Source organism: Brevundimonas sp. (assembly GCF_046295595.1).
In the GTDB taxonomy this organism is placed as follows: Bacteria; Pseudomonadota; Alphaproteobacteria; order Caulobacterales; family Caulobacteraceae; genus Brevundimonas.
On the sequence record NZ_JBKBMX010000010.1, the window covers coordinates 54484 to 94958 of the forward strand.

The following is a 40475-nucleotide window of genomic DNA, read 5'->3' on the forward strand; positions in this document are numbered from 1 at the left end:
CCTGGTCCGGCAGAAGCCCGGCATTTCTTGCGATGGCGCTGGGATCAGCAGCGCGGCAACGGGCACAATCCCCCTCGGGGCTATCAAGCTAGTCAGGTGGCACGGGAAGCCCAAGGGCTCGTGGCCCGGATCGAACATCGAAATCGTTACAGAGACTGGTCGAAGCCGGAAAATCTCAGTGGCGATCCTCCTAGAGGACGACGTTGCTCCAGCCAGTGAGATCGTCTCCAAGTTTCCGGGCCCTTAAAGTCCGCTTCCCACCCATAGCGGTCCTTCCCGGCGATGGCTTTTGCACCTCGCCCCTTCGACCTCGCCGTCGTCATCCTCGGGCTTGACACGAGGATCAGAGGCCGTAGGCGGGCTGCGGGGGCGTGACGGCCCCGTGAGCGCGCCGGTGCACCGCTCGACGGAGCACCGGATGGTCTGATCTTCGGGTCAAGCCCGAGGATGACGGATGAGGGGCGGCGCACGAGACGGCGCTTTCCGGCGAAACCCGCCGCCTCTCTCACCCTACCCCGCGGCCATGATCCCGCAGGCCACCCGGTCTCCCGCGCCGCCGATCGGCTGGCTGCGGTGGTCGTCGACATTGGCGTGGATGACCAGGGCCGAGCCGTCGGCGTCCCAAAGCCACTGGCCCGGGCCGGTGGCGGCGATACGGGCGCGGGTGGTGAAGACCTCGGCGCGGATGCGGCCCTGGGCGTCGGCGTGGATGTTGGGCAGGTCGCCGTCGTCGGGGCCCTGGGCGTTGAGCAGGCCGTGCGGGGCCTTGGGCTCGGCGTGGTTGATGTGGCCGCCGGCCGAGGTGAAGGGGGCGGCGCATTCGCCGGTGGCGTGGATGTGGACGCCGTGCCAGCCGGGGGTCAGGCCGTCGGCCTCGATGCGGATCACCAGGCCGGTCGACCCTTGCGTCAGGACGGCCCGGCCGATGTTGGCGCCGGACGCATTGATCAGGGTCGCCTCGCCGAAATCGCCGACGGCGGCCCGATCCGGCGCGCTGCCGTAGTCATTGTCGGTGACGCTGACGCAGGCGCCCAGCACGGCGGCGAGGGGCAGGACGGCGAGGGCGAGACGGCGGGAGGCGCGCATGGTGAAATATCCCTTGTGCTGATGATGGCTGACACGCGGCTTCGCTTTGCCACCACAGCCCCTGGATGCTAGAAAACCCGTTAGCGGATCACGTTCCGATTCCGGCCATTTAAAGCCCGATTTCCTTGACCGACGACAGCTACACCAACGCCCTGCCGCCCTCGTCGGGCGCAGGCGGCGACATCTCCACCATCACCATCGAGGACGAGCTGCGCCGCTCCTATCTCGACTATGCGATGAGCGTGATCGTCAGCCGCGCCCTGCCGGACGCGCGCGACGGGCTGAAGCCCGTGCACCGCCGCATCCTGTATTCGATGCACGACCTGAAGATGACGCCGGACAAGTCGTATTCGAAATGCGCCCGCGTCGTCGGCGACGTGCTGGGCCGGTTCCACCCGCACGGCGACGCCTCGGTCTATATGGCGCTGGTGCGCATGGCCCAGCCGTTCTCGATGGGGCTGATGCTGGTCGACGGCCAGGGCAATTTCGGCTCGGTCGACGGCGATATGCCGGCCTCGATGCGCTACACCGAGGCGCGGATGGCCCCGGCCGCCCTGGCCCTGCTGACCGACATCGACAAGGACACGGTCGATTTCCAGCCCAACTACGACGAGAAGGAGCTGGAGCCCGTCGTCCTGCCGGCGCGGATCCCCAACCTGCTGGTCAATGGCGCGGGCGGCATCGCCGTCGGCATGGCGACCAACATCCCGCCGCATAATCTGGGCGAGATCGTCGATGCGGCCGTGGCCCTGCTGGACGATCCGAACATCGGCGACGAGGCCCTGCTGGACATCGTTCCGGGTCCGGACTTCCCGACCGGCGGCGAGATCATGGGCCGCACGGCCCCGCGCAACGCCCTGCGTGAGGGCCGCGGCTCGGTCATCGTGCGCGGCAAGGCCTCGATCGAGACCATCCGCAAGGACCGCGAGGCCATCGTCGTCACCGAGCTGCCGTTCCAGGTCAACAAGCAGAGCCTGATCGAGCGGATCGTCGAAATGGTCCGCGAGAAGCGGATCGAGGGCATTTCCGACGTGCGTGACGAATCCGACCGCGACGGCATGCGGATGGTGATCGAGCTGAAGCGCGACGCCTCGGGCGACGTGGTGCTGAACCAGCTGTGGCGCTTCACCGCGATGCAGAGCTCGTTCGGCGTCAACATGCTGGCGCTGAATCACGGCCGGCCGATCCAGATGGGTCTGCGCCAGCTGCTGGAAGCCTTCCTCGAGTTCCGCGAGGAGGTGGTCGTCCGCCGCATCAAGTTCGAACTGGCCAAGGCCCGCGACCGCGGCCACGTGCTGGTCGGTCTGGCCGTGGCCGTGGCCAATATCGACGAGGTCATCCACATCATCCGCAGCTCGGCCGATCCGGCCGAGGCGCGCGAGCGACTGCAGGCCAAGGCCTGGCCGGTCGGCGACATGATGGCCCTGATCGAACTGATCGCCGACCCGCGCTCGATGCTGGTCGACGGCGACAAGCTGAACCTGACCGACGAACAGGCGCGCGCCATCCTCGGCCTGACCCTGTCGCGCCTGACCGGCCTCGGCCGCGACGACATCTTCGGCGAGGCGCGCGGTCTGGCCGACACCATCCAGGGCCATCTGACCCTGCTGTCGGACCGGGCCAACATCCTGGCGGTGATCCGCGAGGACCTGCTGCTGGTGCGCGAGGAGTTCGCGGTGCCGCGGCGGACCCTGATCGGCGACGGCGATTTCGAGCTGGAAGACGAGGACCTGATCCCGCGCGAGGACATGGTCGTGACCGTGACCCACGGCGGCTACGTCAAGCGCGTGGCGCTGAACGCCTACCGGACCCAGCATCGCGGCGGCAAGGGCCGCTCGGGCGTGGCGATGAAGGACGACGACGCCGTCGTCGGCGTGTTCTCGGCCTCGACCCACACGCCGGTGCTGTTCTTCGCCACCAACGGCAAGGCCTACAAGCTGAAGACCTGGCGGCTGCCGCTGGGCGGGCCGACCTCGCGCGGCAAGGCGTTCGTCAACCTGCTGCCGATCGAACCGGGCGACAGCATCATGAACGTGCTGCCCCTGCCCGAGGACGAGGCGGAATGGGCGAACTACGACATCATGTTCGCGACCCGCTCGGGCGATGTGCGGCGCAACAAGCTGAGCGATTTCGCCACCGTCAATCGGGCCGGCAAGATCGCGATGAAGCTGGAAGACGGCGACCGCATGGTCGGCGTGGCCCTGTGCAAGGCCGAGGACGACGTCATGCTGACGACCGCCCTGGGCCGGGCCATCCGCTTCAAGGCCGACGACGTGCGGGTGTTCAAGGGCCGCGACTCCACCGGCGTGCGCGGCGTGCGTCTGCAGAAGGACGACGAGGTCATCTCCATGGCCGTGCTGGGCCGGGTCGACGCCACGCCGGAAGAGCGGGCCGCCTATGTCAAACACGCCAACGCCATGCGCCGCGCCGCCGGCGACGAGGACGACGCGCCGGTCGAGGCCGACGACGAGGCGGTGGCGGAAGCTGCCCTGTCGGTCGAACGGATCGCCGAACTGGGAGCGGCGGAGCAGTTCATCCTGACCGTGACCGAGACCGGCTTCGGCAAGCGCTCGTCGGCCTATGAGTATCGCCGCACGGGTCGCGGCGGCCAGGGGCTGACCGCCCACGGCCTCGGCGGCCGGGCGGGTGCCCGCCTCGCGGCGTCCTTCCCGGTGCAGGACGACGACGACCTGCTGCTGGTGACCTCGGGCGGACAGATGATCCGCACGCCGGTGGGCCAGGTCCGCATCGTCGGTCGCTCCAGCCAGGGGGTGACCATCTTCCGCACCGCCGACGGCGAGCGGGTCGTCTCGGTCGAGCGTCTGCCGGACAGCGGCGGCGACGAGGGGTCGGACCTGGACGTCGCGGAGGGCGAGGGCGGCGACGCCTGATCCATGGGCGCCGATCGCAAGCTGCTGGTGGATGGGGAGCCCGTTTCCGAGGGCGACCTGACCTATCTGGCGCTGGCGAACTACGGCGCCTACACCTCGTTCCGCGTCGAGCAGGGTGGGGTTCGCGGGCTGGATCTGCATCTGGCCCGGCTCGAGGCCTCGGCGCTGGAGCTGTTCGGCGAGGCGGTGGCCGAGGCGCGGCTGCGCGAGCTGATGCGTTCGGCGGTCGGGGGGCAGGGCGATTGCTGGCTGCGCGTCAGCCTGTTCTCGCCTGAGGTCTGGCCGCGCACGCCGGGCTGGACCGGCCGTCCGAAGGTGATGATCGGCGCCTTTCCGTCACCGCCGCCGCTGGCGGAAGTCGGCCTGCGGCTGCAGGTCCAGACCTATGCCCGGGAATTGGCCCACGTGAAGCACACCGCCAATTTCGGACTGATCCGCGCCCGGCGGCTGGCCCGCGCGGCCGGGTTCGACGACGCCCTGTTCGCCGATCATGACGGGCGGATCTCCGAAGGCAGTCTGTGGAACATCGGCTTCGTCCGCGGCGACGCGGTGATCTGGCCGGAGGCGCCGATGCTGACCGGGGTCACCCTGACGCTGCTGCAGCGCGGCCTTGAGGCCCGCAGCGCCCCCAGCCGGACCGAACCGGTCCGGTGGAAGGATCTGTCCCGCTTCGACGGCGCCTTCATCTGCAACAGCGCGACGCCGGCCTGTCCGGTCGCCTCGATCGATGCGCTGGCGTTCGATCCGGGCGCCGCGCCGCTGGAGCTGCTGCGGGCGATCTGGGCATCACAGCCCTGTCAGCCGATCTAGGCCGTCCCCTTGGCACCTGCTAGACGACTGTAATGGCGGGGGAGACACGCATGCGCATCGGCCTGTATCCGGGCACGTTCGATCCTGTGACCAACGGGCATATGGACATCATCGGCCGGGCGGTGAAGCTGGTGGACCGGCTGGTCATCGGCGTCGCCCGCAATGACGACAAGGGCCCGTTGTTCACCACCGACGAGCGGGTGGTCATGCTCCGGGCCGAGGTCGCCCCCCTCGGCGACAAGGTCGAGGTCAGGGCCTTTGACAGCCTGCTGATGCATTTCGCCGAGTCCCTCGACGCCAGCATCATCGTGCGCGGTCTGCGCGCCGTGGCCGACTTCGAATACGAATTCCAGATGACGGCGATGAACCAGCGCCTCAATGCCGACATCGAAACCGTCTTCCTGATGGCTGACCCGCGGCATCAGGCGATCGCCTCGCGGCTGGTCAAGGAGATCGCCCGCTTCGACGGCGCGATCGACAGTTTCGTCAGCCCCGCCGTCGCCAAGGCCGTGCGGGCCAGGGTCAAGGGATCGTCACCGCTTTGAACATCGTCACCGCCGCCGTGCTTTCGCTTTCGTTGCTGGCCGCCGCGCCCGCCGTCGCCCAGACGACCGCCGGGGACTGGCGCGCAGTCGCGCCGGAAAATCTGCTGGTGATCGACACCTCCAAGGGTCGGATCCTGGTCGAGATGGAGCCGCGCATCGCCCCGCTGTCGGTCGGACGGATTCGCACCCTGGCGGATCAGGGCTTCTATGACGGCCACAAGTTTCACCGGGTGATCCCGGACTTCATGGTCCAGACGGGCGATCCGCTCGGCACCGGCGAGGGCGGCAGCGAGCTGCCCGACCTGGCCGCGGAGTTCGAGTTCCGGCGCGGCCGCGACGCCGGCTTCCTGCCCGCGGCGCCAACGCCGCGGGGGCAGGCGGGCCTGGTCGGCTCCGTGCCGGTGGTGACCCAGCCGGACGCCCAGATGATGGTCACGGCCGACTTCAAGGCCGGCGCCCAGGGCCTGTTCTGTCCGGGTGTCGCGGGCATGGCGCGGGCCAGTTCGCCTGACAGCGCCAATAGCCAGTTTTTCCTCATGACAGCGACCAAGGACTCCCTGAACGGCGTCTATACCCCGTTCGGGCGCGTCGTGGCCGGGCTCGATGTCGCCCGCGCCCTTGAACCGGGGCTGGAGGCCGAGAACGGGCGGGTCGAGGACCCGGACGTCATGATCCGGGCGCGGACCGCCGCGGCCATGCCCGACGGGGAGCGACCGGTCGTGCGAGTCATGACCGGCGCGGGGCTTGAGGCCGAGGTGGCCCGGGTCCGGGCCGAGCGGGGCGCCGCCTTCAACATCTGCGACGTCCAGCCGCCGGTCGAGGTCGTCGGAGGCTGAACACGATAGTCCCGGGGAGGATGCCATGAAGTCGAGATCCCACGCTGCCGTCCTGCTGGCGGCCGCCCTGTGCGCCACTCCGGCCCTGGCCCAGGACGTCGGCGGCCCGCCGCCGCCGCCCGCGCCGACGCCGGAGACGACGATCGGGGTTACCGAATGGCGCGCCGTCCCGGCCGAGAACCTGCTGGTGATCGACACCACGCGCGGCCGTATCCTGCTGGAGCTGATGCCCGAGGTCGCGCCGCTGCACGTCGAGCGGATCAAGCTGCTGGCCCGGCGCGGCTTCTACGACAATGTGCCGTGGCACCGGGTGATCGACTGGTTCATGGCCCAGACCGGAGACCCGCTCGGCAATGGCGAGGGCCAGAGCCCCTATCCGGACCTCAAGGCCGAATTCACCTTCCGGCGCGACCCGACCATGCCCTTCGCGGCTGCGGCCGAGCCGATGGGGGCGCGGGTCGGCTTCTTCCATTCGCTGCCGGTCCAGACCCAGCCCGATTCCGCCTTCGCCCAGACCGGCGACGGCAAGGTGCACGGCTGGGGGCTGTACTGCCCGGGCGTCGCCGGCATGGCGCGCGACGAGGGCAATGACACCGCGAACAGCCAGTTCTTCATCATGCGGCAGGCCTATCCGGCGCTCGACAAGCGCTATTCGATCTGGGGCATGACCGTGGCGGGCCTCGACGTCGTGCGCGCGCTGCAAGTCGGCGACGGCGACAACGGCATGATGAGCCAGGCCCAGCCCGACCGCATGACCCGGGTGCGGGTGGCCGCGGACATCCCGGCGGCGGAGCGGCCGGGCGTGCAGGTGCTGGCGCACGACTCCACCCGCTTCCGGGCGCTGGTCGACGAGGAGCGGACCGCGCGCGGCGCTGATTTCTCGGTCTGTGACGTAACGCTGCCGGTGCAGGTCTCCGACGCGGGCTAGCGCCGCCGGCGGCGACGGCGGGGCGACCGGTCCTCGCGCATCCGTTGCAGCAGCAGGCCCTCGCGCAGGCCGCGGTCGGCGACGCGGACCCGTTCCGACGGCCAGGCGCGCTGCACCGCCTCCATGATCGCGGCGCCGGCCAGCACCAGATCGGCGCGGTCGGGTCCGATACAGGCCTCGGCGGCGCGGCCGGCGGGGCCCAGATCCAGCAGTCGCCCGGCCGCCTGTTCGCAATCGCCACGCGTCATCCACAGGCCATCGACCAGATTGCGCTGATAGCGCCGCAGGCCGAGGTGAATGCCGGCGAGGCTGGTGATCGCGCCCGAGGTGCCGACCAGATGGGCCCGGCCGGCGACGAACAGCTCGCGCAGCGCCGGCCCGACGGGCGCCGCAGCCAGGGCCTGGGCCATGTCGGCGACCATGGCCTCGTACCACGGATCGAGCGAGCCGTTGGCGGCGTTGCGAGGCTCCGGATGCCGTTCGGCGAGGGTGACGACGCCGATCGGAGCGGACATCCAGCCCTCCAGCACAAACACGCCATCGGTGCGCCTCAGCCAGCTGAGCTCGGTTGAGCCGCCGCCGACATCCACGACCAGCACCGCCTCGGCCGACTCGTCAAACAGGTTGAGGCAGCCCTCGACCGCCAGACGGGCCTCCTCGATCGGGTCGATGATCCGCAGCCTGAGGCCGGTGCCTGCCCGGACCCGTTCGATGAAGGCGGCGCCGTTGTCGGCCTGGCGGCAGGCCTGGGTGGCCACCGCCATCAGGCGGGTGGAATCCACCCCCTTCCTGGCCACGCGTTCACTGCACAGGACGAGGGCCTCATAGGCCCGCTCCATGGCCTCGTCGCCCAGTTGCCCCGTGCGGGACAGGCCTTCGCCGAGGCGGACGATGCGACTGAAGGAGTCGACCACGCGAAAGCCGTCCCGCGCCGGCCGGGCGATCAACAGGCGACAATTGTTGGTCCCCAAATCGAGCGCGCCGTAAAGCGGCGCGTCCCGACCTGATGCGCCGGATCCGTCGGAGGCGCCGCCGCGGGCGCGCTGACCGCCGGACCTGGAGCGCTGGGACCGGTGGCCGCCCGGGGGGGCGGCATCGGTCTCCGGCATTGGGCCGAACTTTCACGGTGGGCGGTCCAAATCGGCGCCCGTCCCGGACAACCTAGACCCGCGACGGCGCCGACGCCAAGGACGGGTGACGTGAAAATGAACGGCGCGGTCGGCATGCGGCTCAGGTTGCCGGGCGCAGTCTGGCGTCATGACCGATGAAATCGTCGCCAAATTTGGCCTGGGCCAGATCGTCCGCCACCGCGAAGCCGCCTTCCGCGGCGTGGTGATCGACGTCGACCCGGTGTTCGCCGGCAAGCCCGGCGACACCGGCGAGATATCGCCCCTGCAGCCCTTCTATCAGGTGCTTGCCCTCGGAGAGGAGGGCGGCTTCGTCGCCTATGCGCCCGAGGACGCCCTGGAACACGACCCGGAACTGTCGTCCGTCGCCCGCGAGGCCGAGGCCCGCTGGTTCACCGTCGACCGCATGGGCCGGTACGCGCCGAAGTCGCATGCCATCCACTGACGCTGGCGTCCCGGCCGCGCCCCGCCTAGATTGGCGTCAAGGGACCGTCAGAGTCCGCTGCAAGCAGGAGCGCCGCCATGTCCGATTTCGAGCACGTTTTCGAGGCCCCGCCCGAGGGCGCGGCGGCGGACTGGACCATCCCGCAGGACTGGTCGGCCTATACGGATGTCGAGCATCGCACCTGGGATACGCTGTACGCGCGGCAGATGAAGATCCTGCCCGGCCGCGCCGCCGACGTCTTCCTCAAGGGGCTGACGGCGCTTGATCTGAACACCGGCGGCATTCCCGACTTCGAGACCATGAACCCCAAGCTGCAGGCCCTGACCGGCTGGACAGTGGTCTGCGTCCCGGGTCTGGTGCCGGACGAGGTGTTCTTCGACCATCTGGCCAACCGGCGCTTCCCTTCGGGCCAGTTCATCCGCAAGCCGGATCAGCTGGACTACCTGCAGGAGCCGGACATCTTCCACGATGTGTTCGGCCATGTGCCGATGCTGACCGACCCCGACTTCGCCGCCTATATGGAGGCCTATGGCAAGGGCGGGCAGCGGGCGGCCTCGCTGGGCATGCTGCCGAACCTGGCCCGGCTGTACTGGTACACGGTCGAGTTCGGCCTGATGCAGGACGAGGGCGGGCTGCGCATCTATGGCGCCGGCATCGTTTCCTCGTCGACCGAGAGCGTGTTCGCCCTCGAGGACCCGTCGCCCAACCGCCTCGGCTTCGACCTCGAGCGGGTGACGCGCACCCTGTACCGGATCGACGACTTCCAGCAGGTCTATTTCGTGATCGACGACATCGAACAGCTGAAGCGCGAGACGCTGCAGGATTTCGGTCCGATCTATGAGCGGCTTCAGGGCGCCGACGCCATCGGCATCGACGCCATCCTGCCGACCGACCGGGTCTTCACCCGCGGCACCCAGGCCTATGCCGCGCGCGGCGGCCGCTTCGCCGCCTGAGGCCGGACGCCCAGCAGCAGGCCGAGCCAGCCGAGCCGGCGCGCGATCTCGTAAGCGAGGAAGCAGGCCGCGAAGGTGGCGGCGATCACCAGCCCCGCCTCGACCGCCAGGGGCAGTCGGAGCGGCATCAGATACCAGGCGGCGACGATGATCACCGTCTGGTGGACGATGTAGAACGGGAAGACCCCGGCGCTCAGATAGCGCAAAACCGGGCCGCCGCGGTTCAGATAGCGGGCGCCGTAGCCGAGGATGGCGGCGATCCAGGCCCATTGGTCGACGGCGTAAACCACCCGCATGGCCGTCCGCAGGGCCTCGGGCGGCATGGCGTCGTCGGCGCGCCAGATCCAGGCGTAGAGCGCCCAACCGGCCCAGCCGAGGACGGCGAGGATCAGGGCGGGCTGACGCAGGCGGATGAAGCCGGCCTTCAGCGTCTCTGACCGGGCGATCAGGAAGCCAAACAGATAGACGCTGAACGACAGGGCGTGGTTGTACCAGTCGTCGGTCAGGGCGTGGGTGATCTCGAACAGCGGCGCCAGGACAAGGCGCAGGATCGCCAGCCAGACGATCGGCCAGACCAGCAAGCCCCGGCCGGACAGGGCGCGCTCCAGCCCCCGCTGCAGCGGCCCAAGCGCCCCGCCTGCGAGGCCGACCAGCAGGGCGACGATCAGGCCATAGGGCAGCAGGTAGGCGACGAACCAAAGATGGTTCCAGGTCGGGGTGGTCAGACAGTCCGTCTCGTCGCACCAGCCGCCCGAGGCCGTGGCGTATTTGACCCAGAAGTCCTGCAGATACGGCGAATGGGCCGCGTCGGGCACGCCCAGACCGGTCAGGGCCTGAACGATCTCGAAATAGCTCTGGGGCGGCACGATCACCAGCATGCCGAACACCAGCGGCGGCAGCAGGCGCAGGGTCCGGGATCCCGCCAGCCGCCATCCGGCGTGGGCCGCCTTTGCGGCGAAGCCGTCGACCATGAAGCGGGTGGCCGCGCCCGAGATGAGGAACAGCAGGGTCAGCCGCCACGGGCTGGTCAGCATCATCAGGGGCTGCAGGGCCTCGACGATGCGCGGGCTTTTCACATGGAAGTCCCACGACACGTAGAGCATGCCGACGTGGTAGAGAATCAGCAGGAAGAAGGCCCCGACGCGGATCCAGTCCAGGTCGTATCGGCGCGGGGCGGCGGGGAGGGCGGCGGACGACATGGGGGATTTCCATGAGTAGTGAACGGTCCCCCGGCGTCCCATCCAGCCGGGCCGTGGGGCAATCGTCAGGGGACGGGCGGGGCGATCGCAGGGACGCCGGGCCGGCTCCTGTGACGAACGGCGCGAACGGCGGGACGGGCGGCCGGGTCCTGACGCGGCCTGATTGGCGGGACCTGCGCACGGCGCTGCTGTTCATCGCGCCGGCGACGGCGGTGGTGGTGGTCGTCAACACCCTGACCAGCCTGAGCGACAATCCCGACGTCGCCGCCTGGGAGCCGTGGGTCTGGGAGATCAGCAGCGCTCTCACGATCCTTGTGGCGATGCTGATTCCATGGCTGGCGACGGCGACGGCGCCTCCGGACGAGGTGGTGGCCGAGGGCTGGCGGCCGAAGGCGCGGTTCGTGCTGATCCACCTCGTCGCCCTGCTGGCCTTTTCGGCCCTGCACGTGGCGGGGTTCGTGGCGCTGCGCAGCGCCGCCTACGCGGCGTTCGGGCCGGGGCCCTATGAGTTCGGCGACCAGTTCATCTATGAGCTGCGCAAGGATCTGATCAGCTATGCGACCTATGTCGCCGCCTTCTGGCTAATCGCCTTCCTGCGCCGCCGCAGGGACGAGCCGGTCCGGCCGGTCAGCTTCGACATCCGCGACGGCGGCCGCATCCTGCGCGTGCCGGTCGGCGGGATCGTCGCCGTCTCCTCAGCGGGCAACTATGTCGAGTTCTGGCTGGCCGACGGGCGGCGTCCGTTGATGCGGGCCACCCTGGCGGCGATCGAGGTCGAGCTGGGCGGCTTCGGCTTCGTCCGCGCGCATCGGTCGTGGCTGGTCAACGCCGGGGCCGTGACCGGGCTGAGGCCCGACGGCTCGGGCGACTGGACCGTCGAGCTGGGCGCCGTCGAGGCGCCGCTGTCGCGTCGCTATCCGCAGGCGCTGGAGCGGTTGAAGGGCTGAACCCTCAGGCGGGGATCAGCCGCTTGCCCATCCGGACCAGCGGCACCGGAGCGCCGCCGCGGTCGTCCTCGAACCGTTCGATCTCGGCGTAGCCGGCGGCGCGATACAGCGGTTCGCCGCCGAGGGTGGCGACCAGTTCGGCGCGGTCGTAGCCGGCGGCGCGGGCGGCGTTCTCGCACAGGCCCAGGATCAACCGACCGACGCCCCGCCGCAGGAATTCCGGGGCGGTGTACATGGCGCGGATGCGGGCGGCGTCGACGCCGGGGGTGAGCGGCGCGGGCTGGCGGCCGGGGGTGTGGTCGCCGCCGTATTCGGTGATCCGCCCGCTCCAGCCGCCGCAGCCGGCGAGGACGCCGTCGCGCTCGACGATGACATAGGTGCGGTCGGCGATGATCTGGCTGGCGATGCCCATCAGCAGGCGGCTGGCGGCGATCTGGTCGGGCGTCAGAAAGTCGGCGAGCGGGCCGGCGATGGCGCGGTCCATCAGGGCGACCAGCGCGGGGATGTCGGCCTCGGTAGCGATACGATGGGTGAACATCAGGTCCGCTGGAAGGGGTAGAAGCCGTCTCCCAGCTTCAGGATCGAGGTCAGATCGTCGAGCGCGCCCCGGCTCTCGTCGAGCAGGGCAGGGTCGGCGAGATCGGCGGGGCCGAGCGTGTCGCGGTACCAGGTGGCGGCCCAGATCGATAGGCGGGCGTGGAGCTCGTCGGTCATCCGCATGGCGGGGTTGGTCGCGGCCAGTTCGGCTTCGGTCAGGGCGACGCGCAGGCGCAGGCAGGCGGGGCCGCCGCCGTTGCGCATCGACTGGCGCACATCGACGTATTCGACCTTGCCGATCGGGCCGTTGGAGGCGGCGAGGGCCTCGGCGACGGCGTGGCTGCGGGCGTTGTCGCGGGTCTCGGTCGGGCAGATCAGGGTCAGGCGGTCCTCTCCCGGAATTCGCACCAGCATCGAGTTGAACAGATAGCTCGAGATGGCGTCGGCCAGCGGCAGGTCGCCTGACGAGACCTCGACGAAGACCGGCTCGAAGCGGCCGTCGGCGGCGCGGCGGATGGCGTCCAGCGTCCCGGCCGTGTCCTCGAAGGCGAGGTCGTGGAACAACAGCGTCTCCAGCGCGCCGACGCAGACCACGTCATTGTGGAATGTGCCGCCAGCGATGGCGGCGCTCGACTGGCGGGCCAGCACCACGCCCGATGCGCCGTGGCGGCGGGCGACGGCTTCGGAGGCCTCGCGGGTCTGGCGGGCGGGGAACTGGCCCTGCCAGTGCTCCCAGGCCTCGCGGCCCCAGACCAGCAGGTTGACGCCCGGCTCGCCGTGGTCGGCGCACAGGCGGACGTGGTTGGCGGCGCCTTCGTCGGCGAGGTGGCTGACGGCGGGCAGGGCGTCGTGGACCACGAACCGGCCGGTATCGGGGAAGAGGGCGTCCAGCGCTCGCCTCGTCTGGGCGTGCTCAAGCGAGCGGTGCAGGTTGGTGTGCAGGTTGGCCGGGGTGAAATGGACGCGGCCGTCGGCGGCGTCGGCGCTGGGCGTCACCGTCGCGGCGTTGGCGGCCCACATCGGCGAGGCCGAACAGGCGGCGGCGGCGAAGGACGGCGCCTCCTTCCACGCCCGCTGCAGCACGGCGGCGTCGGAGCCGGCAAAGCCGAGGCTGCGCAGGAACGGGATGTCGGGCCGCTCGTGCGGCGGCAGGACGAACTGCGGCAGGCCGAGGTCGGCCAGCCGCTTCATCTTGTCGAGGCCCTGCAGCACGGCGGCGCGGGGGGTGGAGGCCTCTCCGGCGTTCAGACTGGAGGCGAGGTTGCCGGGGGACAGGCCGGCATAGGAATGGGTCGGGCCGATCAGGCCGTCCGCATTGGCCTCGACGGCGGAGGTCACGGGCGCAAACCCTTGATCTCGCCCTCGATGTTCTTCACCGCTCCGGCCTCGAAACTGGCCACCGGATAGGCGCAGTAGTCGGCCGCATAGTAGGCCGACGGCCGGTGGTTGCCGCTGGCGCCGAGGCCGCCGAAGGGCATGTCACCGGCGGCGCCGGTGGTCGGGCGGTTGAAGTTGACCACGCCGGCGCGGATGCGGCGGATGAAGCGGTCCCAGTAGGCCGGGTCGTCGCTGACAAGACCGGCGGACAGGCCGTAGCGGGTGGCGTTGGCCGCGGCGACGGCGGCGTCGAAGCTGGCGACGCGGGTGACCGACAGGAAAGGAGCGAACATCTCCTCGTCGGGCACAGAGACGCCGGTGACGTCGATGATCGCCGGCTTGACGAAGGCGCCGGGCAGGTTGCCGACCGGGCCAGAGGCGCGGATCACCCGGGCGCCGGCGTCGATGCGCTCCTGCAGCGCCTTAAGCGCCGCCTCTGCGGCCTTCACCGAGATCAGCGGCCCGGCATAGGGTTCGGGCGTGGAGTTCCATGGGGCGAGGATCAGCCGCTCGACCATGGCGTCGACCGCCTCGACGATGGCGTCGCCCCGCGGGCCTTCCGGTACGATCAGGCGGCGGGCGCAGGAACAGCGCTGGCCGGTCGTGACGAAGGCGGACTGGACGACGATCCCGGCCACGGCCTCGGCGTCGGCGGCGTCCCAGACGACCAACGGATTGTTGCCGCCCAGCTCAAGGGCGAGGATGACATGCGGGTCGTCGGCGAATTTGCGCCGGAAATGCGCGCCCGCCGCGCCCGAGCCTGTAAACATCAGGGCGTCGATGCCGCTGTCCAGCAGGGCCGCCCCCGTGTCGCGTCCGCCTTGGACGACATTGACCACGCCGTCCGGCAAGTCGGCCTCGGCGAAGGCCTCGGCCATCAGCTGGCCGGTCAGGGGCGCCTCTTCCGAGGGCTTGAACACCACCGTGTCGCCGGCCAGCAGGGCGGGGACGATATGGCCGTTGGGCAGGTGGCCGGGGAAGTTGAACGGGCCCAGCACCGCGGCGACTCCGTGCGGGCGGTGGCGCAGGACGGCCTGGCCGAAGGCGGTGTCGGCGATGCGCTCGCCAGTGCGCTCGTCATAGGCGCGGATCGAGATGTCGACCTTGCCGGCCATGGCGCCCAATTCGGTCGTGGTCTCCCACAGGGCCTTGCCGGTCTCGCGGCTGATCGCCTCGGCCATCTGCGGGGCGCGGGCCTTGAGCACGGCCTGATAGCGTTTCACCGCGTCGATCCGGTCCTGGCGCGGGCGGTCGGCCCAGTCGGGGAAGGCGGCGCGGGCGCGGTCGGTCGCGGCCTGGACCTCGGCAGGGGCGGCGGCGGCGCCCTCCCAGACGGTTTCACCGGTGGCGGGATCGATGGATTTGAAATGGGTCATGGGGTCCAGATGGGGGCTCACATCTTCACCCGCACGGCGTCGCCGTCGCGCACCTTGAGCGCTTCGGCGGTTTCACGGGTGAGGGTCACGGCATCGCCTTCGACCGCCGCCTTCTGGCGCACCGCGCGGAAGGCGGTGACGCTGGCGGTGGAAATCAGGGCCGGAAGTTCCGCCTCGACCTCGTCGGCGATCCGCGCGGTCAGGCGGCGGGCGTCGCGCACCGTGCGGATGTTGTCGCGGCCGCAGGCGACCGTCGGACCGCCGTCGAAGATGTCGACCAGGCCGTTGGGGCGGAAGCCCTCGCTCTCCAGCAGGGCCATGGCCGGCACGCCCTGCGGATGGACCTTGCCGATCACCGCGCGGGCGGGCTCGGGCAGCAGCTCGACATAGATCGGGTGGCGCGGCGACAGGTCGAGGATGAACTGTTTGTCGGTCGAGCCGGTCATGCGATCGGCGTCGTCGAACTCCATCGGGAAGAATTTGTGCGCCACATGGTCCCAGAACGGGCAGGCGCCGTCGGGGGTGAAGACGCCGCGCAGCTCGGCCAGGACATTGTCGGCGAACAGCTCGGGCTGGGCCCCGATCAGCATGTAGCGCGACTGGCTGAGCAGCCGGCCCGCGCCGCCCTTGCGCCGGTCGGCCTTGAGGAACAGCGAGCCGACCTCGGACCAGCCGGTGCATTCATTGACCAGGACCAGGGTCTGGTGGTCCAGCTTGACCCCCAGCGAGGGTGACGACTGGGTGTTGTTGACGAGGCGGAACGAGAAGAACGGCCGGTTCAGCCCGACCGCGGCCTTGACCGAGCCGACGCCGTCGACGTCGCCGGTGTCCGACTCCTCCAGCATCAGGGTGTACCAGCACTGCTGCGGCGCCAGCTTGCCGGCGAAGCTGTCGCGGCCCAGCTCCAGCCGCTCGGCCAGCTGGTCGGGGTCTTCGGGCAGGCTGGTGAAGCCGGGGCCGCTGAGGATGGCCAGCTCCAGCAGATGGTCGAGGTCGGCGGGGCCGGCGGGACGGACGACGAGCATGGGGTTACATCGTCTCCAGACGCAGGGACTTCAGCTTGTGCGCATCGATCTCGCCCGAGGCGATCTTGCACAGGATCAGGGCGCTCAGCTGGGCCCGTTCGACGAAACTGGCCGGCCAGGCGAACTCCTGATCCGAATGGATGTCGCCGCCGAGCACGCCGAGGGTGTCGATATTGGGCAGGCCGGCGGCGTGCAGGTTGTTGCCCTCGCAGACGCCGCCCGAGGGCTTCCAGGCGATGCTCTGGCCCAGCAGGGCGCCGGTCTCGCGCACCGCCTCGAACAGGGCCGACTGCGAGGCATCCGTCGGCTTGGGCGCGCGGGTCATGCCGCCGTGCAGGTCCAGCGTCAGGCCGGGGAAGGGCGGCTCGGCGGCGATCTGGCGCACCGCCGCCTCGGTCCAGTCGGACGCCGCCTTGTCCGGCACGCGGACATTGAAGCGGACCACGGCGTTGTCGGCGACGACGTTCAGCGGCCCGCCGCCGGCGATCTTCGCCACATTGACGGTGACGCCCTCGCGCTGCCCGTTCAGGGCGTGCAGCTGGGCGGCGAGGATGGCGGCGCCGGCGACGGCGTTGGCGCCCTCGTCGAAGGCGCGGCCGGCGTGGGCGGCCTTGCCGGCCACGATCAGATGATAGTTGCCGCTGCCCTTGCGCGCCCCGGCCAGGGTGCCGTCGGCGAGCGCCGGCTCATAGGTCATTCCGACGTGACCCCGCGCGCCCAGCTCGGCCAGCAGGGGGGCGGAGGCGGGCGAGCCGATTTCCTCGTCCGGCGACAGCAGCACGGTCCAGCCGACGCGGGCCCTGTCGGGATGGGTCTCGAACGCCTCCAGCGCCGCCAGCAGGACGCTGATCCCGCCCTTCATGTCGGCGATGCCGGGACCGTTCAGGGCCCCGTCGGCGCGCGTGACGACACTCTGGAAAGCGCTGTCGGCGGGAAAGACGGTGTCGTAGTGGCCGGTCAGGACCGCCTGCACCGGCGCCTCGGGCCGCATCGTGATCTTCAGCGCATCGGCGTGCGCCTCGGCCCGCACCTTGCCGTCGTCGCCGACGTTGGTCGAACCCGCCGTCGGGACCCGAACGACTTCAGCCGACAGCGGCCCAGCGGCGGCCTCCAGCCGGTCCAGCATTTGCGACAGGCCTGGGCCGTTGCGGCTGCCGGAATTGACGCCGGCCCAGTCGACCGCCCGGCCGACGATGGCCGCCCCGCGCGCCGCGACATGGTCGAGCACGGCTTGGTCGTGAGGGAGAATCCGCATGCGGCCGGACCCTAGCGGCCCGGGCCGCAAAGGTGAAGGCGGCCGCCGATTGTGCGTTGCGCCACGGCCGGGCCCTTATAGGGTGGGCCGGCCACACAGGGAGGACACGGCATGACTGATTTGGTGAAGGGGATGAACCCCGCCGCCGCGATAACCAAGGCGGGGGAAGCGAAGGCGGCGGCGCGGGCCAGCGCCATCGCAATCTTTCTGGGCGTGATCTGGGGGATCATCGTCCTTGTCTGGATGATGGGCCCGGGCGCCGCGGTGATGGAAGCAGCGATGGCCGAGACCGCGGCCCAGTCGCCGGAAGCGGCCGGCATGACCGGAATGATGACCGGCGCGGCGATCGGCATCGCCGGCTTCATGGTCGTGATCCAGCTGGTCCTCGGCCTTGTTCAGTGGTTCAAGCCGAACATCGTCATCCCGATCCTGTTCACCGTTCTGGTGGTGTACGGGCTGGGCAGCACCGCTCTGACCATGGTCATGGCCGACCAGATGGATCTCGGAGCCGCCGCGGCCACGCCGGCCTGGCAGATCTGGGGCGGACTGGCCGTGATGGTCGTCCAGCTGCTGCTGCACATCGCCGGCATCCGCGGCGCCAGCGCCCTGGGCAAGTTCCGCGACGCCCAGGCCTATTGACGACTACCGGTTCGGGCGTCGGTCCTCGCGACCGGCGCCGTCCCGGGACTGGCGGCGCCAGCGGATCGACAGGGTGGCCCCGCCTTCTCCGCCAAATTCCGAGCTGACGGTGAGGTTGCGACGCACCTGCCACTCGACGTTCACGGCCGCGCCGTTCTCGCCCCCGCCGATGATCTCCAAATAGACGTCGTCCGTGATGTAGCGTCCACCCGCGACGGTCAGGCTGGAGGCCTCGCCGCCGAACGATAGCCGGTCCAGCCCGGCCAGCTCGCGCAGATTGCCGATCACATCGAAGCCGCCGCCGCCCGCCAGGGCGCCGACGCTGGCCGCCAGCTGGGCGGCCTCGAAGGCTGACAGCTGCGACGCCGACCGGCCGAACAGAACCTGCGACAGGATTTCATCCTGCGGCAGATCCGGTGTCGAGGTCAGGGCGATCTCGGGCCGGGCGGCGGTGCCGGTTACGCGGATCGTCGCCGTCAGGGCCGGGTCTTCCCGCGTGGCGGTCAGGTTCAGCCGGATATCCTCGGGCCGGGTCGACAGGGTGACCGTTCCGCGCTCGTCAAAGACGAACCGCTTGCCGGCGAAATCATAGTCGCCGCGCACAACCCGGGCCGTGCCCGACAGCACGGGCTGGTTGATCGTGCCGGTCACCCGGGCGTTGACGCTCATTTCCACGTTCAGGCCGCGCCCGATCACCCGCACGTCGCCGCCGGGCGAACGGATAGCGATGTCGATGCCGATCTGCGGCCCGCGCGGCCGGTTCTGGTCTTCCTCGGGCACGTCGCCGCCCGGCTTGTTGATCTCGACGACGTCCATGCGCACGATGCCGGTCGAGCCGGGCGGATTGGCCTGGATGACAGCCTCGTCGATGTCGACGCGACCGGTCAGCTGGATCTTGCCGTCGGCGGCCCGAACCACGCTGAGCGGGCCGGAGGCGCGGGCTTCGGCGATGTCGTTGTCGATGATCCGGAACCGGCTCAACGCCAGCTCGACGCTGGAGCCGGAGCCCTCGCGCAGGCCGATCCGACCGTCGCCGGAGACGGTGCCGCCTTCGCCGTCGGTGGCCGAGAAGCTCTCGACCAAGGCGGTTGTGTCGTCGAAGCGGCTGGCCAAGGTCACCTCGCGCAGCTGCAGCCCGGTGGCGTTGTCGCGGAAGCTGCCTTCCCACAGGTCCATGCGGCCGTTGATGCGCGGCGCCGCGATGGTCCCGGCCAGGGTGGCGCGGGCGTTGACGACGCCGGACAGCGAGCGCTCGCCGCCGAGGAACAGGTCCCAGACCGGCTGGATCTGGCCCTGGATGTCGATCTCGCCCGACATCGGTCGGGTGCGGACCACCGCCAGGCGCAGCGGCGCGGCCGAGGCCTCGACCGGCAGGGTGATGTCGGCGTTGGCGGTCACGGCGCCGTCGTCGGCGACCTGGGCCCGCACCCTGAGCGTGTTGTCGACCAGCACGGCATTGACGGAGCCGTCGATCGCCAGGGTGTTGGGGGCGTCGATGCTGCGGACATTCTCGAGCGCGATATTGGCCGAGCCCGACAGGTCGTCGCCGGCGCCGCGCAGCGACAGGCGGCCGGTCGCCCGGCCTCTGAGGTCGGGGGCGAGGGAGCCCAGCTCGACGCTGGTCAGATTGGCCTCGATGACGGCGGCGCGGGAATCCTGCCGCAGCTCGCCGGTGAGAACACCGCCGCCGACGCCCAGATCGACGCGGACGACGCGGCCATCGCCGGACAGGGCGACCACGGCGGGATTGCGGGTGACGAAATCGATCTCACGAACCCGGCCGGAGCCTTCCAGCACCACGGTCTGGGCGTTGGTCTGACGGGAGTAGACGCCGGACCCGTCGAAGCTGACCGGGGTGGCGCCGCCGACATCGGCCTTCACGGTGAAGGGCAGGCGGTCCAGCGTGCCGCGACCGCTGAGGTCCAGCGAACGGATGATCCAGGTTGATCCGGCGAGGCGGACGTTGCGGCCGGTGACATCGAGGATGGCGGTCTCGGCGCCCGAGCCCTCGGTCAGGCGGATGCGGCCGTCGGCCGTGCCCGTGGCGAGGAAGGCCCCCGGCCGCGCCGTGAAGGTCAGGTCGGCGCTGGAGGGGAAGCTGTTGGACAGGGCGATCGCGCCCTGCGCCGTCACCCCGCCGGCGTCGAGGTCGACGTCGGTCAGGCGGATGCGATCGCCGCCGAGATAGAAGTTTCCGCTGGCCCGGGCCGGGCCGTAGTTCGAGCCGGAGACCACGGAGATGCGGCCGTCGGAGGCGTCGGCCCCGCGCCGGAAGCTCAGGTCCATGGTCGCGTCGGTCAGGGTCAGGGCGCCGGCCGCGACTCGCGCGAACCTGGCCTGCAGGTCCGCGCTGGGCCGGGCCAGGGTGCCGCCGACCGTGCCTTCGCCGGTCATGGCGCCGTCGATCTCGACCGGGCCGACGCCGAACGGGCCGCGCGCGTTCCAGTTCATGGCCAGCCGCATCCGGCCGTCGCCCTCGATGAAGCCGCGCGCCGCGGCGTTTCCGTGCTCGCCGCTCAGCCGGGCCGATTCGATCTGCACCCGGGCGTCGGTCAGGGTTCCGACCAATTGCAGCCGCGGGGCCGGGCCCAGCAGCCGGTCCAGTTCGCTGACGCCGAGCCCGAGGCCGCGTCCGCGTCCGTCGAAGGTGATCCGCCATGGCGCGCCGGCCCGGGGCATGGAGGCGGCGATCGTCCCGCCGAAGGCGCCCTCGGCGCCGGGGCGCAGCCGGCTGGCGTCCGTGACCTCGGCCCGCCCGCGGAAACCGAGGCCGCCCAGCAGATTGCGGCCGCCCGTTCCCGAGACGCGGAGGGCCCGGCCGGTCGCTTCCAGCCGTTCCAGCAGGAACGAGCCGTCGACCAGACGCGCCGCCTCGAACTGCACGCGCGGCTCGGGTCCGAGCAGGCCGCCGACCATGCCGGCCGTCGACCCGCCGGCGGCGCGCAGGTCGCCGTCGATATCATAGCGCCCGTCGCGGGCCTGGATGTTGATCGGTCCCCGGATGCGTTGGGCCTGATAGCTGGACAGATCGGCCCGCAGCAGGTCGATCGAGCCGTTCAGGCTCCAGGTCGCCGCGTCGCCCCGGAACAGCGCCGACCAAGCTGCGCCGTCGCCCAGCGGCCGACCCGCCAACCGGGTGAGCGAGGGCGTCGAGACGTTGATGCGCACGCCGCGGGGGACGCTGCGGTCGCTGATGCGGATCAGGCCGGTCGCGCTCGAATTCAGATTGTCCGAGATCAGACGCCAGCCGACCCCCTGCAGGCCGTCGTTATCCCGATCCGGCGCCGTGGCCACGGCGAAGCGGGCGGTCTGTCCGATCCGGCTGACGAACGGCTCCAGCAGGTCAGAGCCTGAGAAGTCGGCATAGCCGGCGATCCGGATCTGTTCGGGACCGTAGGTTCCCTTGACCGACAGGGGTGTGAAATCGCCTGTCCGCACCACAGCGTCGACGACCTCGCCATTGACGATCGCGGTCGCCAGGAAGGGCTGGTCGGGGGAATAGCCAAGGGCTCCGGCGATCGGCCCGCCGCGCGCCTCCCGCGCCCGCAGGTTCAGCCGCATGTCGGCGATGTCGTCGCCGATGGCGGCGGTCAGGCGCAGGAAGTCGCCGGGCCGGCTGTTGCTGTCGGCGTTGACGGTGACCGTCTTCGACCCCTTGCGCGGGAGCAGGGCCTCCCCGGCCAGCGCCCAACGCCCGTATTCCTTGCTGAAGTCCTCCAGCAGTTCGACGTCGGCCTCGAACCGGTCGATGTCGATCGACAGAGGTTGCGGTCCCGGCGGTTCGGTCGAGACCTCGACCAGCGGCCGGCGGATCAGGCGGATGACGTCCGCCTCGATCGCGGTGGCGTGGAATCTCCGGGTGATCAGCGGCCACCAGTTCCAGTCGACCCGCACCTTGCGCGCCTCCAGCCAGATCCCGTCCGCGTCTGTCACCGTGACCCGGTCGATGGTGAAGTCGTCGAACAGGTCGCCGCGCACGCCCTCGACATTGATGCGACCGTAGCGGCCGACCTTCTGGCCGGCCACGAAGCTGGTCACCAAGCCGCGTCCGGAGTCGGACAGCAGATACATCCGTCCGCCGACGGCGACGAGCAGCACCAGGGCGGCGAGGATCGCCAGACCCAAGCCGCCGAAGAAGGCCACGGCCTGCAGCCGCGTACGCTTCTTCCGCGCCTTGACGGCCGGAGTGTCAGGCGTCTCCGGGGCGTCCGGTGCGGGCGGGAGATCGGTCAAAACGCCTGCCCGATGCTGACGTAGATCTGGAAGTCGGCGTCGCCCTCGCGCTTGTCGAGCGGGAAGGCGACATCGGCGCGGATCGGACCGAACGGCAGCTTGTAGCGGACGCCGAAGCCCGCGCCGTAGCGCATGTTGCTGAAGTCGGGGGCCTGGTCGAAGCCGACCGATCCCGCGTCGATGAAGGCCACGCCCTGGAAGCTGCCGAACACGTTGCGCCGCACCTCGGCCGAAGCCTCGAACAGGCTCAGGCCGCCGCGTGGCGTACCGTCAGGCAGGCGCGGGGCGACGCCCTGGTATTCGTAGCCGCGCACCGATCCGCCGCCACCGGAATAGAACAGCCGGTCCGACGGAACGAGCAACTCCTCGCCGCCGAGGATGGAGCCGAGACGGACCCGGCCCGCCAGCACCGTGCGGGCGTTGTCCTCTACGGGCAGGTAGGCGGTCGCCTGGGCCTCGGTGCGCAGGAACATGGTCGTATCCTCGCCCGCCACCGCTGTCGGCTGGGCCGCCACCGTCAGCCGCCAGCCCGTGGTCGGGTCGAGCGGATCGTTGGAGTAGTCGAGATAGGCGCTGCCGCGTCCGGTGAGAATGATCAGGTCGCGCTCGAAATCGACCGGCGACTGGGTCACGGGATCGAAGCGGTTCTCGTTGTACCGGCCCGCGTCCAGCCCGACGCCGTAGCTGAACCACGATGTTTTGCCGATGCGCTGCTGCAGGTCGGCCGCGGCGGCCAGCGCCGTCCGGCGGTAAGCATCCGTATCCTCGTTCAGCAGGGCGGTGGACAGTCTCAGCGTCTGCCCCGGCCGGCGCCAGTGGGGCAGACGCAGATCCACCCCGAGGCGACTGTCGACGTCGGCGAGGCGGGCTTGCCAGACGAGGGTGTCGGCCCGACCGAAGCGGTTGTGCCAGGTCCAGATCGCATCAATGCCGGACCCTTCGGCGGTGCTGAAGGTGGCGCCGGCCTCGAGGATGCGCCGCGGCCGGTCGGTCAGGGTGACGATGACCGGCCGGTTGCCCTCTGCGTTCGACTGATCCTGTGGCGCAAGGGCGACGCCGATCCCGTCGTAGACGCCGGTGTCCAGCAGTCGCCGCTCCAGCTCGGCGACGTCGTCGGGATCGTAGACATCGCCTTCGGACCAAGGGGCGAGGCCAGCCACCCAGTTCGGGTTCGTCCGACCCCGCGTCTCCACCCGCACGCCGTCCAGACGAACCAACTGTCCGGCGACGATATTGTAGGTCGGTTGCATGCTCAGGGCGGCGTGGTCGACCACGACCCGGCGCGGGTCGGCGCGCGCGTCAGCATGTCCGCGTCGGGTCAGTCCGGCCACGATCCGGCCCTCGGCCGCGATCACGTCCACCGCGCGACCGGGCTCTCCGGCGTCAAGGTCGAGGTCCTCCCGAACCGCGGCCTGCAGCGTCGGAGCGGGCGAGGGCTCGGCGAAGTTGATGATCGGTTCGGTCAGGACGAACCGCGGGCCGGGGGTCACGGCGATGATAGCCACCGGCGTGGCCTCGCCCTCCACCACGTCCTCGAGGACCGGCTGATAGTAGCCTTCGGACCGCAGCAGGGCCTCGGCCGCCTCAAGCGCGCCGCGGGCGCGGCGTCGGGCCTCGAAACGGTTGGCGGGTGGGCCGTCGACCTCGCCGATTGCGCGCTGCAGCTGGGCGCGCAGGTCCGCGTCCATCTCGCCGCGCACGACAGCGCGCGGGTCCGCGGCGGCCGTTGACGCCAGAAGCGCGAACCCGGCCACGCTGGAGAGAAACAGGGCGGGCCTCGACGTCAAACTGGAACCTTGGTCAGCGGGCAAGCGCCCTGATACCGGCGGGCGGAACGGAATTACATCCGCCGACGGCGCAAATGGGGCGCCGGCCGGGCGGTCTCGTCAGTAGAACAGCGTCTCGCTGTTCGGCTGCACCGACTCCTCCGACGATTTCGGCTCAGCCGGCTGGACGCTGTTGTCCGGCGTCTCCATGGCGCCGGTTTCCGCCACCGGGGCCTGCACCTCCTCGATGCTCGGCGCGACCGGCTCTTCCATCGGCGCGTCCATGACTTCCGGTTCCGCGGGGCGCGGGTCGTCGCAGGCTGTCAGGGTGAGCGCGCCAGCGACGGCGGCAAGGGCGAAAAGGCGTTTCATCAGTCAGCTCCCCGGATCGGCGTTCCAACGCGCGGCCGTATTGACCGTTCCATAGCCAGTATCGCGCGCGCGGTCATCCGCCCGGAAACCAATCCTTTTCCAATTGACGCGAGAGTGGCGAACTGGAGGGGTGCGCCATGACCGCGACGGCCTATGCGATGGTTTCGCAGGTGCGATACAGCGAACTGGTTACGCGGATCGCGCTCGCCATCTTCATTGGCGCGACGGCCTGGGTCGTCACCCAGACGATCTGGCCGCTGGTCTGGTTTGTCGCGGTCGTTGTGACCCAGGCGCTGGACTGGCTGGTGTTCCGACGTTTTCGCCGTGATCCTGAATGGCTTCCCGACCGCCCCTATCTGATCCTTTGCTGCGCCACGACCGTGTTGAGCGTCGTGGTCTACGCCGGGATCACCGGATATCTGTGGTTCGACGGGGGAGAGGCGGGGCGCATCTTCGCCATGGTCCAGTGCGCCGGCGGCCTGCTGCACGTCAGCCTGCATATGCACCACGTCAGGCCGATCCTCATCTCGGCCGTCGCGGCGCACGCCACCTATTTTCTCGGCCTGCCGATCTACAGCGCGGTGGCGAGCGCCAGCTGGCACGAACTGCTGATCGCCATCGGCTGCGTGCTCTATATGAGCCACCTCGTCGTTGCGGTGCGGCAGAGTTCGATGACCACCTCTGCCCTCAAGGCCGCCCGCGACGCCGAGCAGCGCGCCCGCCAGAGAGCCGAGGTCGCCAGCGCGGCCAAGTCCGATTTCCTCGCCGTGGTCAGCCATGAGATCCGCACGCCGATGAACGCCGTGATCTCGGCCGCCAATCTGCTGCGCCGGACCCGTCTCGACCCCGGTCAGCGGGAGCATGTGTCGATGCTGATCGACGCGGGCGACGTCCTGATGGGCCTCCTCAACGACGTGCTGGACTTCTCCAAGATCGAGGCCGGAAAAATGGAGCTGGAAAGCGCCGACATGGTCGTGCGCGAGCGGCTTTCGATCCTCAACCGGCTGTGGGAGCCCCGCGCCGTCGCCAATGGCGTCCGGCTCAGGCTTCAGGTGGCGCCCGGAGTTCCCGAGGCGGTCCGGACCGACCCGCTCCGGTTCCAGCAGATCCTGTTCAACCTGCTGTCCAACGCCGTCAAATTCACCGTCGACGGCGAGATTCTGGTGACGGTCGACTGGGACGGCGCGCGTCTGACCGTCGTGGTCTCTGACACCGGCTGCGGCATCCCCGCCGACCGCTTGGCCCAGGTGTTCAACAGCTTCGAACAGGCCGACGTCGGCACCACCCGTCGCCACGGCGGCACGGGCCTCGGCCTCTCGATCAGCCGCAAGCTGGCCGAGATCATGGGCGGGACCCTTACCGTCGCCAGCGTCGAGGGGCAGGGCTCGACCTTCACCCTGTCGCTGCCAATGGCGATGGTCGTGGGGGTCGCGGTCCGGCCGGAGCGGCACGCCGAGGTCGCCGGCTCGCTGCAGGGCCGCTCGATCCTCGCCGCCGACGATCACGAGGTGAACCGGCGGATCCTGAGTCTGTTGCTCGAGCCGCATGGATGCCGCCTGACCCTGGTCGAGAATGGGGCCGAGGCGCTGGAAGCGGCGTCGCTGGAACGGTTTGACGCCATCCTGATGGATATGCAGATGCCGGTCATGGACGGGCTGGAGGCGACGCGGCGGATCCGTCAGGGGGCCATGAACGGCGACACGCCGGTGATCGCCCTGACCGCCAATGCGCTGGACAGCCACCGCGCGGCTTGGGACGCGGCCGGGGTGCACGCCTTCCTGACCAAGCCGATCGATCCGGTGCTGCTGGCCCGGACCCTGGCCGAGGCCTGCGCCGCCGAACGTCGCGAATCCGTGAACATCGCCGTCGCCTGAGTCAGGCCCAGCGCTCCACGGCATCGTTCAACGAGACCGGCCCGGGCTGCGGTGTCGGCGCCTGCGCCTCGCCGCCGAAGCGGGGGGCCGGGGCGGGCTGTATCACCCCCTGGTCGACGAAGGTCGCCCGCGCGGCGTTGTGCGGATGGCCGGGCGCTTCACTGATGGTCAGCACGGGGGTGACACACGCGTCCGTGCCGGCGAACCGGGCCGCCCAGTCGTCGCGGTCGCGTGTGGCGAAGACGGCCGCGAGGCGGGCGTGCAGCGCCGGCCAGGCCGGCAGATCGAACTGCGGCGCCTCGGTCGCCGGGATGTCGAGCCCGGCCAGCAGGGCGGCGTAGAACTGCGGCTCCAGCGCCCCAACGGCGACGAACCGTCCGTCCCGGCAGGCGTAGCAGCGATAGAAGGGCGCGCCCCCGTCCAGCAGATTGCCCCCCCGGGCCTCGCTCCACAGGCCACGCGCGCCGAGGGCGTGGAACAGACTGGTCAGCAGGGCCGAACCGTCGGTCATGGCCGCGTCGACCACCCGCCCGCGCCCCGTCTGTTTCGCCTCGAGCAGGGCGGCGAGGACGCCGGTGACCAGCAGCATGGCCCCGCCGCCGTAGTCGCCGACCAAATTGAGCGGCGGCCGCGGCGGCCGGTCGGGCTCGCCCATCATCGACAGCGCCCCGGAAAGGGCGATGTAGTTCAGATCGTGCCCGACCTGGTTCGCCATCGGACCGGTCTGGCCCCAGCCGGTCACCCGTCCGAACACCAGGCGGGGGTTCAGCTCGGCGCAGACCTCCGGTCCCACTCCCAGCCGCTCCATCACCCCGGGCCGGAACCCCTCGATCAGGGCGTCCGCCGAGGCGATCAGATCGCGGACCCGGGCGAGGTCGGTCGGGTTTTTGAGGTCGACGGCCACGGCCGCCCGACCCCGGTGCAGGACCTCGCCGCCGACGTCGGAGAACACCGGCGCACCCGCCGAGGCGCTGCGCGTCAGGCGCAGCACGTCCGCCCCGAGATCGGCCAGCACCATGCCGGCGAAGGTCACCGGCCCGAGGCCGTCGAACTCGAGGATGCGCAGTCCGGAGAGGGGTTTCATGGGCTTATCCCTAGCCGTGACCGTTCCGACCGTCGAGCCAGCCCTTGACCCCGGCGCCGCTTTGCAACAGAAGGCGCGTCGCCGGTCCTCGCGACCGGCGCGGTATGCGCCCTTAGCTCAGTTGGTTAGAGCATCTGACTTTTAATCAGAGGGTCCTCGGTTCGAGCCCGAGAGGGCGTACCACCTCGCTTCCCCGCCAGACCGGCCGCCGTCCCGCCCGCGCGGCATGACGACGCTTCCCGTGACGCGGTCGGCGTGGTTCAAGACCGCCATGCGCGCGCCCCTCCTGATCACCACCGTCTCCCTGCTGCTGTCCGGCTGTGGCGGCGCCGTGAGCGACTTCGGCGCCGGGGTCGGGGCCGCGGCGACGGCGCCTCTGGAGGATTTCAATCTGCGCCGGGACTACATCCCGACCGTCCTGCTGCAGGCCGAGGCCAATCCCTATGACCTGCGCAATCTGGCCCAGTGCTCGACCATCGGCGCCGAGATCACCCGTCTGAACGCGGCGCTGGGGCCCGACACGGACGAGTCGCCGGCGCCGGACGGCTCGACCATGGGCGAGCGGGCTTCCGACGCCGCGTCGAAGGCGGCGCTGGACGCCATCCGCGACACCGCCACCGACTTCATCCCGGGCCGCAGCTGGATCCGCCGGCTGTCCGGGGCCGAGCAGCACAGCCGCAATGTGCAGTCGGCCATCCAAGCGGGGCGGATGCGCCGCGCCTTCCTGAAAGGCGTCGGCATGAACCGCAACTGCGCCCCGCCGGCCGCGCCGTCGTGGTTCCGGCCCCGGGGCCGGGCCCAGCGCTAGCCGCCGTTGGGGACCTGGCGGGCGTGGAAGTCGCGGCGGAAGGCCTCGAACCGGCCCTGGGCGATCGCCGCCCGCATTGCCGCCGTCAGGGCCTGGAAATAGGCGATGTTGTGCCAGCTCAGCAGCACCTTGCCGAGGATCTCGTCGGCCCGGATCAGGTGGTGCAGATAGGCCTTTGAATAGTCGGTCGAGGCCGGGCAGGGGACGTCGCGGTCCAGCGGGTCCTGATCCTCGGCGAAGCGGGCGTTCTTGAGGTTGACCGGCCCGGTCCAGGTCCAGGCCTGGCCGTGGCGGCCGGCCCGGGTCGGCAGGACGCAGTCGAACATGTCGACGCCGCGCGCCACCGCCTCGACCAGATCGACCGGCTTGCCGACGCCCATCAGATAACGCGGCCGGTCGGCGGGCAGCATCTCGGGGGCGTAGTCCAGCACCTCGCACATCGCCTGGTGCCCCTCGCCGACGGCCAGACCGCCGATGGCGTAGCCGTCGAAGCCGGTCTCGATCAGCCGGTCCGAGGACTCGCGGCGCAGGTTCTCGAAGGTCGAACCCTGCTGGATGCCGAACAGGGCCTGGGTCTCGCGCGTGCCGAAGGCGGCCTTCGAGCGCGCGCCCCAGCGAGCCGACAGTTCCATGGCGGCGCGGGCGGCGGGCTCCTCCGCCGGCCAGCTGACGCACTGGTCCAGCTGCATCGATATGTCGGAGCCGATGCGGTCGGCCTGGATCTCGATCGAGCGCTCGGGGCTGAGGACGTGTTTCGAGCCGTCGATATGGCTGGCGAAGGTGACGGCGTCCTCCTTCACCTTGGAGATGCCGGCCAGCGACATGACCTGGAAACCGCCGCTATCGGTCAGGATCGGCTTGGTCCAGCCCATAAATTTGTGCAGCCCGCCCAGCCGCTCCATCCGCTCGGGGCCGGGGCGCAGCATCAGGTGGTAGGTGTTGCCCAGCAGGATGTCGGCGCCGGTCTGGGCCACCTGGTCGACAGTCATCGCCTTGACCGTGGCGGCGGTGCCGACCGGCATGAAGGCCGGCGTGCGGATGTCGCCCCGCGGCGTCTTCAGCACCCCGGTGCGGGCGCGGCCTTCGGTGGCGGAGATATCAAAGGGAAAGGGCATGGGGCGGTGGCCTTAGCGCCAAACGCCCCGCGCGTCACCGGCCTATGGGTGCGGACGGTTTCAGGCGAGGCGGGCTTTTGGCAGGAACCGACGCCAGGCCAGCACGATCGCGGCGCCGATGGCCGAAATCGCGGCGTTCATGAACAGGGCGAAGCACAGCAGGAAAATCAGCACGCCGATCGCACCCGCCGGGGATGTGGCCGGCACGCCGTTCATGTTGAACAGGCCGGGAGACAGCACGGCGAGGACCAGACCGAGGATGGCCAAGGTGATCTGAAAGCTGGCCGCCACGAGAAAGGTCGTCGTGAACAGGCCGCCGAACGACGCCGTACGGATGTAGTGCATGGATTCCCCCCGGATCAGTGATTCCGGAATAGCAGGCTGCCGTCGCCGTAGGAATAGAACCGGTACCCGTCCTTCACGGCATGGGCGTAGGCGGCCTTCATCGTCTCCAGCCCGGCGAAGGCGCTGACGAGCATGAACAGGGTCGACTTCGGCAGGTGGAAATTGGTCATCAGCACATCGGCCGCGCGGAAGCGGTAGCCGGGGGTGATGAAGATCGCCGTGTCGCCGTGGAAGGCCTGCACCTCGCCCTCCGGCGTCGTCGCGCTCTCCAGCAGCCGCAGCGAGGTGGTGCCGACGCAGACGATCCGCCCCCCGGCGGCGCGGATTGCGTTCAGGGCCGCGGCGGTTTCGGCGGAGACCTCGCCCCATTCGCTGTGCATTTTATGGTCGGCGGTGTCGTCCGCCTTGACCGGCAGGAAGGTACCGGCGCCGACGTGCAGGGTCACCGCGTGGGTCGATACGCCCCGGGCCTCGAGTGCCGCCATCAGGTCCGGGGTGAAATGCAGTCCCGCGGTCGGCGCCGCGACCGAGCCGTCCCATTTCGCGAACAGGGTCTGGTAGTCGGTCCGGTCCCGGTCGTCCTCGGCCCGCTTCGCCGCGATGTACGGCGGCAGGGGCATGACGCCGACATCGCGGATGGCCTCGTCCAGCATCGGGCCGGCGAGGTCGAAGCGCAGCGCGACCAGACCGTCCTCGCCCTTGTCGACCACGGTGGCGTCGAGGCGGCCGAGCAGGCAGGCGCCGTCGGCCTGGCTGGCGAAGCGGATGCGGTCGCCCGCCTTGATCCGCTTGCCCGGTTTCATGAAGGTCGACCAGACGTCCGGGGCGTCGCGGTGATGCAGGGTCGCCTCGACCTCGACGGTCAGGGTCTCGCCCTCCGGGCCGGTCCGCTCGCGCACCCCTGACAGCCGCGCCGGGATCACCCGGGTGTCGTTGAACACGAGGGCGTCGCCGGGCCGCAGGAAGTCGGGCAGGTCGCGGACGAACCGGTCCTCCAGCCCGCCGTCCCGCACCACCAGCAGACGCGCGGAATCGCGCGGCTCGGCGGGGCGCAGCGCGATCCGGTCGTCGGGCAGGTGGAAGTCGAAAGCGGCGGTCTTCATCAGGCGGCGCAAAGGCCACGGCGCCGGCGCCCGGTCAAGGGTGGCCGGCTATTGCTCCTGACCGCCATAGCGGTGCTCAGCCGCCACGTAGTGACGATCAAGATCGGCGGGATCCATGCGGTGGCCAGTGGCTTCGGCGACCACCGCCGCGATGTCGTCATTGGTCTTGCCGGCGTCGCGCATCTGCTCGATCTCGTCGCTGATCATCTGAACGAACTCGGAGACCTCGAACCGCTCTTCACCCAGACCCAGGACCTGCCGCAGGCTGCGCTGGGCCTTGATGGCTTCGTCGAGGGTGAAAGTCAGTTGGTCCGTCATGGCGTCTTCTCCGGTGAGGCCGAACAACCGCCCGGTCGGGACGAGGTTGCGCGAGGTCCGTGAACCCTATGCGCGAAAGCGGGTTGGACGGGAATGGATATCGCCAGCTTCCTCCCCTCCCTCCTCATCGGAGCCGTCGCCAGCGCCCGCTCCATGACCCCGATGGTGGCGCTGGCCGGGGCGCATCTGGCCGGGCGCGAGACCCCGGGCCGCCTCGTCCTGCTGGACCAGCCGCTGTTCGCGGCCGGGGCCCTGGCCATGGGCGTTGGCGAACTGGCGGGCGACAAGATGAAGTCGGCGCCGGACCGGACGGTGTTCCTTGGCCTGCTGGCGCGGATCCTCAGCGCGGGCATCGCCGGGGCGGCCCTGGCGCCGCGCGGCCGCGAGCGGACCGGGGCCGGTCTGGCGGTCGCGACCGCCGTGCCGCTCGCCTGGCTGACCTTGGCAGGCCGCAAACGGGCGATGGACGAGATCGGACAGACCCGCAGCGGGCTGGTCGAGGACGCCATGGTCGTCGCCGCCGGGGTTGCCGTCGTGGCCTTCGCCACGGGCCGTCGCTAGCGCCTTCGCGTTGACCGGGCGGCCGGGAAACGGCAAAGCCCCTCCCATGCTGCATAACCTCGAAACACTCGCGCGCGAGGCCAAGTCCTGGCCTTTCGAACAGGCCCGCAATCTTCTCGCCCATGTGCTGAAGAAGCGGCTGTCGGACGCCGAGCGAAATGCGGCGAAGCTGCTGATCGACGCCGGCAGGGCGGACGAGGCGCTGGCGACCTTCGAGGCGCTGCAAAAGCCCGTCATCTTCGAGACCGGCTACGGCCCGTCCGGCCTGCCGCATATGGGCACCTTCGGCGAGGTGGCGCGCACGACTATGGTGCGCAACGCCTTCCGCGCCCTGACCGGCGATCACTGGCCGACGCGGCTGATCGCCTTCAGCGACGACATGGACGGGCTGCGCAAGGTTCCGGAGGGCATTCCCCACCCGGAGATGCTGCGCGAGGACCTGCACAAGCCGCTGACCGTGGTGCGCGACCCGTTCGGCACGCACGACAGCTTCGGCGCCCACAACAACGCCCGCCTGCGCGCCTTCCTCGACGGCTTCGGCTTCGACTATGAATTCCTGTCCTCGACCGAACAGTACAAATCCGGCCGGTTCGACGCGACCCTGCTGACCCTGCTGGAGCGGTTCGACGCGGTGCAGGCGATCATGCTGCCGACGCTCGGCGAGGAGCGGCGCGCCACCTATTCGCCCTTCCTGCCCGTGAGCCCCGTGACCGGCCATGTGCTGCAGGTGCCGACGCTGGAGCGCAACGTCGAAAAGGGGACAATCGTCTTCGACGACCCCGCGGGCGGGCGCACCGAGCTGCCGGTCACCGGCGGCCATGTGAAGCTGCAGTGGAAGCCCGACTGGGCCATGCGCTGGACCGCGCTCGACGTCGACTACGAGATGTCCGGCAAGGACCTGATCGAAAGCGTGCGCGAGAGCTCCAAGGTCTGCCGCGCCCTGGGAGGCGTTCCGCCCGAAGGCTTCAACTACGAGCTCTTCCTCGACGTCGAGGGCAAGAAGATCTCCAAGTCCAAGGGCAACGGCCTGACGATGGAGCAGTGGCTGCGCTATGGCACGCCGGAGTCGCTGAGCTGGTATATGTTCCAGTCGCCGAAATCGGCCAAGTCATTGCACTTCAACGTCATTCCTCGGGCCATCGACGATTATCTGGCCTTTATCGAGGCTTACAAGACCCAGGAGCCGGCAAAGCGGATCGACAACGCCGTCTGGTCGATCCACGCCGGGTCGCCGCCCGATCACACCTCGCCGGTGTCCTTCGCCCTGCTGCTCAACCTGGTCGGCGTCGCCAATGCGTCGAACAAGGACCAGCTGTGGGCCTATTTCGCCAAATATCTGCCCGAGGCGACGCCGCAGAACGAGCCGCTGCTGGACCAGCTGATGGACCGGGCGCTCAACTACTATGTGGACTTCGTGAAGCCGACGAAGTCCTACCGCCTGCCGGACGAGCGGGAGAAGGCGGCGCTGCTGGACCTCGCGGCGCGGCTGAAGGCCCTGCCGGCGGACACGACCGACGGCGAGGTGATCCAGAACGAGGTCTACGCCGTCGGCAAGGCGCACGCCTTCGAACCGCTGCGCGGCTGGTTCGGGGCGCTGTACGAAGTGCTGCTCGGCGCCTCGCAGGGGCCGCGGTTCGGCTCGTTCGCGGCCATCTACGGCCTGCCGCAGACGATCCGGCTGATCGAGGCCGGGGCCAGCGGCGAGCTGGCCTAGGTCGGCGGTCCGGCCGCATGGCGTGCGGCGCCGTACATGAACCGAATATAACGACGCGGCTCCGGGAGCCTTCACCTTGCGCCGCGCATTATGCCCTCACATCGACCAACTCGATGAAGGAGATGAGCCATGTCGAAGAACAACAAGATCACCGTCGCCCTGGCCTCGGCCGCCCTGCTGGCCGGACTGGCCCCGATGGCCCTGCCGACCGCCGCCATGGCGCAGCAGGCCAACGGCATCACCAACTGCGACGCCCCCGGCGGTCGCCAACAGACCGGCGCCATCATCGGCGCCCTGATCGGCGGCCTCGCCGGCAGCCAGATTTCCAGCAATGAGCGCGGCCTCGGCGCCGTGGTCGGCGCCGGCGCCGGCGCCGCCGCTGGTTCGTACGTCGGTTGCAACCAGCAGCGCGCCCGTCAAGCGTCGTCCTACAACTCGGACTACAGCTACAATAACAATAACGCCGGCGGCGACACCTACCGCGCCACGTCGAACCTGCGGGTTCGCTCGGGCCCCGGCACCAACTATGGCCAGGTCGGCAGCCTGTCGGCCGGCCAGACCTTCTCGGTCGTCGGCTCGGAGGGTGAATGGGTCCAGCTGTCGAACGGCGGCTGGGTCAGCGCCCACTACGTCAGCCGCTAGTCGCGCCGTATAACCAAGGAAAGGCCGCCCCCCGGGGCGGCCTTTTTGCGTCCGGCGCTACTGGCTGACCCAGAGGATGCGCCCCATCCAGACGATGTCGCGGCGCGTCAGGACGCGCGGCTCATAGGCCGGATTGACCGAGGCGAGGGTCACCGCCCGCGTGGTCAGCGCCGCCACCTCCTTGGCGAGGGTCTCGCCGCCCGTGGTGCGCACCACCACCCGGTCGCCCTTGCGCACGTCGGAGGCCTCTCGGTCGACGATGACGCGGTCCCCCTCGCGGTACAGCGGAACCATGGAATCGCCGGCGATCCGCAGGCTCAGCAGCGTCTCGCGCGGGCGCGGCAGTTCGGTTTGCTCCCAGCCGTCGCCGACCGGCAGGCCTGCGTCGTCGAAGAAGCCATCCTGCCCGGCCTGGGCCATGCCCAGCAGGGGCACGGTCGCCGCCCGCTCCGGCGCGTCATGGGCGAGGGCCGCGAACTCGCCCAGCGACACGCCGGTGGCGTGCAGGACCTGGGTCAGGCTTTCTGTCGACGGCCAGCGCGGTCTCGGCGGATCGCCCGGGCCGAAGCGTTTGGACGGATTGAAACTGGTCGCGTCCAGACCCGCCCGCCGCGCCAGCGCCGAGGCGCTGATGCCCTCCCGGCGCGCCAGGCCGTCGATCGCCTTCCAGAGCTGGCCGTGGGACAGGGGCATGGGCGCGGGTCCGGAGGGCGGCGTGGCCGATTCGCTGCAGAGTACCGGACAAGCGTAGGAATATCCACCTAATTATGCACTTTGCATACCGAGGAAAATATGCCTAAACATGGACCCGACAGGCCGGTACTGACTGAGATCGAGATTACACCCGCGATGATCGAGGCGGGCGTGCGTGTTCTGGCTAACTATGATCCGCGTTTTGAGTCGCCGTCCGAGTTGGTGGGTGAGCTGCTTTCGGAAGCGCTCCTAGGGGTGTCATCGGACAAGTCCCCGAGCCCCTCGACCTCGATACGTGTCGGTTCATAGACGTTCAGCAGAAAGCAGAAAACTCGCGCGGCCGCCAAAAACTTATCACGCAAGTCGCCCTCGTATTCGGATCCGACCTCTTTGATGTGGTGGACGCCCGCGCACTTCTGCGCCACCTCAGGTGTGTCGAACGATATGGCTTTTGCGGAGTGTGCAAAGGCGTTCCGAATGTCCTTCATAGCAAGGAGGTCGTGCTTGGCTTTCTTGCCCAGAATGCCGATTGCGTAGCCAATGTGGATCTTTGCCGAGAGCGAAGACAGCGCTCCGGTTCCGGAGAACAAATCATCGACCTCGGGCTGAGAAAGCTCGCGGAACCGGTCGCGGATCGTGCGTTCGAGCGCATTCTCGATTAGGCTGACGGAGATGATAACCGCCTCTAGGTCGCTTCCCTTGATCGACGCAGAGAAGCCATCCAGGTGATCAGAAAAGCTGACGGTATCGCGACTGAGGTGCTTTAATGAACTCCGCTTCGCCAAAAGACGCTCCCAAAGACACGGCCGAACGCCGCGACGAGGTGGTCAAGCGGATGCTCGCCACCCCGCCGCAGCCTAAGATGAGTCCCAAGAAGCGGAAGGCTTCTTCCGGCGCCGACGCGCCAGCCGCAAAGCCTGAAATCTAAACGTAGGCCGCGTCAGTTTGTCGGTACGTCAGGCGCTTGCCGATCGTTCCGATGATCGCAAGGTCCGTCCGTTCCCCATCGTTCACGCCAAGGGCGATGCGGGTGTTGTGGCGGAAGCCAAACTCGGTGACGTAACGGTTCAGGTGCTTCTCTGAGCAGTGCTGATAGACGCCCTTCATGCCCTTCTTGAAGACACCGAAGAAGCCTTCCGCGCTGTTCGTATTCACGTCGCCACGGGCGTACTCGCCTGCCGAATGCTTGACCGTCTCATGTGAGGCGAACACGTCGGCCGCGCCGACATAGAGTCGGCTTTCGTCCGTGTGGAGACGGGTCGCCTTGTCGACGTTTTCCATGACCAGACGCGACACCGTTGCCTTGTCGGCGACAGCGACGTGGAAGACCTTGGCCTTGCCGCCGCGCTCGACCAGAGCGCCGACCGGGCGGCTGTTGCGACGCTTCGGATTGCCCTTGAGGAAGGGCGAGCCATCGGTACGAGTCTTCGGTGAGACGGCGGGCTTGCCATAGTAGGTTTCGTCCGCTTCCACGACCTTGCCCTCGCCACCCAGCGGGGTGTCGTCGGTGTCGATCATCGCTTCGCGGATGCGGTGAGCCATGAACCAAGCCGTGCGATAGGAGCCCAGAGCTAGCTCCCGTTGCAGTTGGAGGGCGCTGATACCTTTCTTGCTGGCGCACATCAGATGCGTGGCCAGCAGCCACTTGTTCAGCGGAACCTTGCTGTCCTCATAGACGGTGCCAATCGTGGCGGTGAAGGGCAGATCGCAGGCCTTGCACTTGTACAGGCCCGCGCGGTGCGACTTGCCCTTGAGCAGGGTCGAGGCCTCGTTACCGACCACGCCGCAATGCGGGCAGGTCCGACCATCGGGCCAGCGCAGCTTCTCGAAGTGCGCACGGGCCGCGTCGGCGTCGTGGAAGATCGGATCTGAAAGCGTTGCGGTTGCCATGCACCTTGATACCGAGAATCATCGGGTATGTAAAGTGCATAGTTAGGAATATCCACCTAGCGCTGTTCAGCCTGCTCCAGGCCTTCGGCGCGGCGGTCGCGCCACGACTGGAGAACCCCGAGGGCGAGGGCCAGCAGGATGCCGTAGGTGGCCAGGTTCATGACCACATAGAAGGCCAGCAGCGGCGGCCGGCCGTCGAATACGGTCATGACGTGGATCATCACGATCAGGGACTGGCAGGCGCTGGCCCAGACGGGCCAGGAGCGACGGCTTTTCCACGCCACGCCGGCGTAGGCGGCCAGCAGGATCACGTCGAGCCCCATCAGGCCCCACTGGGCGCCGTACAGGCGGGTCTCGTCCTGGACCAGCAGGGAGGCAAGGGCGCCGAGCGCATAGACGACGCCGCCAATCCGCTCGGGCTCTTCGCCCTTCAGCAGGGCGAAGGTGACGACCGTCACCCAGATGGCGGCCCCGACCTGCGAATAGAGGGTGTCGAACACCGGTCCGTCTCCGTTCCGACCGCCTGACCGGCGGGGCTAGATCTCCCCGGCGCCCAGAGCGGCGGCGCGCCGCTCCTGCCAGGCCCAGAAAGTGCCGACGCCGAGCGCGATGAGCAGACCGTAGTTGGACATGTTGTTGACGGTGGCGAAGGCGTCCGACGGGGGGCGCAGGTTCGCCGCCACCAGCAGGTGGCCGGTGACAATCAGCGCCTGAAAGGCCGAGGCCCAGACCAGCCAGCCGCGCCGGCTGTGCGCGGCAAGGCCGAGGAAGACAAGCAGCAGGACAATGTCCATTCCCATCACGCCCCATTGCGGCGTGCTCAGGCTGCGATCATCCTTGATCATCAGCGTGCCGATGAACACCAGGGCATAGGCGGCGGCGGAAACCCGCTCCGGCTCATCGCCCTTCCAGAAAGCAAAGCCGATGACCAGCAGAGCGATGGCGAGCCCGACCTGACCATAAATGGTTTCAAACACAGAATCGCCCCCGCGCCTTAAGCACGGGAGCGACAATGCCTGAAGTCAGCGGAATCGGGAACGTCCGCTCGCCGACATTACGCGGAATTAAACCGCGCGGAGACGCTGTTCGGGGGCGCGGCCTTGGCCCTTGTCGTCGAAGGCGCCGGCGTAAACGCCATAACCCATCCGACGGTGGTCCTTGGCCAGTTCCTCGTGGCAGGCGACCATGGCCTGACGCGCGGCGCTGAGGCTGGCGATGGCCTCGAGCGCCTTCGCCTGGGAGTCGGCGCCGACCACGGCGGAGATGTTGAGCTCGTTGCGGGCGTTTATCATCGTCTGCACCAGAGCCGTGGCCTGGGCGATGGCGGCGTCCAGGGACTGCTCCGTCGCCTTGAGGTCGGTGGCTATGTTCGTGATCACTTGGGCCGTATTCATGGAAGCCTCCAAACTGAAACAGTAAACGAGAGCTTAACAGAAAACACTGGCATCCGGTAGGGTTTTGTTGACCACGATTTTCGCGACCTCGTGTTCCGGATACAGGCCGCCGATGGGCGGGGTGTCGCCGGGCTTGTCGAGCGGCCCGCCGGCCAGCGCGGGAAGGTCCAGCTTGCGGGCCAGGGCGGCGAGGGTGTGGTGGGTCTGGACGAGGTGGCCGCGCGCCTCGGCGAGGGCGCCGATCGCGGCGGCCGCGCCGCTGATGGCCCGGTGGCCGGTGACGGCGGACAGGCGGGCGTCGACCCGGGCTTCGGGCAGGGCGGCGGCGAGGGCCGCCGTGTCCGCCACGGCCCGGTCGACCGAGGCTTCGGCGGCGTAGAGGCGGGCGGCCAGCGCCTCGCCGATGCTGTGTCTGTTCATGTCGTCCTCCGCTGATGATGCCTCATCCTGGAAGACGCAATCGCGCGTTACAATGACTTGCAACTAGAGGTCGTAAGTCGACACCAGGAAGTGGGCGGTGAGGGAGGCGATGGGCTGCGCCTCGTCCTCCTGCCAGGCCTCGGCCAGCACATGCGCCACGCGGCGGCCGGCCTTGCTGATGCGGGCCCGGGCGTAAACATCGACCGGCCGGCCGGGGCGCAGATAGGCGACCGTGACATTGATCGGCCGGGGCAGGCGCAGGCGCGGATACGACAGGGCGACCTGGGCCACCGCCGTCAGCTCCAGCAGCGCCGCCGTGGCGCCGCCGTGCAGGGCGGGCAGCATGGGGTTGCCGATCAGCCGGTCCGCGAACGGCATGGTCACGGTCAGGCGGTCGCCGTCCTGGTCCGACGTCAGGCCGAGGAAACGGGCGTAGGGCAGTGTGTCCAGCAGCGGGCTCATTTGGCCGCCTCCGCGCCCGGTCGCGGGCCGCCGCCCGGCGTCCGGCCGTCGCTGGCGCTGAGGATATAGGCGGCCTGTGCGGCGGCGACGGGATCGTCCGGTCCGTCCTCGAACGCCCAGGCCCGGACGAAGGCGATGGAATGGGTCAGGCGATAGCAGCGCGCCTCGGCGATCAGGTCCCGCCGCGGCTCGGCGGCGCGCATATAGTCGACCCGCAGATCGAGGGTGGCGATCGGCTCGAACCGGTCCAGGGCGATCCACACCGCCAGGCCGCCGACGTGGTCCAGCAGGGCGGTGACCAGGCCGCCGGACAGCACCCCGGTGTCCGGATCGCCGACCAGATCCTCGCGCCACGGCACGCGAAGACGGACCCTGTCGCCCTCAAGGCCGTCATAGATGAAGCCAAGGGCATGGGTGTGGGCCGCGCCGGCGGCGAGCTGGGGCAGCAGGGAGACGAGAGTCGAAGGAGCCATGGTCTGCTATCAACCGGTCGCGGGCGGGGACGCAAGAGCCGCTCGCGCGTTCCCGCCCGGTAACGAGGAGCTGCATTCGCGCCCATGATCCGATTTGAGGACCTGCTCAGACCGACGCCGGCCGGCCTGTACTGCCCGCCGGGGGATTTCTATGTCGACCCGGTGCAGCCGGTCGAGCGGGCGGTGATCACCCATGGGCATTCGGATCATGCCCGGGCGGGCCACGGCGCGGTGCTGGCGACGCCGCAGACCCTCGCCATCATGGCCGAGCGCTATGGCGTCGATTTCGCCGTCCGGGAGCAGGCCGCCGCCCACGGCGAGACGACCTCGCACAAGGGCGTGGAGGTGACCCTGGTCCCCGCCGGTCACGTGCTGGGCTCGGCCCAGGCGGTGATCCGCTGGAAGGGCGTCACCATGGTGGTCTCGGGGGACTACAAGCGCCGTCGCGACCCGACCTGCCTGCCGTTCGAACCCGTGCCCTGCGACGTCTTTATCTCCGAGGCGACCTTCGGCCTGCCGGTGTTCGTCCATCCGCCCGACGGCGAGGAGATGGCGCGGCTGGTCCACTCGCTGCGGCAGTTCCCCGACCGGGCCCATCTGGTCGGGGCCTACGCCCTGGGTAAGGCGCAGCGTGTCATCCGGCTGTTGCGCGAGGCGGGCTGGGAGCGGACGATCTATGTCCACGGCGCGCTGGAGCGGCTGAACCGCCTGTATGAACGCGAGGGGATCGATCTGGGCCCGCTGGCCCCGGCGACCGGGCTGAAGCCCAACGCTCTCGGCGGAGAGGTGGTCATCGCCCCGCCGTCGGCGACGCAGGATCGCTGGGCCCGCCGCTTCGCCGATCCGGTGCTGGCCTTCGCCTCGGGCTGGATGGGGGTGCGGGCGCGCGCGCGCCAGCGCGGGGTGGAGCTGCCGCTGGTGCTGTCGGACCACGCCGACTGGCCCGAGTTGATCGCCACCTTCACCGAGCTGCGGCCCGAGGAGGTGTGGATCACCCATGGCCGCGAGGAGGGATTGCTGCGCTGGTGCGAGCTGAACGGCCAGCGGGCCCGGGCATTGCGGCTGGTCGGCTATGACGACGAGGACGAGGAGGCCGCCCCGGACACCCCGGCCTAGGTTCTGGACTCATAAGCCCTGAGCCAGAGGCGTGTTGAGGCGAGCAGGACGGCGGCGAGGAAGTTGCGGGCCAGCTTGTCGAAGCGGGTGGCGATGCGGCGGAAGTGCTTGAGCTT

The 40475-nt window shown here is 69.6% G+C and carries 40 protein-coding genes, 1 tRNA gene and 1 pseudogene; 16 read left to right on the forward strand and 26 right to left on the reverse strand.

All coding sequences use genetic code 11. From position 1 onward, the window contains the following. Positions 1–510: 510 nt before the first annotated feature. Positions 511–1086, reverse strand: coding sequence for a superoxide dismutase family protein (locus ACK4JY_RS08645; RefSeq protein ID WP_409604715.1), 576 nt, complete (start codon positions 1084–1086; stop codon positions 511–513). Between the two features lie 125 nt (positions 1087–1211). On the opposite strand from ACK4JY_RS08645, the gene gyrA reads away from it, so the two are divergent. The 5 genes from gyrA to ACK4JY_RS08670 are packed head-to-tail and all read left to right on the forward strand — an operon-like array spanning position 1212 to position 7096. Then, on the forward strand, positions 1212–3977 hold the full coding sequence (gene gyrA, locus ACK4JY_RS08650) for a DNA gyrase subunit A (protein WP_409604717.1): 2766 nt from the start codon (positions 1212–1214) through the stop codon (positions 3975–3977). Positions 3978–3980: 3 nt separating this feature from the next. After that, positions 3981–4787, forward strand: a complete 807-nt coding sequence (locus ACK4JY_RS08655) for an aminotransferase class IV (protein WP_409604719.1) — start codon at positions 3981–3983, stop codon at positions 4785–4787. A gap of 50 nt (positions 4788–4837) precedes the next feature. Further along, positions 4838–5332 (forward strand): pantetheine-phosphate adenylyltransferase, encoded by a 495-nt coding sequence (gene coaD / locus ACK4JY_RS08660; RefSeq protein WP_409604795.1) that lies wholly within the window; start codon positions 4838–4840, stop codon positions 5330–5332. Further along, complete coding sequence (locus ACK4JY_RS08665) at positions 5329–6168, forward strand: peptidylprolyl isomerase (RefSeq protein WP_409604721.1); 840 nt, start codon at positions 5329–5331, stop codon at positions 6166–6168. Before coaD ends, ACK4JY_RS08665 begins: the two co-directional genes overlap by 4 nt. A 25-nt stretch (positions 6169–6193) precedes the next feature. Beyond that, positions 6194–7096 (forward strand): peptidylprolyl isomerase, encoded by a 903-nt coding sequence (locus tag ACK4JY_RS08670; RefSeq protein ID WP_409604723.1) that lies wholly within the window; start codon positions 6194–6196, stop codon positions 7094–7096. Here the strand turns inward: ACK4JY_RS08670 and ACK4JY_RS08675 are convergent. Next, a complete protein-coding gene (locus ACK4JY_RS08675) occupies positions 7093–8205 on the reverse strand; it encodes a Ppx/GppA phosphatase family protein (RefSeq protein WP_409604725.1) in 1113 nt (370 codons plus the stop codon). The two genes, ACK4JY_RS08670 and ACK4JY_RS08675, sit on opposite strands and share 4 nt — an antisense overlap. A gap of 148 nt (positions 8206–8353) precedes the next feature. Between ACK4JY_RS08675 and hspQ the strand changes: the two genes are divergently transcribed. Together hspQ and phhA are read left to right on the forward strand one after the other, a co-directional pair. Further along, on the forward strand, positions 8354–8668 hold the full coding sequence (hspQ, locus tag ACK4JY_RS08680; protein ID WP_409604727.1) for a heat shock protein HspQ: 315 nt from the start codon (positions 8354–8356) through the stop codon (positions 8666–8668). A 77-nt stretch (positions 8669–8745) separates the two neighbouring features. Then, a complete protein-coding gene (phhA, locus tag ACK4JY_RS08685) occupies positions 8746–9621 on the forward strand; it encodes a phenylalanine 4-monooxygenase (protein WP_409604729.1) in 876 nt (291 codons plus the stop codon). Here phhA and ACK4JY_RS08690 read toward each other — a convergent pair. Then, positions 9588–10820 carry an acyltransferase family protein gene (locus tag ACK4JY_RS08690; RefSeq protein WP_409604731.1) on the reverse strand — a complete coding sequence of 411 codons (1233 nt, stop codon included), beginning with the start codon at positions 10818–10820 and terminating at the stop codon, positions 9588–9590. The two genes, phhA and ACK4JY_RS08690, sit on opposite strands and share 34 nt — an antisense overlap. 110 nt (positions 10821–10930) lie before the next feature. On the opposite strand from ACK4JY_RS08690, the gene ACK4JY_RS08695 reads away from it, so the two are divergent. Further along, positions 10931–11767 (forward strand): LytTR family DNA-binding domain-containing protein, encoded by an 837-nt coding sequence (locus ACK4JY_RS08695; protein ID WP_409604733.1) that lies wholly within the window; start codon positions 10931–10933, stop codon positions 11765–11767. A 4-nt stretch (positions 11768–11771) separates the two neighbouring features. On the opposite strand, the gene ACK4JY_RS08700 is transcribed toward ACK4JY_RS08695, so the two are convergent. From ACK4JY_RS08700 to ACK4JY_RS08720, 5 genes are read right to left on the reverse strand one after another with little or no spacing between them, the layout of a single operon-like run. Continuing rightward, complete coding sequence (locus ACK4JY_RS08700; protein ID WP_409604735.1) at positions 11772–12305, reverse strand: GNAT family N-acetyltransferase; 534 nt, start codon at positions 12303–12305, stop codon at positions 11772–11774. Beyond that, a complete protein-coding gene (gene astB, locus ACK4JY_RS08705) occupies positions 12305–13642 on the reverse strand; it encodes an N-succinylarginine dihydrolase (RefSeq protein ID WP_409604737.1) in 1338 nt (445 codons plus the stop codon). The genes ACK4JY_RS08700 and astB overlap by 1 nt, the downstream gene beginning before the upstream one ends. Next, positions 13639–15057 (reverse strand): succinylglutamate-semialdehyde dehydrogenase, encoded by a 1419-nt coding sequence (astD, locus tag ACK4JY_RS08710; RefSeq protein ID WP_409604739.1) that lies wholly within the window; start codon positions 15055–15057, stop codon positions 13639–13641. The genes astB and astD overlap by 4 nt, the downstream gene beginning before the upstream one ends. Before the next feature lie 17 nt (positions 15058–15074). Continuing rightward, positions 15075–16082 (reverse strand): arginine N-succinyltransferase, encoded by a 1008-nt coding sequence (locus tag ACK4JY_RS08715; protein WP_409604741.1) that lies wholly within the window; start codon positions 16080–16082, stop codon positions 15075–15077. Positions 16083–16086: 4 nt separating this feature from the next. Next, positions 16087–17337 carry a hydrolase gene (locus ACK4JY_RS08720; RefSeq protein ID WP_409604743.1) on the reverse strand — a complete coding sequence of 417 codons (1251 nt, stop codon included), beginning with the start codon at positions 17335–17337 and terminating at the stop codon, positions 16087–16089. A 111-nt stretch (positions 17338–17448) separates the two neighbouring features. Between ACK4JY_RS08720 and ACK4JY_RS08725 the strand changes: the two genes are divergently transcribed. Then, a complete protein-coding gene (locus tag ACK4JY_RS08725; protein WP_409604745.1) occupies positions 17449–17976 on the forward strand; it encodes a hypothetical protein in 528 nt (175 codons plus the stop codon). Positions 17977–17979: 3 nt separating this feature from the next. On the opposite strand, the gene ACK4JY_RS08730 is transcribed toward ACK4JY_RS08725, so the two are convergent. The 3 genes from ACK4JY_RS08730 to ACK4JY_RS08740 form a co-directional block, all read right to left on the reverse strand. Beyond that, positions 17980–22209 carry a translocation/assembly module TamB domain-containing protein gene (locus tag ACK4JY_RS08730; protein ID WP_409604747.1) on the reverse strand — a complete coding sequence of 1410 codons (4230 nt, stop codon included), beginning with the start codon at positions 22207–22209 and terminating at the stop codon, positions 17980–17982. Beyond that, positions 22206–23996 (reverse strand): autotransporter assembly complex protein TamA, encoded by a 1791-nt coding sequence (locus ACK4JY_RS08735; protein ID WP_409604749.1) that lies wholly within the window; start codon positions 23994–23996, stop codon positions 22206–22208. Before ACK4JY_RS08735 ends, ACK4JY_RS08730 begins: the two co-directional genes overlap by 4 nt. 99 nt (positions 23997–24095) lie before the next feature. Continuing rightward, positions 24096–24347, reverse strand: coding sequence for a hypothetical protein (locus tag ACK4JY_RS08740; protein WP_409604751.1), 252 nt, complete (start codon positions 24345–24347; stop codon positions 24096–24098). Positions 24348–24484: 137 nt separating this feature from the next. Between ACK4JY_RS08740 and ACK4JY_RS08745 the strand changes: the two genes are divergently transcribed. After that, positions 24485–26221 (forward strand): ATP-binding protein, encoded by a 1737-nt coding sequence (locus ACK4JY_RS08745; RefSeq protein WP_409604753.1) that lies wholly within the window; start codon positions 24485–24487, stop codon positions 26219–26221. Between the two features lies 1 nt (position 26222). On the opposite strand, the gene ACK4JY_RS08750 is transcribed toward ACK4JY_RS08745, so the two are convergent. Then, on the reverse strand, positions 26223–27305 hold the full coding sequence (locus ACK4JY_RS08750) for a CaiB/BaiF CoA transferase family protein (RefSeq protein WP_409604754.1): 1083 nt from the start codon (positions 27303–27305) through the stop codon (positions 26223–26225). Positions 27306–27411: 106 nt separating this feature from the next. On the opposite strand from ACK4JY_RS08750, the gene ACK4JY_RS08755 reads away from it, so the two are divergent. Both ACK4JY_RS08755 and ACK4JY_RS08760 read left to right on the forward strand, forming a co-directional pair. Continuing rightward, positions 27412–27488: transfer RNA gene (locus tag ACK4JY_RS08755), tRNA-Lys, on the forward strand. Positions 27489–27531: 43 nt separating this feature from the next. After that, positions 27532–28113: a hypothetical protein gene (locus ACK4JY_RS08760; protein ID WP_409604756.1), complete on the forward strand. Its 582-nt coding sequence runs from the start codon at positions 27532–27534 to the stop codon at positions 28111–28113. Here the strand turns inward: ACK4JY_RS08760 and tgt are convergent. The 4 genes from tgt to ACK4JY_RS08780 are packed head-to-tail and all read right to left on the reverse strand — an operon-like array spanning position 28110 to position 30994. Then, positions 28110–29228 carry a tRNA guanosine(34) transglycosylase Tgt gene (tgt, locus tag ACK4JY_RS08765; RefSeq protein WP_409604758.1) on the reverse strand — a complete coding sequence of 373 codons (1119 nt, stop codon included), beginning with the start codon at positions 29226–29228 and terminating at the stop codon, positions 28110–28112. The two genes, ACK4JY_RS08760 and tgt, sit on opposite strands and share 4 nt — an antisense overlap. Before the next feature lie 60 nt (positions 29229–29288). Beyond that, positions 29289–29573 carry a hypothetical protein gene (locus ACK4JY_RS08770; RefSeq protein WP_409604760.1) on the reverse strand — a complete coding sequence of 95 codons (285 nt, stop codon included), beginning with the start codon at positions 29571–29573 and terminating at the stop codon, positions 29289–29291. 14 nt (positions 29574–29587) lie between these two features. After that, on the reverse strand, positions 29588–30676 hold the full coding sequence (queA, locus tag ACK4JY_RS08775; protein WP_409604762.1) for a tRNA preQ1(34) S-adenosylmethionine ribosyltransferase-isomerase QueA: 1089 nt from the start codon (positions 30674–30676) through the stop codon (positions 29588–29590). A gap of 48 nt (positions 30677–30724) precedes the next feature. Then, complete coding sequence (locus tag ACK4JY_RS08780; protein ID WP_409604764.1) at positions 30725–30994, reverse strand: hypothetical protein; 270 nt, start codon at positions 30992–30994, stop codon at positions 30725–30727. 93 nt (positions 30995–31087) lie between these two features. On the opposite strand from ACK4JY_RS08780, the gene ACK4JY_RS08785 reads away from it, so the two are divergent. The 3 genes from ACK4JY_RS08785 to ACK4JY_RS08795 all read left to right on the forward strand — a co-directional run bounded on the left by ACK4JY_RS08785 (position 31088) and on the right by ACK4JY_RS08795 (position 33911). Next, positions 31088–31555 carry a hypothetical protein gene (locus ACK4JY_RS08785; protein ID WP_409604766.1) on the forward strand — a complete coding sequence of 156 codons (468 nt, stop codon included), beginning with the start codon at positions 31088–31090 and terminating at the stop codon, positions 31553–31555. 46 nt (positions 31556–31601) lie between these two features. Then, positions 31602–33269, forward strand: coding sequence for a lysine--tRNA ligase (locus ACK4JY_RS08790; RefSeq protein ID WP_409604768.1), 1668 nt, complete (start codon positions 31602–31604; stop codon positions 33267–33269). 129 nt (positions 33270–33398) lie between these two features. After that, positions 33399–33911, forward strand: a complete 513-nt coding sequence (locus tag ACK4JY_RS08795; protein WP_409604770.1) for an SH3 domain-containing protein — start codon at positions 33399–33401, stop codon at positions 33909–33911. A gap of 57 nt (positions 33912–33968) precedes the next feature. Here the strand turns inward: ACK4JY_RS08795 and ACK4JY_RS08800 are convergent, their stop codons facing one another. From ACK4JY_RS08800 to ACK4JY_RS08840, 9 genes are all read right to left on the reverse strand, one after another. Continuing rightward, the gene (locus ACK4JY_RS08800) at positions 33969–34604 is read right to left on the reverse strand and encodes a helix-turn-helix transcriptional regulator (protein WP_409604772.1); all 636 of its coding nucleotides are present in this window, start codon (positions 34602–34604) and stop codon (positions 33969–33971) included. Between the two features lie 188 nt (positions 34605–34792). Beyond that, positions 34793–35389, reverse strand: coding sequence for an MltR family transcriptional regulator (locus ACK4JY_RS08805; protein WP_409604773.1), 597 nt, complete (start codon positions 35387–35389; stop codon positions 34793–34795). Between the two features lie 139 nt (positions 35390–35528). Then, complete coding sequence (locus ACK4JY_RS08810; protein WP_409604775.1) at positions 35529–36494, reverse strand: IS1595 family transposase; 966 nt, start codon at positions 36492–36494, stop codon at positions 35529–35531. Between the two features lie 56 nt (positions 36495–36550). Further along, positions 36551–36994: a hypothetical protein gene (locus tag ACK4JY_RS08815; protein WP_409604777.1), complete on the reverse strand. Its 444-nt coding sequence runs from the start codon at positions 36992–36994 to the stop codon at positions 36551–36553. Positions 36995–37030: 36 nt separating this feature from the next. Further along, positions 37031–37471, reverse strand: a complete 441-nt coding sequence (locus ACK4JY_RS08820; protein WP_409604779.1) for a hypothetical protein — start codon at positions 37469–37471, stop codon at positions 37031–37033. Between the two features lie 87 nt (positions 37472–37558). Further along, the gene (locus ACK4JY_RS08825) at positions 37559–37888 is read right to left on the reverse strand and encodes a hypothetical protein (protein WP_409604781.1); all 330 of its coding nucleotides are present in this window, start codon (positions 37886–37888) and stop codon (positions 37559–37561) included. 33 nt (positions 37889–37921) lie between these two features. Then, the gene (locus ACK4JY_RS08830) at positions 37922–38308 is read right to left on the reverse strand and encodes a hypothetical protein (RefSeq protein ID WP_409604783.1); all 387 of its coding nucleotides are present in this window, start codon (positions 38306–38308) and stop codon (positions 37922–37924) included. 63 nt (positions 38309–38371) lie between these two features. After that, entirely contained in the window at positions 38372–38770 is a 399-nt protein-coding gene (locus tag ACK4JY_RS08835; protein WP_409604785.1) for a PaaI family thioesterase, read from the reverse strand. After that, complete coding sequence (locus tag ACK4JY_RS08840; protein WP_409604787.1) at positions 38767–39243, reverse strand: PaaI family thioesterase; 477 nt, start codon at positions 39241–39243, stop codon at positions 38767–38769. Before ACK4JY_RS08840 ends, ACK4JY_RS08835 begins: the two co-directional genes overlap by 4 nt. An 84-nt stretch (positions 39244–39327) precedes the next feature. Between ACK4JY_RS08840 and ACK4JY_RS08845 the strand changes: the two genes are divergently transcribed. Continuing rightward, positions 39328–40359, forward strand: a complete 1032-nt coding sequence (locus tag ACK4JY_RS08845; protein ID WP_409604789.1) for a ligase-associated DNA damage response exonuclease — start codon at positions 39328–39330, stop codon at positions 40357–40359. Here the strand turns inward: ACK4JY_RS08845 and ACK4JY_RS08850 are convergent. Further along, a pseudogene (locus tag ACK4JY_RS08850) lies at positions 40356–40475 on the reverse strand (IS5/IS1182 family transposase); the annotation flags it as partial. The gene ACK4JY_RS08845 and the pseudogene ACK4JY_RS08850 sit on opposite strands and share 4 nt — an antisense overlap.

Excerpts from the sequence above, each read along its gene's own strand:
- ACK4JY_RS08645 (WP_409604715.1), bottom strand. The coding sequence starts at position 1,086 with ATGCGCGCCTCCCGCCGTCTCGCCCTCGCCGTCCTGCCCCTCGCCGCC.
- ACK4JY_RS08655 (WP_409604719.1), top strand. The coding sequence starts at position 3,981 with ATGGGCGCCGATCGCAAGCTGCTGGTGGATGGGGAGCCCGTTTCCGAG.
- coaD (WP_409604795.1), top strand. The coding sequence starts at position 4,838 with ATGCGCATCGGCCTGTATCCGGGCACGTTCGATCCTGTGACCAACGGG.
- ACK4JY_RS08670 (WP_409604723.1), top strand. The coding sequence starts at position 6,194 with ATGAAGTCGAGATCCCACGCTGCCGTCCTGCTGGCGGCCGCCCTGTGC.
- ACK4JY_RS08675 (WP_409604725.1), bottom strand. The coding sequence starts at position 8,205 with ATGCCGGAGACCGATGCCGCCCCCCCGGGCGGCCACCGGTCCCAGCGC.
- hspQ (WP_409604727.1), top strand. The coding sequence starts at position 8,354 with ATGACCGATGAAATCGTCGCCAAATTTGGCCTGGGCCAGATCGTCCGC.
- phhA (WP_409604729.1), top strand. The coding sequence starts at position 8,746 with ATGTCCGATTTCGAGCACGTTTTCGAGGCCCCGCCCGAGGGCGCGGCG.
- ACK4JY_RS08690 (WP_409604731.1), bottom strand. The coding sequence starts at position 10,820 with ATGTCGTCCGCCGCCCTCCCCGCCGCCCCGCGCCGATACGACCTGGAC.
- ACK4JY_RS08700 (WP_409604735.1), bottom strand. The coding sequence starts at position 12,305 with ATGTTCACCCATCGTATCGCTACCGAGGCCGACATCCCCGCGCTGGTC.
- astD (WP_409604739.1), bottom strand. The coding sequence starts at position 15,057 with ATGACCCATTTCAAATCCATCGATCCCGCCACCGGTGAAACCGTCTGG.
- ACK4JY_RS08715 (WP_409604741.1), bottom strand. The coding sequence starts at position 16,082 with ATGCTCGTCGTCCGTCCCGCCGGCCCCGCCGACCTCGACCATCTGCTG.
- ACK4JY_RS08720 (WP_409604743.1), bottom strand. The coding sequence starts at position 17,337 with ATGCGGATTCTCCCTCACGACCAAGCCGTGCTCGACCATGTCGCGGCG.
- ACK4JY_RS08725 (WP_409604745.1), top strand. The coding sequence starts at position 17,449 with ATGACTGATTTGGTGAAGGGGATGAACCCCGCCGCCGCGATAACCAAG.
- ACK4JY_RS08740 (WP_409604751.1), bottom strand. The coding sequence starts at position 24,347 with ATGAAACGCCTTTTCGCCCTTGCCGCCGTCGCTGGCGCGCTCACCCTG.
- ACK4JY_RS08745 (WP_409604753.1), top strand. The coding sequence starts at position 24,485 with ATGACCGCGACGGCCTATGCGATGGTTTCGCAGGTGCGATACAGCGAA.
- ACK4JY_RS08750 (WP_409604754.1), bottom strand. The coding sequence starts at position 27,305 with ATGAAACCCCTCTCCGGACTGCGCATCCTCGAGTTCGACGGCCTCGGG.
- ACK4JY_RS08760 (WP_409604756.1), top strand. The coding sequence starts at position 27,532 with ATGACGACGCTTCCCGTGACGCGGTCGGCGTGGTTCAAGACCGCCATG.
- tgt (WP_409604758.1), bottom strand. The coding sequence starts at position 29,228 with ATGCCCTTTCCCTTTGATATCTCCGCCACCGAAGGCCGCGCCCGCACC.
- ACK4JY_RS08770 (WP_409604760.1), bottom strand. The coding sequence starts at position 29,573 with ATGCACTACATCCGTACGGCGTCGTTCGGCGGCCTGTTCACGACGACC.
- queA (WP_409604762.1), bottom strand. The coding sequence starts at position 30,676 with ATGAAGACCGCCGCTTTCGACTTCCACCTGCCCGACGACCGGATCGCG.
- ACK4JY_RS08780 (WP_409604764.1), bottom strand. The coding sequence starts at position 30,994 with ATGACGGACCAACTGACTTTCACCCTCGACGAAGCCATCAAGGCCCAG.
- ACK4JY_RS08785 (WP_409604766.1), top strand. The coding sequence starts at position 31,088 with ATGGATATCGCCAGCTTCCTCCCCTCCCTCCTCATCGGAGCCGTCGCC.
- ACK4JY_RS08790 (WP_409604768.1), top strand. The coding sequence starts at position 31,602 with ATGCTGCATAACCTCGAAACACTCGCGCGCGAGGCCAAGTCCTGGCCT.
- ACK4JY_RS08795 (WP_409604770.1), top strand. The coding sequence starts at position 33,399 with ATGTCGAAGAACAACAAGATCACCGTCGCCCTGGCCTCGGCCGCCCTG.
- ACK4JY_RS08800 (WP_409604772.1), bottom strand. The coding sequence starts at position 34,604 with ATGCCCCTGTCCCACGGCCAGCTCTGGAAGGCGATCGACGGCCTGGCG.
- ACK4JY_RS08810 (WP_409604775.1), bottom strand. The coding sequence starts at position 36,494 with ATGGCAACCGCAACGCTTTCAGATCCGATCTTCCACGACGCCGACGCG.
- ACK4JY_RS08825 (WP_409604781.1), bottom strand. The coding sequence starts at position 37,888 with ATGAATACGGCCCAAGTGATCACGAACATAGCCACCGACCTCAAGGCG.
- ACK4JY_RS08830 (WP_409604783.1), bottom strand. The coding sequence starts at position 38,308 with ATGAACAGACACAGCATCGGCGAGGCGCTGGCCGCCCGCCTCTACGCC.
- ACK4JY_RS08835 (WP_409604785.1), bottom strand. The coding sequence starts at position 38,770 with ATGAGCCCGCTGCTGGACACACTGCCCTACGCCCGTTTCCTCGGCCTG.
- ACK4JY_RS08840 (WP_409604787.1), bottom strand. The coding sequence starts at position 39,243 with ATGGCTCCTTCGACTCTCGTCTCCCTGCTGCCCCAGCTCGCCGCCGGC.
- ACK4JY_RS08845 (WP_409604789.1), top strand. The coding sequence starts at position 39,328 with ATGATCCGATTTGAGGACCTGCTCAGACCGACGCCGGCCGGCCTGTAC.